Genomic DNA, 56,858 nt, shown 5'->3' on the forward strand with positions numbered 1-56,858 from the left:
GTCTGGCTGAAGTCGAAATACGGCTTCACCGACGACCAGATCCGCAAGTACACCTTCAACGCCGCCCCATTCCTGGCCGACAAGCGCGTGGTGCAGCAGGGCTACGTGACCTCCGAGCCCTACACCATCGAGAAGCAGGCGGGCCTCAAGCCGAAGGTCTTCCTGCTCGCCGACGAGGGTTATCCCGGCTACGCGACCATGATCCTGGTCCCCGACAGCCTGATCCAGAAGAACCCGGCCGCGGTGCGGGCCTTCGTCGAAGCCTCGGCCGCCGGCTGGAAGAGCTATCTCGATGGCGACGCCGCCCCCGGCGACGCCCTGATCAAGAAGGACAATCCGGAGATGACCCAGGACGTCCTCGACCAGGCGCGCGCCAAGATGAAGTCCTACGGCATCGTGGATTCCGGCGACGCCCAGACCGCCGGCGTCGGGGTCATGACCGACGCCCGCTGGGCCGAGTTCTTCAAGGTCGCCGCCGACCAGGGCGTCTATCCGAAGGACTTGGACTACAAGAAGGCCTACACCCTCGACTTCGTGACGCCGGCGGCGAAGTAGCCGATGCGTGCGCCGACGCTCACCGCGAAACGCGCGAGCCTGGTCTCCTTCGAAGACGTCGAGGTCGTCTATCCTGGCCGGGGCCTGGCGCTGGGGCCGGTAAGCCTTTCCATCGCGCCTGGCGAGATCCTCGCCCTGGTCGGCCCCTCCGGCGGCGGCAAGTCCACCGCCCTGCGCCTGCTCGCAGGCCTCGAGCAGCCGACCCGCGGCGAGGTGCGCCGCACCACCCGGCGAGGCGAGACGGCGGTGGTGTTCCAGGCGCCGACCCTGGCGCCCTGGTTGTCGGCCCAGGCCAATGTCGCCCTGCCCCTCGAACTCGGCGGCATGGCCAAGCGCGAGGCCTATGACCGCGCAGCCGAGGCCCTGGCCCGCGTCGGCCTGGCCGGAACCGAGAGGATGCGCCCTGCCGCGCTGTCCGGCGGCATGGCCATGCGGGTGTCGCTGGCGCGGGCGATGGTCACCGAGCCGCGGCTGCTGTTGCTGGACGAGCCGTTCGCCGCCCTCGACGAGATCACCCGCCGCACCCTGGCCGACGACGTGCTGGCGCTCTGGGAGGTCTCGAAGCCGGCGATCGTGTTCGTCACCCACAATGTCGAGGAGGCGGCCTACATGGCGAGCCGCGTCGCCGTCCTGACCCGTGGCCCGGGCCGCATCGCCGGGATCGCGCAGATCGACGCGCCGCTGCCCCGTCCCGCCGGCTTCCGGACCCAGGACGTCTTCCGCGAGGCGGCCGAAGAAGTCTCCGGCCTGTTGGCCCTCGGCATGCAGGCGGCGGCATGAGCAAGATCCTCGCGCCCGCCCTGCTGGTCGTCATCCTGCTGGCGGCCTGGGAAGCCGCCGTGCGGGCGATGGGCGTACCGGCCTATTTCCTACCCCCGCCCTCGGGCGTGGCGACCGCCCTGGCCGAGAACCTGCCCAGCCTGCTCGGCGCAGCCTGGATCACCCTTTCGACGGCCGTCGTCGCCCTGGTGATCGCCAGCCTCATCGCCACCGGCCTGGCGGTCGTTGTCGGGCTGAACCCCTTGCTGGAGGCGGCGGTTCGCCCGCTCGCCTCGGTCCTGCAGGTGACGCCGGTCGTGGCCATCGCGCCGCTGGTGCTGATCTGGGCCGGCATCGACCATCCGGAGCGGGCGATCGTCGCCCTCGCCGTGCTCGTCGCCTTCTTCCCGATCTTCTCGGGTGCGGTGACCGGCCTGCGCGCCGCCGATCCGGACCTGGAGCGCCTGTTCGATCTCTATGGCGCAAGGCGCTGGAGCCGGGTCATGCGGCTGCGCCTGCCCTCAGCGGTGCCCTTCCTGCTGGAGGGCCACAAGGTCGGGGCGGGCCTCGCCATCATCGGGGCGGTGGTCGCCGAGTTCGGAGCCGGTTCGGGCGGGGTTCGTGGCCTGGCCTGGCAGATCCTGGACGCCGGGAACAAGCTGCAGACCGCGCGGATGATCGCGGCCCTTGTCGTGCTGGGGATCATGGGCGTGGCCCTGCACGCCCTGCTGGAGCTGGCCGAGCGGGCGGGCCTTTCCTGGTGGAGAGGTCGTTAAGCTCAGCCGTTAGGCGAGGATTAAGCCAAGGCGGTTAACTCTGACGGCGTCTCTCCCGCAAGATTCGTCCATGGCCCGCAGCAAGCTTCACGACCTGATCGAGATGGCCAAGGAGCCGTCCAGCGAGCGTCGCCGCGAACTGCTGCGGGGTGTCACCGACCTTTTCTTCGCCAGAGAAGAAGTCCGGCGGGGCGACGAGCTCGAGCTGTTCGACGAGGTGCTGAGCCAGCTCGCGGGCGAGATGGAGGAAGCGGTCCGCCTGGAACTGGCCGGCCGCATGGCCGCCGCCGCCAGCCCGCCGCGCGGCCTGCTGCGCGACCTGGCCCGCGACGTCTCCATCGAAGTCGCCCGCCCGGTGCTGACCAGCTCCAGCGCGCTCACCGAGGACGACCTGCTGTCGGTCGCCCGTACGCGGGGCCAGGACCACCTGCGCGCCATCTCGCAACGGCCCATGGTGTCGGAGGCGGTCTCCGAGGCCATCGTCGAGCGCGGCGACGACGCCACGCTCGGGGTGCTGCTGGCCAACGAGGGCGCGCTGATGTCGCGCGAAACCCACGAGGCCGTGGTCGACCGCGCGGTCGAGAACCCGGCCCTGCACGCCGCGGTCGTCAAGCGCCAGACCCTGCCGATCGATCTGCTGAACGAGATGTACTTCGTGGTCGAGGCCCGGCTGCGCGGCGAAATCCTCGCGCGCAACGACAGCCTCGATCCCGCCGAACTGGACGCCGCCCTGGCCGCCGGCCGCAAGCAGGTCGCCGCCCGCGACGGCGCGCTGCCCCCGGACTATGCAGAGGCGGAAAAGCAGATTCGGCTGCTGCGGCTGCGCGGGGCGATCACGCCCCAGCTCCTGGCCGGCTTCCTGCGCGCACGCGAGACCACCAAGTTCCTGGTGGCGCTCAGCGAACTGGCCGAGGTCGACTTCCATACGGTCAAGCGGATCATGGAGCGCCGGGAGCTGGACGCCCTCTCCATCGTCTGCAAGGCGGCCGACTTCGACCGCTCGCTCTACCTGACCTTCGCCGTGCTGATTCTCGACCGCGACGCCAACGCCATGGGCCGGGCGCGCGAGTACGGCGAGCTCTATGAGAACCTGCCCCGTGAAGCGGCCCAGCGCACCCTCCGTTTCTGGCGGATGCGCCGCAACGCCGGGGACATGGCCGCTTAGGGAGCCGCCGGGGCGGGTGCTGGCGCGGGCGCTGGATCGAGTTCCTGGTAGCGGATCGGTACGCGAATCCTCCCGCCCACCACCGGCAGTCCTTCCATCGACCATTGGCGAACCCGAAAGCCGTCCGAGATAGCGAGCGCCGCGTCTCCGAAACCCAAGGCCGCGGGTTCCTCACTCTGCACTGAACAGTCGACAAGCCGTCCGCCTGGGCCGACCTCACATGACAGAAGCGCCTTGCCGGTCGTGACGCCGGCCTTCACCGCCGCTTTCGGATAGGCCTCGGCGAAGTCGATTCCCGAGGGCATCGACGCCCAGACTGGCTTGCCGACCAGTCGTTTGGACGGATCGAGCATTTCCGGCGCGAAGGTGAAGGATAATTGAGTGAGCATGCCGGCGGTCTTCATTCCGTCGTCCAGGACCGCAGGACCGACGAAAGCGTCCGACAGCGACTTCGCCGCCTTCGCGAAACCGAGACGTTCGGGCTCCTCTTTCACCGTCTCACAGCCGCTAAGACGCCCCTCGCCCTTGAAAGCGCAGTTCAGGGTCACCCGACCGCCCACGTCCTTGGCCCTGGCTTCCTCGGGATAAGCGCCGGCCACCTGCGAGTATGAGGGGGCGGAACTCCAATTGACGTTGCTCAGAGCACGGCGAGTCGGCATCGCATACGGCCCGGCCCCAGGGATTCGCGTTCCCGTCGAGAGGCCGGGCTTCTGGAAATTGAACGGGACCCTGACCTCGCTCACCACGGGCTTGCCGTCGTGGGTGGCCGGCTTCATCAATAGCTGTGGGGCGAGCCCCAAGGCGGCGCTTCCGAATCCGGCGCCGGCAGGCGTTTCGGCGGCGACCCGGCAATCGAAGAGCGCGCCGTACAGGTTGACCTTGCAGGCAATGATCGCTTGGCCACCCAGCCCCCTCTTCCAGGCGTCCGTCGGCCAGACCGCCATTATGTCTTCCGGCGACGGCGGCTTCAGCCAATCCGGCTTGGTGTCCTGTGCCTGCGCTGTGATCGGCTGCACGCAGGCTGCCGCCAATACGGCGGCCCATATCCGCTTACTCATGCTCCCCCCGAAGCTGCTCGCCCTATGCTGGCGAGCGCGCCGGAGAAGTGCAACCGATCACAGAGGACGGGCGGGAGTTCCTGCGCCGGCCAGGCGGTCCAGAGCGTCGGCGGCGATCACGCTCAGCGAGCGCAGGCCCAGTTCCCCGAAGACGTCCAAGGCGGCGCTGAGCGCCATGGCCGCGGAGGCGCGTTCGCCGTGGTCCTGGCCGGTGATGTCGATCCGGGCTTCATAGAGGCGCGCCAGGTTCACCTGCAGCAGGGCCCAGGCCGCCGGGTCGCGCCGGGCCGAGATTGCGGCCAGCTCTATCTTGAAGGCCGCCTCGGCCGCGTCCAGCACGGTCAGGTCGCCGGAAAGCTCGGCCGAACGCGCCAGGCAGAGCGCGCGGTTCGAGGCGCCCAGGGCCCGTAGCGCCAGCCCCGGCGCCTTGCGCAGGACGTGGGCCGCGCGGTCGTAGCAGGTGACGGCCTGCTCGTAGGCACGCTCGGAAGCGCCGGCCTCGCCGAGGGCCTGCAGGCCTTGCGCAAGCGCCGTCTGGGCCTTGGCCCAGTCCAGCGGACTGTGCTCGCGGGAAAGTTCGCCGACCACGTCGGCCAAGGCGGTCACGGCCAGGGCGAGGCTCTCGACGTCCCCCGCCACCTCGCCCAGCAGCGCCATGGCCTGGCCGCGCAGGGCCGCGGCTCGCGCCCAGCTCAGGGGTTCGAAGGTGCTGTCGAGGCCCTTGAGCGCCCGCTCGGACTCGTCACGGGCCATGGTCAGCAGCTCGGCGTCGCGCAGCCGCGCGCCCCATGCGATCAGGATGTCGGCCAGCACCAGCCGCGCCTCGACCGCCAGCAGGCGCGCGGCCCGGCAGCGCTTGGTCAGGCTCTGCAGCCCGGCGATCGGCGCGGCGAACCGGCCCGCTGCGGCGCGGGCCGCGCGGGCGTCGGCGAAGGTCATCTGCTCGCGCGCCTCGATGGCGGCGATTCCCAGGTCGGCCAACGGCAGGGCCAGGCCGCCGCGGGCCGCAGCGCGCGCCTCGCGGAAGGCGACCTCGGCGGCCGCGTTCAATCCCTCGTCCCCGAAAAGCTCGGCGCCTAGCATGGCGCAGAAGGCCTGCTCGCAGCGGGCCCGCGCCCAGCCATCCGGCCGGCGCTCCCTGCCGAAGGCCTCGGCGGCCGCCTCGGCGGTCGAGGCGGCCTTGCGAAGCATCGAGGCCTCGCCGGACCGGCGTGCGACCTCGCGCCAGACGATGGCGCTCTCCAGCCGGCGCTGGGCTTTGTCCTTGGCGCCGACGCGCCCGGCGGCGGTGTCGGCCGCGCGACCTTCCTGGGCGATCATGCGCAGATCGAGCAGCTCCAGCAGGGCTGCGTCGCCTCCCGTCAGCCCGTCGCGCGGCGGATGGATGACGTCCGCTCCGAACAGTCGCTTCAGTTCTCGACCGAGCTCGAACATCCAAAGGCTCCGATCACCCTGCCGTCTCAACACGAGACGCGCCCAAAGGGTTCAGACCAGACCGAGCAAACCCGGAGCCGCCATCGTAAACAAGTGGTTAACGGCGCAGCTATGGTTAACAAAGCCTAAATTTCTTGTGTACGACCCGTGACCATACTCGGCCCGGTTCTTGCTTAACGTTGAGGCCGACGCTGGGGGTCTGCCGACTTTCACACAATCGCGCTTGTTTCCGCCTCAATTGCTGGGGACGCTTTCCGGGCAACGGAGGCGCACATGAACCCCATCACAGGTTTGGTCCGACGCTTGAATGCCGTGAGTCTCAGCGCCGATGCACGGCGCATTCGCGACGAGCGGCTCACCTACCTCACCCCCGACAAGCTCAACCGCCTGGAGGGAACCCTGCGCGAGACCCTCAGGCTCGACGTTCCGGGCGATGTGCTGGAGTTCGGCGTCGCCCTCGGCGGCTCGGCGGTCCTGCTGGCCAAGCAGGCGACGGCGGCGGGTCACCGGTTCGCCGGTTTCGACGTCTTCGCCATGATCCCTCCCCCAACCTCCGAGAAGGACGACGCCAAGTCCAAGCAACGCTACGAGACCATCGCCGCCGGCGAGTCCAAGGGGATCGGCGGCGATTCCTATTACGGCTATCGCGACGACCTCTATGCCGACGTGATCGCGACCTTCGAACGCCACGGCTTGGCGGTCGACGGCCAGCAGATCGCCCTGGTCAAAGGCCTGTTCGAGGACACCTGGCCGACCGCGGGGTCGAAGAGCGTCGCCTTCGCTCACATCGACTGCGACTGGTACGACCCGGTGAAGTTCTGCCTGGAATCGGTGGCCGAGCGGCTGTCGACCGGCGGGGTGATGATGCTGGACGACTACAACGACTACGGCGGCTGCAAGACCGCCACGGACGAGTTCATCGCCGCCAATCCCGGCTTCCGCTTCGAACCGGGCGTGAACCCGATCATCCGGAAGGTCGTGAACTAGGCCCGTTCCTTCGAGCGTTCGAACCCGACCTTCGGGAAGCGCTCGCCGACATAGCCGATTTCCCAGGAGGACTTGGCCAGGAACACCGGCTGCTCGTCGATGTCGGCGGCCATCGCGCCCTTGTGCTTGTTCGCGAAGTCCTCGACGTCGGCCTTCTCGCCCGACAGCCAGCGCGCCTCGGAATAGGGCGCCGGCTCGAAGATCACCTCGAGCTGGTACTCGTTGGCCAGCCGGTCGGCCATGACCTCGAACTGCAGTTGGCCAACGGCGCCGACGATGAAGTCCGAGCCGATCACCGGCCGGAAGAGCTGGGTGACGCCCTCCTCGGCCAGGCCTTCCAGCGCCTTCTTGAGATGCTTGGCCTTCAGCGGATCCTTGACCCGCACGCGCTGCAGGATTTCCGGCGCGAAGTTGGGCAGGCCGGCGAACCGCAGCAGGCCGCTTTCCGACAGGCTGTCGCCCACCCGCAGCACCCCGTGGTTGGGAATGCCGATGACGTCGCCGGCGAAAGCTTCCTCAGCCAGTTCGCGGTCCGAAGCGAAGAACATGATCGGCGCGTTGACCGAAAGCTGGCGCCCGGTGTTCTGCACCTTCAGCTTCATGCCGCGCTGGAACTTGCCCGAGGTCAGGCGCAGGAAGGCGATCCGGTCCCGATGGTTCGGGTCCATGTTCGCCTGCACCTTGAAGACGAAGCCGGTCACTTCGCGATCGCCCGGGGCGACGTGGGTCGGCTCGCCGCTCTTCACCGCCGCCACGGCCTTGGGCGGCGGGGCGTAGGCGCCCAGGCCCGCCAGCAGTTGGTCAACTCCGAAGTGGCGCAGGGCCGAACCGAAGAACACCGGCGTCATGTGACCTTCCAGGAAGGACTTCGGGTCGAAGGGCTTGGACGCCTCCTGGACCAGCATCGCGCTCTCTTCCAGCTCGCCCTGCTCTTCGGGATCGAGATAGCTGACGATGGCGTTGCCGCCGAAGGCGACCGGGTCCGGGTGGCCCTCGTCGCGGTTCTTGGAGAACGGCACGAACTGCTGGCTGCGCAGGTCCAGCATCCCCTTGAACCGCCCGCCCGAGCCGGCCGGCCAGAACAGCGGCGCCGGATCGAGCGCCAGCTTCGAGGCGATCTCGTCCAGCAGTTCGATGGGGTCCTGGGCCTCGCGGTCCATCTTGTTGATGAAGGTCACGATCGGGATGTCGCGCAGGCGGCAGACCTCGAAGAGCTTCAGGGTCTGGGGCTCGATGCCCTTGGCGGCGTCCAGCACCATGACGGCCGCGTCGGCCGCGGTCAGGGTCCGGTACGTGTCTTCGGAGAAGTCCTCGTGGCCGGGTGTGTCCAGCAGGTTGAACATCAGGCCGTCGTGGTCGAACGTCATGACGCTGGCCGAGACCGAGATGCCGCGCTCGCGCTCGATCTTCATCCAGTCGGAACGGGTGCGGCGGTTCTCGCCGCGGGCGCGCACCGCGCCGGCCGCCCGGATCGCCCCGCCGGCCAGCAGCAGGTTTTCCGTCAGGGTCGTCTTGCCGGCGTCGGGATGGGAAATGATCGCGAAGGTGCGGCGGCGCGCGGCCTCGGCGGCGGGAGAAGTGCTCATCAGGCGGCGATAGCACCCCTTTTGGCCTGTGCGAAGCCGGCGCGCTCAGCCCATCGCCTGTTCGACCGCGTCGACGGCCGCCGGGGCGGCGAGCTGATCCATCCGGCATTGCCGCGGCGCCTTGTCGGGACGCCAGCGCAGCAGCCGGGTTCCATGCCGGAAGCGATCGCCGGTGACATGGTCGTAGCGGACTTCCACCACCAGTTCGGGCCGCAGCGGCGTCCACTCGGCGGTGCGCTCGGTGGTCCAGCGGCTCGGCCCGCCCGGCGCCTTGCCGGTGAAGCCCGGCGGCTCGGCCAGCGCCTCCAGCCGCCTGGTCAGCGCCGGCCGCTCGGCGCGGGCCAGGCCCGAGGTGAAGCCGACATGGTCGAGCAATCCGGCATCGTCGTAGAGGCCGAGCAGCAGCGAACCGACCTCCCGGGCGTCACTGGCGTAGCGGAACCCGCCCACCACGCAATCGGCCGTCCGCAAGCGCTTGATCTTCAGCATCGCCCGTTCGCCCGGCCGATAGGGATCGTCCGCCCGCTTGGCGATCACCCCGTCGAGGTCCGCTCCCGAGCCGGCCAGCCAACGCCGCGCTTGCGCAAGGTCTGCGCTCTGCGGAGAAAGCCGCAGTTCGGGCCGGTCACCAAGGTCGCCGAACAGTTTCTCGAGCGCGCGCCGCCGCACCGTCAGCGGCTGGCCCATGAGGTTCCGCCCCTGCGCATCGGCCAGGCAGTCGAACAGCACGTATTGCGCCGGCGTCTCCCGGGCCAGCCGGCTGACCCGGCTGGCGGCCGGATGCAGCCGCATCTGCAGCGCCTCGAACGACAGCCGCCCGTCTATGGCGATGGTCAGCTCGCCGTCCAGCACGAAGCGCTGCGCGGGCAGGCTCCCCAGCATCCGGACGATTTCCGGAAAATAGCGGCCGAGCGGCTTGCCCGACTTGGACCGCAACTCGACCTCCCCGTCCGACCGGAACGCCAGGCAGCGGAAGCCGTCCCACTTCGGTTCGAAACGCCAGCCCTCGTCGCCCGGCAGGCGCTCGACCAGCAGCGCCTCCATCGGCTCCAGGTCCAGGGACGGTGCAGCGGGTGCGGCGGGCGGCATGGAAGGCCAACGGCCGCCGCCGCCAGCACGTTCCCGCTGCGGCTCAGGCGGCCAGCCGCCGCCAGACCTCGCGATCGGTGGCCAGGGTATCCATCTCGCCGGCCGCCTGCCGGCTGGACAGCCGCGCCATGACCGTGAAGTCGAGATTGGCGTAGCGGATGCTCACCTCTTCCGGCGCGCAGCCATAACGCGGCGCCACGAACAGCGCCGCGTTGATCGAGGGCGCCTTGGCCAGGATGAGGGTCGCCAGCCGCCGACCGCGCTCGGGCCGGTCGAAATGCAGCAGCGGCTCTTCGGAATAGAGCTCCTGCCCGAGCCGGCTGATCACGTTGAACGGCAGGGCCTGAAACGCCCGCTGGCTGATCTTGGGCCACGGCTTCAACCCTTCGAGATTGAAGACGACGTCGTTCAGCAGGAAGAGCATGGCAGGAAGCGCTTGCGCCGGCGAAAGTCCTATCGTGTCCCACGCGCATGCCTAAGGTGCGATTGAGAAGCGCGGTTAATCCGGCCGCCGGGAGCGCCTTGGCCGCCCATCCGACCAGGCCAGTTCCGCCCTAACCCTGCTCCACCGGCTCGGTCAGGAAATGCCGCCCTTCGCGGTCTTCGATCTCGACGACCCATATGTCCGGATCGATCCGCACGGCGCGCTCGATATAGCGGTCCAGGTCGGGCTCCTGGTCCGAGAGCGCCGGGCGCATCCAGATCCGCTCGCCGTCGCCCTGGGTCGCCTCGGCATAGAGCCGGGCGGTGCCGTCGCTGCGATTGAGCACCTTCACCAGCACGCTGCCGGCCCGCGCGTCGCCCTTGCGCCCCACCACCGCAAAGCCGCCGCCGAGTTCGACCCGGCGGATCAGCGCGGCGACCCAGATGTCCGTGGAAAGCAGCATTAACCAGTCTCGATAATCGAACGAAAACGCTAATTTCTTAGGTTAGCCGCCAACCTATACGAGAAAAACAAAAGGCATGACGAGTACGCGCAGAAACGCGCGGCCCGTCGTGTGTGGATGGATGGGGTTAGCTGCGGCGGGGTGCGTCCTTGCTGCGCCTGGTGTTTCGGCGGCGGGAGCCGCGGACCTCTTCTACGAGCGCACGGTGATGGCCGCCGCCGACCAGAGGTGCGGCCTGTTCGAACCTGCGGTCAGCGCGGCCCTGGCGGCCGGGCGCATGCAGGCCCAGGGGGCGGCGCTGCGGGCCGGCGCCAGCAAGGCCGTCCTGGCCAGCGTCGAGCGGCGTGCAACCGCCAAGGCGGCGTCGACGCCGTGCGCATCGGCGGACCTTGCCGTGGCCGCATCGCGCGTGCGCAGCGCCTACGAGGCCTACGCCCAGCTCAGCCGCATGAGCTATCCTGGAGAAATCTCTGAGTGGCGGGCCGACCGAACCGGGAGCACGGCGATGCGATGGCGGCTGCAGCAGTCGGCCAGCTTCGGCGCCGATCGCATGATCTTCGGGCTTGCCGGCCGCGACGGCGCAGCCAACCTGCTGGCCATCGCCGTCTTCCGGGACGGCCGCGCGCCCTTCGCCGCTCGGCTGGTTTTGCGCGACGCAGATACGACCCTTGGGCCCCATCTCGACATGCGCGGCCAGTCGATCAGCACCCTTCCGTTGTCCAGGCGCCTGCCGCCGGCCAGCGGGCAGATCGTTTATTCGGCGGAGGCCCGCAGCACGGCCGGCGCCGACCTGCTCCCCGCCGGTTCGAAGTCGGGCTGGGCCTTCCGCTTCCCCAATGAGGCGGCCAAGGCGCTCGCCGAACTCGACCCGCGCGAGGCGGTGGCCGTCGAATTCCTGTTCTCGGGACCAGGCCGCGACACCATTCGCCGCGCCTATGTGGAGGTCGGCGATTTCGCGGCCGGCCGCGCCTTCCTGCAGGTCGCCGCTCGCTAGGCCGCCACGCTAAGCGACGGAAGACGGCTCTATAACCGGCAGACGCACCGTCACGGTGGTGCCCTCCCCGAGCTGGCTCTCGATGATCATCTCGCCGCCGTGGAGCCGCGAGAAGGAACGGACCAGCGACAGCCCCAACCCCACGCCGGCCGCCTTCTGAGCCGCGCCGCCGGCCTGCTCGTAGGGCCGACCAAGGCGCTGCAGGTCCTCGGCCCCGATCCCGACGCCGGTGTCGGCCACCACCAGCTCCAGCACATCGTCGTCTCCGCGCAGGGCGACAGTGACCGCCCCGCCGCGCGGCGTGAACTTCAGGGCGTTTGAAACCAGGTTCAGGGCGATCTGCTTGAGCGCGCGCCGGTCGGCGAGGATTTCCAGCGGATCGTTGGGCAGCAGCCCGCGCAGTTGCACGCCCGCCCGCTCGGCCTGGCCCCGCATCAGCCGCAGCACACCCGACACCCCGTCGCGGGCGTCGAAGGTCTCGCGCGCCAGCTCGTAGCGCTCGGCCTCGATCTTCGACATGTCGAGCACGTCGTTGATCAGGTCCAGCAGGTGATCGCCGGCCTCATGCACCAGGTCGGCATATTCGGCGTAGCGGTCCGACAGCGGCCCGAACAATCGCTGCCGCATGATGTCGGAAAAGCCCATGATCGCGTTCAGGGGCGTGCGCAGCTCGTGGCTCATATTGGCCAGGAAGCGCGACTTGCCGGTGTTCTGCGCCTCTGCCTCGGCGCGCGCGGCCTCCAGGGCGGCCTCGCGCCGCCGGGCCTCCGTGGCGTCGCGCAGCGAGCCCATCAGCCGCCCCGACCCGACCTGCCTCAGGGAAAGCTCCAGCCAGACCTCGGGTTCGACGGCGGGCGCGAAGCCGACCTCGGCCGAGCCGTGGGCCAGGGCCTCGCCGATGGCGCCGGCGAGGCGCTCGCGGTCGACGTCGGCCACCAGATCGGCCAGCAGGCGACGCCCGGCCAGATAGCCGACGGCGCCGCGCGGCTCGACGCCCCAGGCGGCGCTGATCCGTCCTGCGGCGTCGAGCGCCATCAGCAGGTGAGGCTGCTGGTCGAGGGCGAAGCTCGCCCGGGCCAGCTCCAGCCGCCGGCGCTGGTCCTCGCGCGCCAGGTTCCGCTGAAGCACCACCAGCCCTGCCGCCAGGGCGATGATCGCCGAGGCCAAGGCGAAACCGGACAGCACCGCATCGACAGCAGGCTCGAACGAGACGCCCCGGAAAGTGAGGCCGCCCAGCGCGGCCACGCCCACGGCGGTGAGCGATGCGGCGGCGCCGAGCGCGAGGCGCTCGCCACGCCCCATGGCCGCCGCCAGGGCCAGCGGCGTCAGGCACCAGGGCCCGAGCGGGCCGAGCACGCCGCCGGTGATCACGACAAGCAGAGCCGCGGCCACGGCCAGCCCGGCGATCGCCAGCACCGGTCCCAGGCCGGACGGCTTGGCCGCCGACAGGCTCCTGGCTGGCATGTTCTCGATCACGAGCGGTGCTGATCCTCGGTGATTAACCTTTTCCGATCCGGACACTAGCGACGCAAGTGAGTCCCCGCGAGGCCGCTCGCGCACCGAGCGACCCAAGTTGGGTGAGTCGATGGCGACATCTTGTTCATCGCAACGAAATCGTAAGCGGCGGGGCTCTAGCCTCATCGCCAGGACAGACCGCGAGGCTCTTTGCGTTCCATGGCCCAGGCGGCGCCCACCTCCCCCCGTAGCGGGGCAGAGCCAGACCGCGACAGCGCGCGCCGGCGGCTTGCGCAGGATGACGCTCGCCGGTCCTTCCTGCGCATGGTCAGCCACGAGTTGCGCACGCCGCTCAACTCGATCCTCGGCTTCTCGGAGATCCTGGCCTCGGAGCTCTACGGGCCGCTGGGCGCGCCGCAGTACAAGGAATACGCCGACATCATCCGCACCAGCGGCGCGCGGTTGCTGAAACTGGTGAACCAGGTCCTCGAGATCGCTCGCCTGGAAGGCGGCGCCATGGATCTCGACCTTCGCCAGGAGTCCCTCGACCACGCCCTGGATGACGTGCTGGACAACCTGAAGGACGAGTTCGCCCTGCGCGGCGTCTCAGTGGTGATCGAAGGCCAGGGCCAGTTGCCCAATGTGCGCGCCGACGCCCGCGCCTTGCGCAGCGTCCTGACCAACCTGTTGCAGAACGCTGTAACCTTCAGCCCCGATCGGGGAATCGTCCGCGTGCGCGCCGTCGCCAAGGGCCACCATGTCGCCGTGTCGATCATCGACCAGGGCGCCGGCGTGGATCCGCACGAGATCCCGCGGCTGTTGCGCCCCTTCGAGCAGGGCGAGAACGCGCTCACCCGCCATAGCGAAGGCGCCGGCCTTGGGCTTCCCATCGTGGAGCTCCTCTGCACCGCCATGGGCGGGCGCCTGCGCCTGATTTCGTCGCCGGGAGAGGGCATGACCGCGCAAGTCCGGCTGCCCGCGGCCTGAAGACCCGTTGCGCCGAACGCCCGGGGCGCCTAAGTCGCCAACGTACATGAGCAAGATCGATCAAAGACTGGATGAACTCGCTGAGGAGTTCGACTTCCTGGACGACTGGGAAGATCGCTACCGCTACGTGATCGACCTCGGCCGCGACCTCGCACCCCTCACCGACGCCGAGCGCAACGAGGCCAACAAGGTCCGCGGCTGCGCCAGCCAGGTCTGGCTGGTGACCGAACCTCAGCCCGACGGCTCCATCGTGTTCCGCGGAGATTCGGACGCGCACCTCGTGCGGGGCCTGATCGCGGTGCTGTTGCGCCTGTATTCCGGCGAAAAGCCCGACGCCATCCTCGCACTCGACCCCAAGGCCGCCTTCGATCGCCTCGGCCTTAGCGGCCACCTCTCCGCGCAAAGGTCCAACGGCCTGGCCTCCATGGCCGCCCGCATCCGCCGCGACGCCGAGGCCCTGGCGTCGGTTTAGGCTCGCCCTCCCTCATCATGAAGGGGGGCCAGATTTCCTGGAACCCCTAAGCCGCGCGGATCCCGCTGGCGGTGTCGCCCTGGACGCCGACCACGGCGTCGTAGCCGAGAATCATGTCGACGTCCGTGCCGTTGGAGGCCAGCGGCAGGCGGAGCCAGAGGATCGAGATATGGGCCGCGCCGCGCCAGGCGAGGCTGTGCACCCCTACCGATGGACGGCGGCTTTCCACTAGCGAGCCCAGCTCGCGGCGCCAGTAATCGGTGGCCGCGGAATTGTAGACCTCGGAGAGCCGGCGACCGGTGATCTCGCGGCCATAGACGCTGTAGAGGCCGGTGCCTGCCAGCCGCAGCCGGAAGTCCAGCGGCTCGCGGTCGACTTCGATCAGGCTGATCGTGGGCAGGAGGCGCTTGAAATCGGCGGGCCGGATGTCTTCCCGCCCAGGCAAGCGCCCTCTCCGCCGAAGCTGCGCCCAATAGGCGTACAGCTCCTCGTGCGCCCGCGCGGCCGCCGCCGATGCTCCCATTTGTGCGGCCATATTCAGATTCCTTAACAACCCCTTGGAATCACGACGAATCACTTATCGCCCAGAGGGTGATTCTCGGGCAAGCGAAATCCCTAACCGCCGTCAAGAAATCAGGCCGAAACGTGGCGAACGGGCCACGCCGGGCGCCACGGCGTCGCCGAAAACAAAAACGCCCGCCGGTGAGGGCGGGCGTCTCGTCAGCCTGGAGGCCGATGGATCTTACTTGGCGCGCTTGCGGGGCGCCTGGCGGCCGCCTTGGCCCAGGCCCATCTGCTTGGCCAGGTCCGAGCGCGCCTTGGCGTAGTTCGGCGCGACCATCGGGTAATCCTTCGGAAGACCCCACTTCGCGCGGTATTCCTCGGGGCTCATATTGTACTTGGTGCGCAGGTGCCGCTTCAGCGACTTGAACTTGCGGCCATCTTCCAGACAAACAAGATAGTCCGGAGTGATCGAGCGGCGAACGGGAACGGCAGGTTCCTTCGGCGCAGCCTCTTGAACGTCGGAACCGGTGGAAATACCGGCCAGGGCGCGATGGACGCTCTGGATCAGGTTGGGGAGATCGGCCGCCGCGACCGAATTGTTCCCGACATACGCGGAAACAATATCCGCCGTCATCTCAATGACTTCCGATTTCTCGTCCATATTTCTCGGTTCCGTGAGCGCGATCGCGCCTAGCTGGGGGATGACTGATTCACAACACCAGTGACGGCGTTAATATCTGGATCGCAATTGATGCACAAGCATCGAATAGAGACTCTTCTTCAAACACTAGTGGGACGGCCAAGTCTTTGCGCTCGACGCACGACGGGGTTGCGTATGCTGCGAATATTGCAGCGCCGAAAGGCGCGCCCGAAGCCAATGATTAGCCGCCAAATGCCTTGGTAAACGCGCCGTTAGGCGTGTTTTTCGCCACTGAGTATTCTTCTCTTACGTCATCGCCGAGCTCGCCAATTGCGCGCAGCAGCGCCGGCGTCAACGATGACGTCATTGACCAATCCCAATAGCGCAGCATGGTCTGGGCGCGATCGACCGAGACCACGTCGTAGGCGACGAGCCCCTGCTCCAGTCCGCGCTCGTCGGCCCCCCGGCCGAGACCTTCCCAGAGCGTACGCAGCGCCTTTTTCGGAAGTCCCACCGCCTTGCAGAGAATGCCCGCCGGTTCCGCCCCCGGATCGGCGAACACCTTGGCCGCCGTGCTGACCTTCACCGCCGACAGATAGGCTATCTCCTCGATGACCTCAGAGGTGAGGCCGCCGCGCGCCGCCTCGACCACCGCTTCCAGGCTCGGCCGACCGTCGAGGCCGTCCCGTCGCCGCTGGCGCGGGTCGATGAAGCCGAGGGCGCGGGCCGACAGCTCGTCGATCTGCCCCTCCTCCGTTGCGATCGCAAAGATGTCGCTGGTCGCCTCGCGCAGGATGTCCCGGGACACGCCGAACCGCTGAAGGATCAGGACCCGCGCGTCGGCGTCCGCCCACCAGAACAGCACGTAGGCGTGCGCCGGCCGCAGTTCCCGGCGACGCAACAGCTCGCGGGTCAGGCGGGCGTCGCCGCGGCCGATGGCCACCACCGCCTCGACCCCGGCGTTGGAGAACCGCGCGCCCTCGTTCCGCAGCAGGCATTCGAGCACCAGCACCTCGCCGGCCTCGATCAGCCCATCGGACACGACCTCGCTGACCTCGCGCCGAAGAGCGATCAGGCGGCGATGCTCCAGACGCCCCATCCGCGCGCAGTCGAGAAGGTCAGCGTCGGAGAGCGACTTCGCATTGACCAGCAGTTCCTCGGCGACCTCCACCTCGTCCCGCAGCAGCAAGCGCACGAGCGTCGCGGGGATTTCCGACAGGCCGGCGAGGCGATGAGCGACCTTGCGGCGCTCGGCCGGCGCGGCCTCGCGCAGCATGTCCACCAGCAGGTCAGCAGTCATCGCCCGCTCGAAGGCGTTGATCCGCGATCCGGGCAGGCTGACCACGTCGGCCAGGCGTTTGAGAAGCGCCGTACGGGTCCGCGACGACGACGCTTCGAGCTCAGGCGACGGCAGTTTCATGACGGGTCCGGCAGAAAACCTGCCGATCAGGCAACCATACCGCCCTTAACCGGGGGTTCACTTGAAGCTTGGGGCGCTCCAGTGTTCCCAGATGTCCGGCAGGTCAGTGGACACCCTGTCAGGAAAGGCGGGCGGCCGCTTTTCGAGGAACGACGTCACCCCTTCGCGCGCGTCGGCCATCTTGCCGCGGACCTGGATGCCGCGGCTGTCAGCCCGGTGCGCCTCCATCGGATGCGAGGCCCCGGCCATGCGCCAGATCAATTGGCGGGTGATGGCGATGGAGACCGGCGCGGTGTTCTCGGCGATCTCCCGCGCCAGGGCGCTGGCCGCCGGCAGCAGCTCATCCGGCGCGTGCAGCGAACGCACCAGCCCCCGCTCATGCGCTTCCTGGGCGGAGAACACCCGCCCGGTGTAGCACCACTCGAGCGCCGTCTGCGGACCGACTAGCCGCGGGAGAAACCAGGAGGACGCCGCTTCCGGATTGAGCCCGCGCCGGGCGAAGACCAGGCCGAACCGCGCCTCGGTGGAGGCCAGGCGGATATCCATCGGCAACTGCATGGTCACCCCGACCCCGACCGCAGGCCCGTTCACGGCGGCGATCACCGGCTTGAGGCTGTCGAAGATCCGCAGCGAAACCAGCCCGCCGCCATCGCGCTGGACCCCGTCCGGCTGGCGTGCGGCCATCGCGTCTGCCCCCTGGAGGTCGTAGTTGAAGGTCTCGGCGCCCGAAGAGAGATCGGCGCCGGCGCAGAACCCCCTCCCTGCTCCGGTGACGATCACAGCCTTCACCGCGTCGTCCGCATCGGTCGCGTCGAAGGCCGCGAGCAGGTCCTTCATCATCCGCATATTGAAGGCGTTGAGCTTTTCAGGTCGGTTCAGGGTGATCGTCGCCACCCCCTCATCGACCTCGTACTTGAGGGTCTCGAAGCGTCGATCGGCCATGTCGTCCTCCCTTGCTTGGAAGCTAATCGGCCCCGCTTGACGGACGGTCCGTCAAGGGCCCCACACTCACCTTAACAACGATAACCAGGGAGGAAGGCCGACACGTCCAGGCGTGCGTGGAGGCCGTCCGAAGGAGCCTAGATGCATCCGAAGAACCACGCGCAGACTCACCCCGAGCGGGCGGCCTACATCATGGCCGGCTCCGGCGAGATGGTGACCTACAAGGAGCTCGACGAGCGGTCCAATCAGGGCGCTCAGCTCTTCCGGTCCCTGGGGCTGAAGACCGGCGACGTCATCGCCATTCTGATGGAAAACCACCCGCGCTTCTTTGAGATCGCCTGGGCCGCACAGCGCGCGGGCCTCTACTACGCCTGCATCTCGTCCAAGCTGACCGCCGGCGAGATCGACTACATCATGAAGGACTGCGAGGCGAAGGCGCTGATCACCTCGGCCGGGATCGGGCCGGTCGTGGACGAACTGCCGCCACTGCTGCCGTGCGTGAAGCTATTCATGGTCGGCCAGGCCCACGCGCCCTACGAGAGCTATGAGGCCGCCCGCCACGCCCAGCCCAAGACCCCGATCGCCGACGAGAGCGCCGGCACGGACATGCTCTACTCCTCGGGCACCACCGGCCGCCCTAAGGGCATCAAGCCGCCGCTGACCGGCGCGCCGATCGACGCCCCCAACCCGCTGGCGATGATGGCCCAGGGACTGTTCGGCTTCCGTCCCGACAGCGTCTACATCTCACCGGCCCCGCTCTATCACGCCGCTCCGCTGCGCTGGTGCATGAGCGTCCAGCGCCTCGGCGCGACCGTGGTCGTCATGGAGAAGTTCGATCCGGAGCAGGCGCTGGCCCTGATCGAGAAGTACAAGATCGACGTCGGCCAGTTCGTCCCGACACACTTTATCCGGATGCTCAAGCTGCCGCCGGAGGTCCGCGCAAAGTACGACGTCTCCTCCATCCGCTCGGCCGTCCACGCCGCCGCGCCCTGCCCGATCCCGGTCAAGGAACAGATGATCGAATGGTGGGGGCCGGTGATCCAGGAGTACTACGCCGGCAGCGAAGGCAACGGCTTCTGCTACATCGGCCCACAGGACTGGCTGACCCACAAGGGCTCGGTGGGCAAGGCGACCACCGGCGAGCTTCACATCGTCGGCGAGGACGGCGAAGAGGTCCCGCCCCGCACCGAGGGCGTGGTCTATTTCGGCGGCGGCGCGCCGCTGACCTATCACAATGCGCCCGAGAAGATCGCCGAGAACACCCACAAGAACGGCTGGACCACCTTGGGCGACGTGGGCTGGGTCGATGAAGAGGGCTACCTCTACCTCACCGACCGCAAGAGCTTCATGATCATCTCTGGCGGCGTGAACATCTATCCGCAGGAGATCGAGAATCTGCTCGTCACCCATCCGAAGGTCGCCGACGCGGCCGTCGTCGGCGCGCCGGACGAGGAGATGGGCGAAAAGGTCGTCGCGGTCATCCAGCCCATGGAATGGGGCGCAGCCGGGGAGGATCTAAAGGCGGAACTCGCCGCTTTCTGTCGCGCCAACCTCAGCCACGTGAAGTCGCCCCGGGCCATCGACTTCATGGAGGAACTGCCGCGCCACCCCACGGGCAAGCTCTACAAGCGCCTCATCCGCGACGCCTATTGGGGCAAGGAAGGCTCGCGAATCGTCTAGGGCGACAGATGCTCCCCCGAAAGGGGAGCATCTGTTTCCGGCCTAGTAAGCCCGGCCGATAAGGATTTCCTCGACGCCCGGCGCGCCGCTGAAGATGCAGGCGCCGAAGCTCGAAGGCTGGTCGGCCGGCGCGTTGCGCAGGGTCAGCTTGTAGGCCTTCAGCTTCTGCTCGATCTCGTCCAGGGCCGCGCCGGTGGGACGCGACCAGGGCGCACGCACCCAGCCCTTGAAGGCCGCGGTCTCTTCCTCGTCGTCGGAGACCGCGCCGAAATACTCGGCCACCTGATCGAAGCTGGTGAGGTCTGTGCGGATGTTCGCTACCAGACGCGCCTTGGCCTCGTCGTAGAGCGCCTGCTGGATTTCCGCCAGCAGGGCCGGCGCATGGGCGACGAACTCGTCGCGCCCCAGCGCCTGGCTGCGGACCTTGTCACCGTCGCGAAGCTGGTCGCGGCGCATGAAGCTCACCTGGCCGTTCCCCGCATCGCGCGGGCCCAGTTCGATGATGATCGGCGCGCCGCGGCGCACCCAGTTCCAGCGCTTGTCCGCCGACTTCTGGTCGCGGCTGTCCAGCAGGGCGCGGATCGGTTCGCCGAGGGCGACCTGGCCGTGCAGGTCCTTCACCAGGGCCTGCGCATAGGCCAGCACCTGGGCGTCCTCTTCCTTCCCGCGCAACATCGGAACGACCACGATCTGGCGCGGAGCGATAGCCGGCGGCAGGCGCAGGCCATCGTCGTCGCCGTGGGTCATGATCACGCCGCCGATCATGCGGGTGGAGGTGCCCCAGCTCGAGGTGTGGCAGAACTCCATCTCGCCGCTGTCGCTCTGGAAGCGAATGTTCTGGGCCCGCGCGAAGCTGACGCCGAGATAATGCGAGGTGCCGGCCTGCAGGGCCTTGCCGTCCTGCATCATGGCCTCGATCGAGAAGGTGTTGTCCGCGCCCGGGAACCGTTCGTTCTCCGGCTTCTCGCCGGCTATGACGGGCATGGCCAGGACGTTCTCGGAGAACTCCCGGTACATCTCCAGCGCCTGCAGGGTCGAGGCGAGCGCATCTTCACGGGTCGAGTGCGCCGTATGGCCTTCCTGCCAGAGGAACTCGGAGGTCCGTAGGAAAAGGCGCGTGCGCATCTCCCAGCGGACCACGTTGGCCCACTGGTTGATCTTCAGCGGCAGGTCCCGATAGCTCTTGATCCAGCGCGAGAAGGCGTCGCCGATGATCGTCTCCGAGGTCGGGCGGACGATCAGCGGCTCTTCCAGCTTGGCGTCGGGATCCGGCTGCAGCTTGCCGTCGATGCTCTTCAGCCGATGGTGGGTGACCACCGCCATTTCCTTGGCGAAGCCGTCCACGTGCTCGGCCTCCTTGGCGAAGAAGCCAAGCGGGATGAACAGCGGGAAGTAGCAGTTCTCGACGCCCATCTCCTTGATGCGGCGGTCCATGGTCTGCTGGATCCGTTCCCAGACCCCGTAGCCCCACGGCTTGATGATCATGGAGCCGCGAACCGGGCTGACCTCGGCCATGTCCGCCTCGCGGACGATCGCCTGGTACCAGTCGGGGAAAGTCGACTTGTTGCCGGTCATCCGGCTGACGCTGAGAGCTCGTTGCATAAGGCGCTCCTTTAATGTCCCTGGCGGCGGCGTAAAGGCGTTGCGAGCGCCCAGACTGATGCTAGACCTCGAACATCTGTTTCAATCGATTTGGGAGCAAGCAATGAACCCGGTGGAGTTCAAGGACCTGCCCGGCCTCGTGGGCCAGGAAGTGGGCGTGTCGGATTGGGTCGAAATCACCCAGGACCGCGTCAATAAGTTCGCCGAAGCCACCGGCGACCATCAGTGGATCCATGTCGACGTGGAGCGCGCCACGAGGGAAATGGGCGGCCCGATCGCCCACGGTTATCTGACCCTCTCGCTGATCCCGTTCCTGGGCGCCGGCATGCTGCCGATCAAGGGCGTGACCCGCGGCATCAACTACGGCTCCGACAAGGTGCGCTTCATCAACATGGTCCGCGTCGGCAAGCGCGTGCGCATGCGCCAGAAGTTGATCGGCGCCGAGCCCAAGGCCGGCGGCATGCAGATCAAGAACGAGTGCACCATCGAGATCGAGGGCGAGGCCAAGCCGGCCTGCATCGCCGAGACCATTTCGGTCGTCTACGGCGCCTGACGCCGTGCGCGGGTCGATCCATCATCTGGATCTGACCGTCAGGGACCCCCAGGCCTCGCGCGACTTCTACGCGAAGGTCCTGGGCTTCCTGGGTTACGAACTGTCGGCCGAGGGCGAGCGGGGTTTCGATTTCGATCTCCGCACACCGGCCGGCTTCTGCTCCATCGGCGTCATGCGGGCGCGAGCGGGCGCCCCGGACCATGACCGCTATGGCCCCGGCCTGCATCATGTCGCCTGGACCGCCGATAGCCGCGAAGACGTCGACGCCCTCTACGCCCTGCTGCTGGACATCGACGCCGAGATACTCGACCCGCCCGCCGACTATCCTCGCTACGCCACGCCCTACTATGCGGTGTTCTTCGCCGATCCCGACGGCCTGAAGCTGGAGTTCGTCTATTCGCCGCGGCCGGCCGGCGCGAACGGTTCCTGATCGCACATGCCAGGCGTCTGCAGCCGGACAGGCTTCCTTTTCGCCTAGAGCGTCCGATACATCACCAGGGCGTCCACGAACCCTCTGGCGGGGTGCTGGAATGCGCCCGGCAACCGGCCGACGATCTCGAACCCCATCCCCCGCCAAAGGCGCACCGCGCGCTCGTTGGTGCTGACCACGAGATTGAACTGCATCGCCCGGAACCCGGCCTTGCGCGCACGGTCCAGCGAGTGCCCGCACATGGCTCGGGCGACTCCGCGCCCGATCGCCGAGGCCGCCGCCATGTAGCCGCAGTTGCAGACATGGCGCCCGCCGCCCTGTTGATTGGCGCGGATGTAGTAGGTCCCGAGTATCTCGCGGCCGGCCTCGGCCACGAAGGTCTCGCGGTCGTCGGCCAGCCAATAGTCCAGCGCCTGCTGCTCGGTCATTTCGCGAGGCAGCGCGTAGGTCTCGCCGGCACGGATCGTCGGGCCGATGATGCTCCAGATCGCCGCGGCGTCGGCCGGCGCGGCTTTGCGGATGTTCAAGGGGCTGGAAACAGTGGTCATGACCAAGGCTACCGAACACCCCCGCTCAAGCCCATAGGGTTGGGCGCTAGAGCTGCATCCCCAGGGCGTCCGGCGCCGTCGTATCGCCGCCGTTGAGGCTCTTGCGCATCCAGACGATGTCGACCCAGCGGCCCAGCTTGTAGCCGAATCCCTTGCCGACGCCGGCAGGCTCGAAGCCGAGCGCGGTGTGCAGGCCGATCGAGCCGGCGTTCGCGGAATCGCCGATCACCGCGACGACCTGGCGAATCCCGAAGGCCTCGCAGGACCGAATGACCTCGGACAGCACGGCCTTGCCGACGCCCCGGCCGATAGCATCGGGCGCCACATAGACGCTGTCCTCGACGGTGTAGCGATAGGCCGCGCGCGGCCGGAACGGCCCCGCATAGGCGAACCCCAGCACCCGCCCCGCGTCCTCGGCCACCAGATGGGGCAAGCCCCGGTCGACCACCGCCTGCCGGCGCGCCGCCATTTCCTCAGCGCCAGGCGGGACCTCCTCGAAGGTCCCGAAGCCGTTCAGCACGTGATGGCCGTAGATGGCCGCCAAAGCAGCGGAGTCCTCCGCTCGCGACGCCCTGATGATCACCCTTCCCAGCCCCGTTCCTGCGCCCATATGGCGAAGGCATAGTCCAGGGCGATCTCCTTGAGGAAGTCGAAACGTCCCGAAGCGCCGCCGTGGCCGGCCTCCATATTGATCTTGAGCAGGATCGGGGAGTCGCTGGTCGAGTACTGCCGCAGCTTGGCGACCCACTTCTGCGGCTCCCAGTAGGTCACCCGCGGGTCCGAGAGGCCGCCCGTCGCGAGCACGGGGGGATAAGCCTTGGCCGACACCTGGTCATAAGGGCTGTAGCTGGCGATCCGGTCGTAGGCCGCCTCGTCCTCCAGCGGATTGCCCCACTCTGGCCACTCGGGCGGAGTGAGCGGCAGGCTCGTATCGCTCATGGTGTTCAGCACGTCCACGAAGGGCACCGCGGCAATGATCCCCGACCACAGGTCCGGCCGCAGGTTCGCCACCGCGCCCATCAGCATGCCGCCGGCCGAACCGCCATAGGCGACCATCCGCCCGGCCTTGCCATAGCCATTGGCCGACAAGTGCTCGGCGCAGGCGATGAAGTCAGTGAAGGTGTTGGTCTTGTTCTCGCGGCGGCCGTCGAGGAACCAGCCCCAGCCCTTGTCCGAGCCGCCCCGGATATGGGCCACGGCCCAGATCCAGCCTCGATCGACCAGGCTCAGATTGCGGATGGAGAAGGTCGGCTCCATGGCGTGCCCGTATGAGCCGTAGCCGTAGAGCAGCAGCGGCGCCGAACCGTCCAGCGGCGTGTCCTTGAGCATCAGGACCGTGATCGGAACCTCCGCGCCGTCCGCGGCCTTGGCGTAGAGCCGGCGGGCGACATAGCGGTCCGCGTCGTGGCCCGACGGGATTTCCTGGGTCTTGCGCAGGGTCCGCTCGCGGCTCTCCATGTCGTAGTCGAACCACTGCCTCGGCGTTGTGGGCGACTGGTAGACGAACCGGGTGGTCGTCGTCTCGTATTCGTAGCCGCCCTCCAGCGAGAGCGCGTAGGCCTCTTCCTCAAAGGCGATTTCGTGACTCTGGCCGGCGCGGGTCATGACCACGATCCGGTCGCAGGCGTTCACGCGCTCCAGCCGCACCAGGTGATCTGCGAAGGCGGCGAAGCCGGTGATGTAGCGGCCCGGCTCGTGGGCGACGAAATCCTGCCAGGACACCTTGGCCGGCGCCGCCGCCGTCGATTGGGCGAGCTTGAAATCGACCGCGCCGTCGTCGTTGGTGCGGATCACCCAGCGGTCGGTCCAATGGTCGAGGTCGTACTTCACCCCCACGCGGCGCGCCTCGGCCACCACCGGCGCGGCGGTGGGATCGGACGCGGGGATCAGCAGGACCTCGGTCGTTTCCTGGTTTCCGACATGGATCAGGACGTGGCTGCGGTCCGAGGCGACACCCACCCCGAGGAACATGCCTTCGTCCTTCTCCTCGTAGACGAGGACGTCTTCGCCGCCCCGGGCCGGCCGGCGATAGACCTTCGACGGACGGGCGTTCTCGTCCCGCCAGATCCAGAAGATCCATTGGCTGTCGGGCGAGAAGACGAACGAGCCGTAGGCGCTCTCGATCACGTGGTCGAGGATGGTCCCGTCGCTCAGGTCCTTGACCCGGATCGCGTAGTATTCCGAACCCTGTTCGTCGGCCGCCCACGCATAGAGCCCATGATCGGGACTGTGACTGGCTGCGCCGACTTGGAAGAAGGCCTTGCCCTTGGCCATGGCCTCCTCGTCCAGCAGCACCTGCTCGTCGTCCTCGCGACCGCGCGGCCGGCGCGCGTGCACCGGATGCTCGGCGCCTATCTCATACCGGGCGTAATAGTCCCATGGGCCGTCGGAGGCCGGCACCGAGGCGTCGTCCTCCTTGATGCGGCCCTTCATCTCCGCGAACAACTCGGCCTGCAGCGCCTCGGTCCCGGCGAGCATGGCCTTGGTGTAGGCGTTCTCGACCTCCAGGTGTTCGCGGACGTCCGCACGCAGGGCCGCCGGGTCGCGAAGCACCTCGCGCCAGTTGTCGTCCTTCATCCAGGCGTAGTCGTCTGTTCGGGTGCGTCCGAGTTGCTCGATGACCTTCGGATCGCGGCGGGCGGCGGGCGGCTTGGGAGCTGACATGCCTGCTAGATGCGACGGCTTGGGGCCGGGCTCAAGTGGCTGCAGACGCTGCGACGACCATGTCCTGGCCTGGTCGCGCGGCGATTGGGCGCATCCTGTATAGGCCCCGTCTTGGATTGCGTCGGCAAAGAACTTGCCTCAACAATAAAGAGGTCGGGAGCGTACGTATTCTTGAGTAGGGGCGTCTATGGCCTGGGACTTGGCGGTTGAGTTGATCCACGCGACTGTTCAGCTTGAGCAGCCGTTGGGCGACGGCACCCGCACGGTCGGCACCGGCTTCCTGATCTCCGAGACCGCGCCCGACGGGACGCCCCGGACCGTGTTGGTCACGGCGGGCCACGTGCTGTCCAAGATGCCGGGCCAGGAGGCTCGCATCGGCTACCGCTTCGCCAATCCGGACGGTTCATGGAGCTATTCGCCGCAAAGCCTGCGGATACGAGACGCTGACGGGCGCCAGCTCTGGACGCAGCATCCCTCCCGCGACGTGGCGGCGATTTCGATCACCGCCCCCGACCCCTTCGCGCGGGCGGCTATCCCGATCAGTTGGCTGGCCGAGGACGAGACCTTGCAGGCCAGCCAGGTCAGTCCCGGCGACGAGATGATGGCTCTGGGATTCCCGCGCGGTCTTTCAGCGAACCAGGCGGGCTTTCCGATCCTGCGCTCGGGCCGCGTCGCCTCGTTCCCCATCGCCCCGGCCGCGGCCTTCCCGACCTTCCTGCTTGATTTCAGCGTGTTCCCCGGCAATTCGGGCGGGCCGGTCTTCGTCTCCCAGGCGCGGCGTCGCATCGGCTCGGCCGATTCCCAGGACGTCCAGTTCATCGCCGGCCTGCTGACCCAGCAAGTCGAGTTGAACAGCGAGCGCCTCGAGATCGGCATCGTCACCCACGCCAAGTACATCCGCGAGACCATCGCTCTGATGGAAGACCCGCGCGCGCCGGTGACCGTGGCTCATAACGACGGCTTCACGAGTGGCGCTCGAGCCGCCTCGGCTATGGAAGCTGTCTCCCGCGACTAGGCGGGGCCATGCCTCCTCGGCACGCCCGCGCGCCCGGGGCGATGATCTGAAATATCAGGGCCGCTCGGTCGCGCCGCTGAACCTGGCGCCTCAGCACGCCACAACTGGCTGATTTTCAATCGCTTAGGCACGACGCTCACGCGCCTCGACCACTCTTTCGCGCATAGAAAAAGGGCGGTGGCCGAAGCCACCGCCCCATCTCTCTCGGGTGTCGGAAGGACTTAGAAGTCCATCCGGGCGCCGACGAACAGGTAACGACCCAGAGCGTCGTAGGTGCTCGGGTAGGTGTTGCCGCTGCACGGACCAGACGGGCAGTTGCTTTGCGTCACCAGCGGCGGATCCTTGTCGAAGATGTTGTTGACGCCGAAGCGCAGGGTGACGTTCTCGCGAACGCCCCAGGTGCCGGCGAGGTCGAAGTAATCCATCGCCTTCAGCTTGGAGTCCGGGCCGACATAGTCAGGGTTGTCGACGGCGATCTCCGAGATGTGGCGCCAGGTGCCCGAGATCTCGAGATCCCACGGCGAACGCCAGGTCAGGCGAGCCTTGTGACGCCATTCCGGCATCGGGGCCGCGGCCGGGACCGCAGAACCGGTGCAGACGTTGCCGTATTGGCCGGCGCAGTCGAAGGGCGTGTCACCCGGCAGAGTGGTGACCAGGTAGTCCTTCAGGTAGCTGCCTTGGAAGTTGAAGGACAGACCGCCGTAGTTTTCCAGGGCGCTGAAGGCGCTGTAGTCGGCGAAGTCCATGCGGTAGGTCGCTTCGACGTCGACGCCTTCGACTTCCAGCTTACCGGTGTTGAAGGTGGTGTCGATGATGTAGCCGTTGTTCGACAGCCACAGCGAACCGGTGCCCGGAGCACGCTGGATCAGGTCGCAGAAGAAGGGGTCGCCGGTGAGGGCGCAACGCTCCAGCGTCACGTCCTGGCCGATCTGACCGATCCGCTTTTCGACCTGGATGTTGTACCAGTCGACCGACAGCGAGAAGCCCGGCAGGAAGGTCGGGGTGATGACCGTACCCACCGACACGGTGTCCGACTTTTCCGGATCGAGGTCCGGGTTACCGCCGGTCAGGCCGTTGTACTGCTCGGCGACGTTGGCCGCGACGTGGGTGTATTGCGCCGCGGTGACGCCGGTGCGAGCGCACTGCTCCTGGGTGAAGGTCGGCGTAGCGCCGGCGCACGGATCGGTCGTGCCGTTCAGGACCACGTTGCTGGTCGAGAACAGTTCGACGATGTTCGGCGCGCGAACCGCACGGTTGAAGCTGGCGCGGAAGCGGATGTCTTCCACCGGCGCCCAGTCACCCGCGACCTTGTAGGTGCTGGTGCTGAAGCCCAGGGAGTAATCCGACCAGCGATAGCCGAGTTCGGCCGACAGGCTGTGGAAGAACGGCATGTCGGTGACCAGCGGGATGCGGGCTTCGCCGAACAGTTCGTACAGGTCGTAGGAGCCTTGCGACGGCAGGGTCGCGCCGCCCTGGCCGAGCAGGTCGCCGGTCTGGAAGGCGACGTCGGTGTTCAGGTCCAGCTTTTCACGACGATACTCGGTGCCGAGCGCGACGCCGATGCCTTCTTCGGTCCAGGGCGTCTTGACGCCGTACTGGCCGAGGTCGCCGGTGACGGTGCCGCTGACCACGGTCTGGGCGTATTCACCGTTCTGGAAGCCCGGGGTCTGGACATAGGCCAGGGATTCGGCGCTCGGGCCGCCCAGGGCGAACACGTTGTACGGACGGCAGTTCGGGTCGGCGTTCGAGCCGGCCAGCAGCGGCACGGCCGAACGGCAGGCCGGTTGACCGGTCTGCGGATCGACGACCACGTCGTTGGCCTTCAGGACGCGCGAGAGCGCGAACTCGTTGAGATAGACCTGCTGGTAGGTGACGACGCCGTATAACTGGCCGTAGACGTCATGCCAGCCGTCGCCGAGGTCGCCACGCAGGCCGACGACGCCGCGGTATGCGGTGTGACGCAGGTCCGCCTGACGGCCGCCGCCTTCTACGTTACGACGCAGAATGGCGACCGAGGCCTGTTGGCCGTTGTTCGGATCCAGGTCGGCGTCGCTGTTCGGGCCGAGGGTCTCCGGACGGTTCGGGTCGTCCGGCAGTTGGTCGATGCCCGCGTTGCAGAGCGCGTCGGCCATCGAGGCCGAGAGGTACGGGTTGTCGTTGCAGTTGATGTTGATGTTCTGGCCGAAGATGCCGGACGGGGCGATCTGGGCGACCGTGTGGTCGTCCATGAACATCAGTTGGGTGTAGACCTCGGCGCGCTCGTTCAGCTCGTAGTGCGCGAAGGCGCCGAGCACGTAGCGTTCGTCGGGGCGCTGATAGTAGTTGCTCGGCGCGAAGTTATAGGCGTCGCGCGCCGAAGAGTAGGCACGGAAGGCGCCCGGAGCGGTCGGATCGAGCGTCAGCGCGGATTCCGAACCGCCGCCCGGGATGAACTGGGCCGGAGCGGTCGTGCCGGAGCCGCCGCAGGAGAAGCCGTGCGGGCCGGTGGGGTTGTTGCCGAGGGCGCAGGCGCTGTAGTCGCGCTGGTCCTGGGTGACGGCTTGAACGTTGCGGTAGCCGACATAGGCGGTCACGTTACCACGGCCGTCAGCCGTGTTAGCGCCAATGACCAGGTTCAGGTCGGTGGTGCCGCCGTCCCAGACGTCCTCTTCCGGGATCGGGAACTGGGTCGGATCCAGCGCGCCGGCTTGGCGAGCGCGGATCACGTCCTGGACGCGGCTGTCGTTCTTGTGCTGGAAGCCGCTGTACTGAAGGTCGAGGCGGACGCCTTCGAAGTCCTTCTGCATGATGAAGTTGACGACGCCGGCCACGGCGTCGGCGCCGTAAACGGCCGAGGCGCCGCCGGTCACCAGTTCGACGCGCTCGATGAGGGCCGACGGGATGAAGTTCAGGTCAGGGGCGGTGTTGCCCGCGCCGGCGGCCGGCGTGCCGGCTTGCAGACGACGGCCATCGACCAGCACCAGGGTACGGTTCGGGCCGAGGCCGCGAAGGTCGACGGTGGCGGTGCCGGTGGCGCCGTTGGCGTAGCTGCTGCCCTGGGCCGCGAACACCTGCGGGAGCTGGTTGACCAGGTCCTCGGTGCGGGTCACGCCGCGGGTCTGAACGTCTTCAGCGCCGACGACAGTCACGGGGCTGGCGCTGGTCAGGTTCGGCTGCGGAATGCGCGAGCCGGTGACCACCACTTCCGAAACCGTACCCTCTTGGGCGACGGCTTGGGTTGCGCTGAGCCCCAGGATAGCGGCTCCGCAGATCATGGAAGACGCCAGCAGACGCTCCCGCATCGATTTGAATGTCACGATGGACCCTCCAGCGGCTCGCCCACGCGGCCGCTCCCCACAAGAAAAGATCCCGGACGCGAGACGCCTCCGGTTACATGCGAGTTACGGGCCGATCACATCGGAGGTCAACGTTCATCCGTTCGCTGCAATGCAAAGGATAGCAATCTGTAGCATTCTGGTCACAATCCATCCCCGACATCGCCGTTATCGGCAAGGCTTGTGCGAATCCGCCGCCCTCTGAGCGAATTATTACCTCATTGAGGAGGATTTCGGCAGCCGAGAGACAAAACTATCCCGCCGCGCCGCCACATTGGGGCCTCACTACGGGGCGGCGTCACATAGTGTCTCGCGAGGAGATTGCGTCGCCCCGAACACCCCGCTTCAATGGGATTCGACGCGCACAGCGGGGGCTCTCCACATGACAAGCTTCAAGGTTCTGACCGGACTGACTTTTCTGGTCGCCATCGGGGCGCAGGCCGCCCTCCCCGCCTGGGCGGCGGAGCCGAGGGCGGAGGGCCGGGCCGCGGTGATCGAGAAGCTGACCGCCTGTCGCAAGATCACCACCGACGCCGAGCGCCTGGCTTGTTACGACGGCGCCGCTTCCGAGCTTGAGCAGGCGGAGGCGAAGGGCGACGTCGTGGTCATCGATCGCGAGCAGGCGCGCCAGGTGCGCCGCCAGGCCTTCGGCTTCAGCCTGCCGTCGATCTCGCTGTTCGAGCGCGGCGAGGAGAAGGAGGAACTCGACAGCATCGAGAGCACCATCAGCTCGGCCAGGCAGGACGCCACCGGCAAGTGGTCGCTGAAGCTGGAAAACGGCTCCACCTGGACCCAGGTCGACGTCAACGGCCCATCCCGCACGCCCAAGACCGGCCTGGCGGTCCGAATCCGCAAGGCCTCGATGGGCAGCTTCCTTCTCAGCATTGAGGGCGGCCGCGCCTTCCGCGCCCGCCGCACGGATTAGGCATAGAAGTCGTTGCGGGCGGCCATGAGCGCGGAGATCAGTTCGCGCTCGCCCGGTTCGAGATACGGATTCCAGACGTCGAAGATCAGGATCACCCGCATCTCGTCGGCGTCGTTCCAGGCCTCGTGGTCGATGGTGTCGTCGAACACCCAGGCCTCGCCCATCTTCCACCGGCGCGTGTCGTTTCCGACCCTGAATCGGGCCGGCCCCGGCAGAATCAGCGGCAAGTGCGCCAGCAACCTGACATTCGTGGAGCCGGTGTGCGCCGGAATGTGTGTGTGCGGCTCCAGGGCGGAGAACATGGCGACCGGCGCGAACCCGTCCTGACGCGCCATCGGCAGATTCTCCAGGATCGCCGCGGTTCGCGGGCAGCTTTCACAGACCGGGTCCTGGCGCTTCCCGTCCTTCCACAGGAACATCGAACTCCAGCGGCGGGAGTGGTTCAGTTCCTCCCACTGGTTGACCGGCGCGCCGGGCGGCAGGGAGATGTAGGGCGCGAAGTCTTCCATACGGCCGTTGAGGAAGGCCATGAGCTCCTCACGGATGGTCTCCGTCCCCGCCTCGAGTTCGGGCAGCCACGGAAAGAGCTCGCGCGGATAGAAGGGAACCGCCGGGAGCCGCGGGTAGTGCAGCAGCAGAGGCTGCTGGTTATAGACCTTCCGCCGCCCCGAATAGACGCCGACGGCCTCGTCGATTCGTCCCCTGGCGAGTTCTCCGCCCGCCCGGTCGAGCGGGCCGAGACGGCCGCGAAGAAACGTCTCCAGCTCCTCGTCCACCCGCGCCACCACTTCCCGCGCCCGGGCGAGCGGCGTCGCCAGGTGCGGCGGAAGCTTCTCGCCCTCCGGCGCCATGTCCAAAGCGTTGCGGTAGATTCGCGAGGCCGCCCGTTCCCCTGCGAGACGTTCGACGACAGCCCCCTTCGAGAGCATGGCGAGGAAATTGTAGGGCTGAAGGGCCAAGGCCTCGTCCAAGGCCGATAGCGCCGCCGGCAGCGCTCCGCTCAAGCGATGGGCCAGAGCGCGTTGCATCTTAAGCTCGGGATCCATGGGCGCCTGCGCCTCCGCCTGTCGCAGAAACTCCAGGGCTCTCACGGAGTCGCCGCGCTGGGCCGCCGCCATGGCCTGCGCCGACAGTTCCTGAACGGTCATGCGACCCTCCGCCACCGACGCGAGAATCGCGCGGTCCGATGAAGATGATCCTTTGATGACGCCCAAGGAAATGGCTTGGGAACCAGGACTAGAATGCGGCACAACAGATAAACTTCTGATAGATTGATCCCTATCAAGTGCTGCTTCGCCTAAAACATAGGCGTTTACTGCGCTTGGAGGGTGGTGTCGCAGCGCCCAAGAAAGCGGTTGCTCCGCCGGCGTTTTCGGCGAGCACACTGCAAATGGTGACGCTAATCTTGACGCTAGGTCACCTCCCTATGCAGGCCCCTGTCGAATAGCCGAAGGATCCCGCGGCGCCCTAGACATACGGCTGCCCGCTGACGCAGCGTAAAGCCGAGGTCGCAGGGGCGGCGATAGTTCTGAGAACGGGAAATCGGGTCTGCCCCTGGCCCATCGCGTACGCGAAAAGGGGCGCGCCACCTTCTTTCGAACGAGCGGCATTCACCGGCCGCGCCAACCAAGTCAGGCGACGGCTAAGAAGCGCGCGGTCAGCCGACCGACGCGACCGCCTTGAACCAGCAATCTCAGGAGAAGGAAGTGGCTGGGGAACTAGGACTCGAACCTAGAATGACGGTACCAAAAACCGCAGTGTTACCATTACACCATTCCCCAGCAGGAACAGCTTCGCAGGTGAGTGTCCTGCGCGGCGAGGGCGTGGAAATAGCTCAACACTTCTCGGGATGCAACGCCCGAAAACAGCTCTTTTTTGGGTGCTTGCGACGTCGAGCGTAACCCCCTATAAGGCGCCCTCCTCAAGTCGGAGTGTGGCTCAGTCTGGTAGAGCACCGCGTTCGGGACGCGGGGGTCGCAGGTTCAAATCCTGCCACTCCGACCAACAAGTCTTCTAGGGCACGGCGCCTCCCGAGCGCCCCCGAAATTCTCCCGATACTTCCGCCACTTGGTGCCTGTTGGCGCCAAGGTTCTGGCTCTCCGAGAGCCGGATTTCGGGTCGATAGGCCCGAATTCGAGGCCTTCTCTCTGGGCTCATTTCAGAAGTGTAGGTTTCGGTCGGCGTCGCGAATTTCGCGCGCCGATGGGGCGTTATCGGAAGCGCATCAGGCGGGTGTGCAACATTCGCATCCTCAATCTGCGACCATTCATTCCCCCGCTAATACGGGGTTATTTCCCGCCCCTAGAATACCCCCGAGAAGTCCGCCGGTTAGGCGGGCTAAGGCCGATGCGCGTGGCTCTCTGAGAGCCCCTCTCCGCGCGATGCGGGGCCTATTGCCCCGCCTCTCTCTCGGCCAATTCCAAAAGTGTACCTTTCACGACGCGGCCGGCGAATTCACTGCTAACAGCGAATTCAACAGCGATATTCGGAAATTCGCCCGATCGAATCCGCGTCGCGTGTCGCGAGAAGCGCTTGCTCCTTAATGACTTCGCCCCGCGCTGGGCGCGAGGGCGAGGCTGAGAACAGCGATCTTCAGGCGCAGCTATGAGCGCAACAGCGAACTCCTCAGCTCGCTGCAAGCTCCCGAAACCGTTCGCGCTGCCGGCCCCAATCCAGCGGCAGCGGCTCGGCCGTGAGTGCGCTCAGGGTCAGATTGCGGGGCTGGCTACCCTCGAGGATCTCATCGATCAGGTCCGGGGCCAGATAGGCTAGTGGCAGAAGGCGCGTAGCGTAGTGGTTGCACAGTCCTTCACGCCTGGCGAGGGACTTGATGGATTCCACCTGGCCGCTCTCTAGTTCGACCGCCCAGACGCGAGCGAGCGCGATGGCCCTGACCAGCGCCCGGTCGATTCTATTGGCGGGCACCGCCACTGCGCCCGGAACCTGTAGCACGATCGCTCCACGACGCCGCATGAAGAAGGCGATGCGCAGGGTGGCGCAGCCCTCATCGTCGATCAGGACTCCCGACGCGCTGGTCGCCGCAGGGGACAAGGCGTCGGCAATGAGACGCACCGCGATCTGGTCTTCGCTAAGGGTCGCGCTCCTCAATGCCGCGACAATGCGGTCGAGCAAGTCCTCGGCCGGCCTCCAGGCAGGCGCCAACATCGGACCGATGCGCTCGGCGAGGAACTGCTCCAAGACGCCCGCCGGGATCCGATGCAGGCTCCCAGGCCGTCCTTGGCCGGTGAGGACCGGGCGACTTACATAGTAGCGATAGCGCCGGGCGGCGCGCTTCGTATGGACCAGGACCATGAGGTTGTCGCGGTCGTCGAAGATCAATCCCTCAAGCTTGGACGCTTCGCTGCGCTTCTCGGTTTTCGGTTGGCTGGCGTTGCTGGCCGCCAATTTGGCCTGCACGTCATCCCAGAGTTCAGCGTCGATAATGGCCGGATGGGTGTCTTCATACCGCTTGTCGTGGTGGCGAGTAATCCCCCGGTACGCGGGATTCGTCAGCAGGTAGTGGAGCGCGCCACGCCCCATCATGCCGCCGCCGACCATCTGGCCGGACTTGTTGACCCAGCGTTTCGCTTCGACGCCCTCGCGCACCAGGTCCAGCAGCGTGCCTAGCTCCAAGTACCGCTGGAAGATGCGCCGCACTCGCACGGCTTCGACCTGGTTCACCGCCAGCCGCCCGTCCACGATGTCGTAGCCCAATGGTGGCTGACCACCCATGCGCAAGCCCTTGGCCTTGGACGCGGCGACCTTGTCGCGGATGCGCTCGCCGGTCACCTCCCGCTCGAACTGGGCGAAGGAGAGCAGCACATTGAGCGTTAGACGGCCCATGCTGGAGGTCGTGTTGAAGGCCTGGGTGACCGAAACGAAGGAGACACCCTTGGCGTCGAACAACTCGACGATCTTGGCGAAGTCAGCCAGCGAGCGGGTCAGACGGTCGACCTTATAGACCACTACGACGTCGACCAGGCCGCGCTGGATGTCGGCCATGAGCTGCTGCAGACCAGGCCGATCCATAGAGCCGCCCGAGTAGCCGCCGTCGTCGTAAGCCGTTTTGATGGCGTTCCAGCCCTCACCGGCCTGGGATAGCACATAGGCTTCGCAGGCCTCCCGCTGGGCATGGAGGCTGTTGAAGTTCTGCTCCAGCCCCTCCTCCGAGGACTTACGGGTGTAGATGGCGCAGCGCAGGCGCACGACGCTCATCGCCGCCGCTCCTTCAGGCCGAAGAACACCCTGCCGTTCCACTTCGTGCCTGTGATGTGCTGGGCGACCTCGCTCAAGGAGCCGAACCGCTGCCCCACGTAGCTGAATCCCTCCTCCAGCACCCAGACCTCGTGACGCACGCCGCGCCATTCCTTGATCAGGGTCGTCCCAGGTTTCAGGTTCGGGCCAGGCGTGGGCGTGTAGCCACGGTCTTCGCGGAACCTTCGCGCCAGTTCGGCCATTCGGCGCTTTGATGAGCCGGGCAAATCGCCGTGGGCCCGGATCTGCAGTCGATGAGCCAGAGCGAGCGCCATCAGTTCGCGTGTGCGCAGCTTCGGCAATTCGCCGCCGAGCCGTTCGGTCCAGGCAGCACGCAACTCGGCAAGCGACAGCGCATCCAGCCCGGCCAGGAGGTCGCCGGCGCTCACGCGCCGGCTCCCTTTGCGATGCGGTAGACCCGCCCGCCGTCGGCCTTCTCCGACGTGACGTCGAAGCCAAGCTTTTTCTTGATCGAGCCCGCGATGGCGCCGCGCACCGAATGCGCCTGCCAACCGGTCGCTGCCTGCATGGTCTCGAGCGTCGCGCCCTCTGGGCGCAGCAGCAGCGCCACCAGGGTGCCGAGCTTGCCCTTTGGGCCTGCGATGCCACCGGCTGCGCGCGCGGTCTCGGCGGACTGGGTCTTGGTCTTTGGCTTGGTCATACTCGTCTCCATTCATCGGGACCGCCCATCGCGGTCTCCGTACTGAGACGAGCCCGGCTCCCCGGGCGCGTACGCACTACCGCTTCCTTGCGGGTCAAAGTCCACCGGTGTTCGAGACCAGGCGGCCACGCGGCCACGCGGCGCACCTACGACAGGACCTTGGCTTCACTGGTGCGAGCTTGGCTCAATGACCGATAGAGGGATCCCGGGGGACCGTGTAAGCCTACAGACCAAGCTGAAGGAGAAAAGCGAGTGATCATCACGCGGATCCAAGTCGAGGAAGGCTTCCTCAACGGGCTTGATCTGCGCCTTTCAACGGGTCTGAACGTCCTCATCGGCGCACGCGGAACCGGGAAGACGTCGATCGTTGAACTTATCCGCTTTGGTCTAGGGGCTCAGGCCAATACGGCCGATTCCGCACGAAAGGCCACCGATCACGCGCGATCAATACTCGGATCCGGCCAAGTCACCTTGACGTTGGAGGGCGATGGAACGACAGCGACGGTTGTGCGTGCCGCCGACGACAACGACCCTCGGTCGGACGCCGGGTTTTCCCGACCGGTTGTTTTCGCTCAGAGCGAGATCGAACAGGTCGGGCTGCTCCCCCAGGGCCGTCTCAGCATTATCGATGGCTTCGTTTCCGACCGCTCAGCGTTCCTGACCCGGGAAACCAAGCTGAGCGTGGATGCGCGCTCAGCGACCGCCGAGCTTGCCGCCGCGCAACGGGAGCTAGCCGACCTTCAGGAGAGATTGGCGGAGCTGCCTGCCGTCGATACGGCGTTGCAGGAGCTTGCGGCTCAGGAAGCTACCTTCTCCGCGACCTCGGCGGCCGCAGCGGAAAAGAAGTCCAGCCTGGACCTCCTGACACAGCAGCTCTCCGTCGAGGCCGTTCGCGACGGCTTCCTGGAGCGCGCCATCGAGGCGGCCGAATATTGGACCACTCCACTCGCCGAGCTGCTGATTCTGTCGCCGGCGGTTGAGGCGTGGTCCGCGCAGGATGCGGACCCCATCGCCGACCTGCGCGCCCGGTTCGCCAACGCGGAAGCGCAGATCAGCCGCGCGACAGACGAGTTTGAAGCCATCCGAGCCGAACTCAAGGCGCGTCGGGACCAGGTGACTGAGCGGCGCGTTCCAATTGAAGCACAGGCCCGCACCATCCGGCGCGAGATCGATGCGTTGCAGGAGGGCGCTGGTCAGGTCGCACGGCGGGCGGCCCAACTGCGCGAGCGAAAGGCCCAACTCGAGGCCTTGCGGAATGTGACGCAGGAGCGCCGCACCCGTATGGTGGCGCTGCAGGAACGTCGCGGCGCGATCCTCAATCAGTTGGAGAGCCTTCGGCAGCAGCGGTTTGCACAGCGACAGGCCGTCGCCAGCAAGCTGAACCGGCAGCTCGCGCCCAGAATCAAAATCGTGATGACGCGGGCCGGAGACGTATCCGCCTACCACCAGGTCCTCGTTGAAGCGCTGCGAGGCAGCGGATTGAGATATTCGGAGCTGGCGACCCAGATTTCCCGCTCGATGAGCCCGCGTGAACTCCTGGAAGCCGTCGAACTCAACAACTTCGAGGAGGTGGCATCGACCTGCGGCGTGACCAAGGATCGAGCGGCCCGCCTGGTCGCCCATCTTCGGGAAAGCAGCCTTGAAGAGCTGGCAACCTGCAATCTCGAAGACGAAGCGGAGTTTTCGCTCTTGGACGGTGGGGACTACAAAGACCTTTCCGAGATTTCGACCGGCCAGCGCTGCACGATCGTCCTGCCGATTCTCCTTGAGCACAAGCAGCGGATCCTCGTGCTCGACCAGCCGGAGGACCACATCGACAACGCCTTTATCACGGACACCATCATCAAGGCCCTCGAAGCCCGCTCCGATGAGGGGCAGATCATCGTCTCAACCCATAACGCCAACATACCCGTGCTCGGCGATGCGGATCTGGTCGTGCAGATGGCCTCCGACGGCCGTCTAGGCTTTGTGAAACATGCCGGCGAGCTCGAAGCGGCGCCGACAATCGAGGCGATCACCGGCCTGATGGAGGGTGGACGCGAAGCGTTCCGACGCCGCGCGACCGTCTACGCGCGATATTAGAGCCATGGAGCGGGAAATCGCCCTTCAGGCTCTGGGGATGGAAGGCTGGCATGATCGCCTGAAGGCCGCTCGCGCGCTTACATCGCTGGCCCAGCCTGAGGACCTTCAGGCGCTGCTGGCCGCCCACGCCAGCGAAACCGTCTCATACGTGAGGAAGGCGTTGGACTCCGGCATACGTCGGGTCCGACGGGACATCGAAGAGGCGCGCGCCATCGACGCAGAGAGCATTCCGCCAAGCGTGATGCGCCAGGTGCACGCGAAAGCCGTCGAGGAAGTAACCCGCACGCTGCTGCATGAAATCGAGGCGATCGCCGGTGCCATCGCGCTCGCAGCATCACGGGAGATGCCGCACTACGCGCAAAGCGCCACGAAAGCCCAGGTCGACCGGCTCGAAAAGCAGCTCGAGAGCATAACCAGGCTGAAAGCAGCCGCGGCCGCACCGAAGATGGTCCAGTTCTCCCTGGGATCATGGGTGAAGGAGCTGGTCGCGGAGGAAGCCGGCGACACCGGATTATCAATCTCACTCGTGGGCCCGGAGAACCTCGTCGTGGAGGGCGACCCCAAGCTGCTGCGCCTGGCTGTCTGCAATGGCTTGAAAAATGCTATCGAGGCCGTTCAGGAGCGGCCGCTCGAACTGGACAATGGCGTGTCACGCATCGTCGTCAGTTGGGAAGCCACTGACGTAGAGTGCTGGGTCGCGATCAAGGACGATGGGCCTGGCTTGACCGCCACTGCGACGGACGCCCTGCCGATCGGCCGAACCACAAAGATTGGCCATGGAGGCATGGGGTTGATGACCGCCAAGCAGGCGATGGATTCGCACGGCGGATCCGTTTCGCTGTCGCCTGGTGCCCAGGGAGGCGCGCTGTTTGAAGTGCGCTGGTTCGGGCCATGAGGATCCTGATCGTCGAGGACGATGAAAGCTTCTTGGAGCAGTTGGAGCCCTCGCTCCAACCGGTGGCGGGGCTGACCTGGACAATTGCCCGTTCCCGCGACGCGGCGCTGGAGGCGCTGAGGGCCGGATTTTTTGACGCGATCGTTCTCGACCTCAATCTGCCGACGGTCGACCGGGCCATGGACATCGCCATCGCGCATGGCGAGGCGGTGTTTGGCGCTGCGCAGGCGTTCTCACCTGGAACGCCCGTCCTCTTCCTAACCGGATCGTCGGCGGAGCCCATCTATGAAGCCATCCTGGCTTCGAAGGAGAAGGTCGATCTCTTCGGGGATGGCACGACGGTCGACACCATCCAGCTGTTTCGCAAAGCGAAGGTGTTGGACTTCATTGCGGCCATCACCAGCCTGGCAGAAAGGCTCGACGCCACAGATCGCATCGAGCTCATCCGCCAAGGCGTCGATCTGAATCTATCGCCCGAGGACCGTCGCGTGCTCAGGGTAATGGGCCGCGCGTTCAGCGGATCGGGCGTCCGGCTGGCGCCGGCGGACGGCGGACTGTCAGCGTCGCGTGTGCTCCGCATGACCATCGTCGACGCGCAGGGCCACGAGAAGCTGCGCGGGATTGCCAAGCTGAGCATCGCTCCCACTGTCGAGGACGAGCTTCGCCGCTCAAACAATCTCCACCCGCTCAAGCAGGGAGATTTCGCGCCGCTAATAATGGCGGTGAAGGACGGCGCGAGGGGAACGGCGGCGACGCTCTATCGCTTGGCCGAGGGCTTCGATCGCAACGTGTTCCAGTTGATGGGCGAGTCGCCAACGCGCGCGGCGGCCGTCGTCCCGCGGATTCAGGCTGCCACCGCACCTTGGTTCGGAGCCGCCCAAGTCCAACGGACGACTGTCGGGCAGGTCCGGGCCAGATACCTATCGGACGAGAAGGCCGCCGAACTCGCGTCGACCTACGGCCTCGGCGACTTGGAGGCGCTCGAGCGCCGGCCGTTGTCGGTGCGGGTCTCCTGCGCCCATGGTGATCTCCACGGTGCCAATATCCTAGTTGGAGCGGACGACAGGCCCTCGTTGATCGATTTCGGGGACGTCGGTGAAGCCTGCTCCGTCGTCGACCCGCTGACGCTCGAACTCTGCCTTTTCAGCCATCCTCTCGGCGGAGCGTGCCGTGGAGGGTGGTTGCCGGACTTCTCGGTGCCGTGGGAAAATACGGCGGCTTACGCCGCGTCCAGCCCGATCGGCGACTTCATCGTCGCGGCGCGAACCTGGACTCATGCGACCGCTTTTGGCGACCAGGACGTCTTCGCCAATGCGTATGGCTACTGCCTGAAGCAGCTAAAATATCCCGACACCGATAAGGCGTTCTTCGTCAGAGCGGTTGGCGAGATGCGACGTTGTCTCGAACGGGGCTGATATAAATTCCACCCAGAACCGGACGTTCCCAAGGTCAGCTTTAGCCCACGTTCGGCACTGCCAGCACAGAATTGGCCTCAGCCTTCACAGTGTCGCGAATCTCGCCAAGATGGCGATTGTCCAACAACGACACCCTGGACAGCTCTAGCGGCATTTCACCGACCCTTGCGGTCACCGAGCAGCGGCGAAGCTGGCCCCACGACGAACTGGCTCCCCTTTGAGGGGATGAACGGCGGCGTGTGGCCGGGATTGACCCTGACCGGAGTCCGCTTATGGCGACCCAATCCTCGAACGCTGCGCGCATTCGCCAGCGCCCCCAGACCTCGACAGCTCTGCAGTCTGATCGTCCTTCCACCTTCGCACAGATACCAATCGACCAGCTGAAGCCTGCCGAGCGTCGGGTGCGCAAACACCCGCGCGGCAAGCTCGACAAGCTCGTCTCGACCATTCGCCGATTCGGCGTGGTCGCCCCGATCCTGGTCGACAAGGACAACCGCATCATCGACGGCCACCTCCTCTGGGAGGCGCTGAAGACGCTCGGCCACACCACCGTCTACGTCCAGCGCGCTGACCACTTGAGCGAAGCGGAGGTCGAGACGTTCCGCATCGCCCATCACGCCCTGCTGGAGATGGGGCAATGGGACGTCGAGCAGCTCAAGCTCAGCGTCGAGGGCTTGATTCAGATCGACCCGGATCTTGTCGCCCACACCCTGCTTCCCATGGGCAAGATCGACGGCTTGCTCCTCTCCGGGTTCGACCAACCGGCCGACGAACACAGCCTCACGGCGGAGAAGAATTCCCTCCTCCAACACGGCGACACCTTCATCTTCGACCCCGCCGCCGATGGCGCGCCGACTCATCGGCTGGTCTGCGGCGACGCGAAGGATCCAACCGTCATCGCCCAGGCCGTGGGCGGCAAGCCGGTCCGGATGCTGTTCTCCGACGTCCCCTACGGCCTGGTGCCGATCGAGGGCGTCGTCAGCGCCAAACACAAGGACTTCGTCGAAGGCGCCTCCATGAGCGAGCCGGAGGCAATCAGCTTTTTCACCGAGTTGCTGGGAGCGTCAGTGCCGCATGTCGTCCAGAACGGGGCGGTCTTCCTCTTCATCGACCACCGCGGCATGTACGGTCTCACGCAGGCGACGCGATCTCTGGGGCTGAGCCACATCTGCACGGTGGCTTGGGACAAGACCGCTGGCGGCATGGGCGGCATCTACCGCCACCAGGTGGAGTTCGTGCTGGTGCTGGCCAAGGGCGAGCGCATCGCCGTCAACAACGTCCAGCTCGGCAAGCACGGCCGCAATCGGACGACGCTGTGGTCCAGCAGCGGCATGGCTCAGTTCGGCGTGGACCGGAAGGCCGCGCTCGACGCACACCCCACAGTCAAGCCGGTCCAGCTCCTCTCCGAGGCGATCCTGGATGTGACGAACGTTGGCGACGTGATCCTCGATCCCTGCATGGGCACTGGCTCCACGGTCATAGCCGCCAACCGGGTGAACCGGGTGGGCGTCGGCGTTGAGATCGCCCCGATCTACTTCGAGGTGGCGGTTCGCCGGCTGCAGGAGGTCGTGGATCGCCCCATGATCCATGAGGAGACCGGCCTCACCCTCGAGGCTCTCCTCGACCAGCGTGCGGCCTCGCCCGCGGCCGCCGCGTGAGGCCGCCGTCATGGGAAAACACCGCAATCAGCCCGCCGGCCGTCAACCCGGTGACGGCAAGCCCGGCTACAAGAACATCGGCAAGCAGCACCAGTGGAAGAAGGGGGGGCCATCCCCTAACCCCGCGGGACGGCGGGCGAAGAAGCCACCGTCGCTGAAGGACGAGCTCCATCAGACCCTCGTCCAGATCCTGAAAAGTCCTATCCCTGCGGGCGACCAGGAACTCACGGTCATGGAAGCGGTCCTCCGCCGCATGATGGGCGCCGCCGTCAACGACCCAAAGATCGCGATCAGGACCTTTCCGATGATCGTTGACATGCTCTCGGCCCTGGAGCCGAAGACCGACGCCGCCGGCGAGGGCATGACGGACGAGGACGCCGCCCTCCTCGCTGACGCACTGCGACGGCTTGGCCGCGGAGGCGCCAGTGTCTGATCGGACAAGGCTTCTTGAAGCGGTTCTACGCCAAGACTTGTTGGCCTTCGTGCAGCGTGTGTTCCGGGACATCGATCCCGGAACACGCTTCATCATGGGCTGGCACTATGAGGCGATCGCCTGGCAGCTCGCCCGTGTCATGCGCGGCGAATGTCGCCGCCTGATCATTAATGTCCCGCCCAGGTCGGGAAAATCGGTCCTGGCGACCATCGCCTGGCCGATGTTCCTCTGGGGGCATGATCCGACCCTGAAGATGATCTGCGTTTCGCACACCGAGGACCTGGCCCGCGATTTCAGCATCAAGCGTCGGGCGATCGCCGAGAGCGACTGGTATCAATCGCTCTTCCCCGACACCCAGATGGCCCGGCTCCGGGATCTGGAGCTTCGCACCTCGCGCTTCGGCTCCTGCTTCGCCTCGGGCGTCGGCGGCGCGATCCTGGGCCGGGGCGCCGACGTCATCATCGTCGATGACCCTCTGAAGGGCCTGGACGCTCTCTCGGAAGCGTCGCGGCGGCGGGTCAATGACTTCTTCGACAACACCTTGATCACCCGCCTCAACGACAAGGCCCGCGGAGCGGTGGTGATCATCATGCAGCGGCTGCACGAGGACGACCTCGTGGGCCACGTGCTTGAGCGGGGGGACTGGGAGGTGGTCTCCTTCCCCGCCATCGCCACCGAGGACACGGTCCACCCCTTGAGCGACCGTCGCGGCGACGTACACCGTCGGCGCGTCGGCGATCTGCTCATGCCCGAGCGCGAACCGATCGAGGTGCTGAACGAACTTCGCCGCGCCCAGGGCAGCCTGCTCTTCCAGGCCCAGTATCAGCAGCAGCCGGCGCCGGCTGGCGGCAACGTCATTCGGCGCGAGTGGCTGAGGTACTGCGACGCCCCGCCCGAGACCTTCGACCGGATCATCGTCTCCTGGGATACGGCCTCGACCTTGAACGAGACCTCGGACTGGTCAGTCGGTCAGGTGTGGGGCGCCAAGGGGCTCGACTACTATCTTCTCGATGTCGTGCGCGACCGGCTGGAGGCGCCGGATCTGCGTCGCACCATCGTCGACGTCGCCATGCGCTGGGAGGCCGACACGACCATCATCGAAGACACGGAGCTTGGGCGGGCGCTGGGGCAGGATTTGCGGCGGGCAGGCCTTCTGCGCCCGATCCTGATCCGGCCCTATCACGAGAAGCGCGTGCGGCTGGAGGCGCAGTCGGCACGTTTCGAAGCGGGCCAGGTGCATCTGCCGCAGGAAGCGCCCTGGCTTGGGGAGTATGTGAGGGAACTGCTCGCCTTCCCAGCGGGCAAGCACGACGACCAGGTCGATGCGACCAGCCAGGCGCTCGACTACCTTACGGGCCGCAACGCCCGTAGCGGGCCGCTGGTACGCCGAACGCCTGAGCGAAGACAGGTGGTCGAGCGCCGCGAGGTGGTGCGGCGGTGATCATCGCTGCACCGGCTCTGGGAACTTGCCGGTCGCCTGTTCGACGGCGGCCATCAGGCCGGGCACGCAGGTGACCATGTGGCCCTCGGCCGTCTGCATCTCGTTCTGAACCGCCTGCATGGTCGATGGCCGCGCGTCGCCGTCCAGGACTTTGGTGAGGCGCTGGAAGACGTTCTGCTTGCCTCGGTAGGCCCGGTAGCAGGCGCTGAGCGCGGTCTGAAACTCCTCCTTCAGGGCGTCCGGCGCGCCGTTCGGCGGCTCGAGCGCGAAGATGGCGCTCGTGGCGGCATCGCAGGCATAGACGGCGTCCTTCGACAGGGGATAGGTCGAATAGGGCGTCCCGTCCGGCGATTGCAGTTCGGCCTTCACCCGGTCGCTGGCCTGATCGCAGGCCTGAGCCGCCGTCTCGAACTGCGTCCAGATCACGGTCGCTTCCTCAGCCAGTGTGGCGGAGGCCGCCGCGGTGTCTGAGCTCTCGACGACGCTCTTATGCTCGTCTCCGCCATTCCGCGCGTTGGTGATAATGACGCCCGCGATCAGGCAGGCGACCCCGATGGTGATCACCCACACTTTCGGGCTGGCCGGCGCCAGTATCCCCTTCGCCTGTTCGTCTTGGCTCTGGCCGTCCGCACCCATTGCTCTCTCCGCATCCTATGAGTCTTGATTGAGGTTGAGCAGCCATACGTAGCGGCGAGCAGTCAACTCAATTGAGACTCATAGGCTGTAGATCAAAAGGCTGCGTCCCGGCCCCTTCGGGGCATGGACGTGCGTCGGCGAGTAGGCCTCAACGTGAAGCGACTGCGGGAGGCTCAGGGCATCTCGCAGGAGGACCTCGCCGACCGCGCAGGCGTGCATCGCACCTACGTCTCTGGCGTCGAGCGGGGTGTTCGCAATCCGACCATCACCGTACTGGAGAAGATCGCCGGGGCCCTGGGCGAACCGCTGGCGAAGCTCGTCGGCTAGGCGTCTGGGTCTCGGATTATTGCGCCGGCTTCGGCCAGCGCTTGGGCCTCGCGGCACAAGCCGGCGATCCGCGCAAACTCATCCTCAGCATTGGCTGACGCGACGAGGTCGAGTGCGACCTCCAGCTTGTCGGCGAGCGCCGGGAGGATTGCTTCGATTGCGGACTGCGTGGGCGGCATAGAACCACGAGGGCTTGGTTCGACGGATAAGTCCACGCGGACGCCGCGCAAAGTCGCCTTTCGTGCGCGCAGTCCAAGCACTATGCAGTCGGATCGGAGGCTTTCAGTAGTATTCGCGGATGTAGCCATACGCCCTCGCGAACAGATCCGCGTCCTGATGCAACTTGTAGCGGAAGAGTGTCTGACGAAGTGCCTTTTTGACCTCTCGCTCACCCGCATTTGTCGCTTGCCAACCATCGAAACGAACCGCGCGCACGATTTCGTCGATATCGTCGACAATGCGCTTCACCATGACTGGGGTGTCGCCGTTCTCAGCTTCTTCGAACAACGCGGTAAGCGCCGCCCTCCCCCGGTCGATCTCCTCTTCCTCGGGAATCTCGCGCTCGGCCTGAACGACGTCCCTCGCCAGCGCCAGCAGTTCCTTCAAGAACTCGACGGAGAGCAAGAGACCCTGTTGGTGGCGATTCTTCAGATCCTCCAGCCGCTCACCGAGGGCCTTAAACTTCGGATTCCCCGCATGTTTTCGCAGGCGGCCAGTCAATTTTACGGAGATCTCCTTGGCCTTCTTCTCGGGATCAGGATTGCCGAGAACGGCCTCGAGAAGGTCGGCGTCGAGAACGAGGGTATCGAGATCATCGCGCACGGTATCGACATGAACATTGGCATGGATCAGCTCAATAGTCTTTGCGCCTAAGCGGTGCCAAAGGAGCCGGCCTGTTCCGGTCGAAGGCTTCAGGGACTCGTACACCTGAGCCAGCCACCGATAGTCAGTCTCATACGGCGTCAGAATGGGATCAGGCGATAACGCCTCCCAAATACGGGCTAACACATTGAAGTCCGCCGCAAAGGCGTCGCGCAGATCGTTGTTTGGGATGCACTCCTGAGCGGCGATCAGGCCCTCATACCCGCCCAGACTGCGATCTACGCCGGCGAAATAGGCGAGACATTTTTGGAGCGCCCCTGGAAGCGCATTGATCAGTTCAGCAATGTTCGAGACGGCCTTGCGCACGCCCTCCTCATCAAACTGCAGCGCCTGCGCGACATCGTCGAAGATGCCGAGATAGTCGACGATCAGGCCGTGAGTTTTCTGCTCGCCATAAGGCCGGTTCGTCCGGCAGATCGCCTGCAAGAGGGTGTGATCGCGCAGCGGCTTGTCGAGATACATCGTCTGCAAGATGGGCGCATCGAACCCCGTGAGGAGCTTCGACGTGACGATGATGATCTTGAGCGGATCCTTCGGGTCGCGGAAGCGGTCGAGTAGTTTTTCCTCGGCGTCCCGATCGCGCTTGTAGGGTGCGTACACCGGCTCGCCGCTATTTACCGAGATCACTATGTCGGAGACCTCGGGCGGCAGATGCCGGTCGAGTTCCTGCTTGTAAAGCAGGCAGCTTTCGCGGTCGAAGGTCACGACCTGCGCGCCAAAGCCGTTTGGCGCCACTTTCTCTTGGAAGTGCTTAGCGATATCGCCGCAGATCGAGCGGATACGCTCGGGCGCCTTCACCAGGATCGCCATCTTGGCCGCGGCCTTGCCTAGGCGGTCTTTGTCCTCGTCCGTTAGGCCGTGAGTCAGCTCAGCATAGGCTTCCTCAATGGCCTTCTGGTTGATGTGCAAGTCCACCAGCCGAGGCTCGAAATGCAGCTCCTTCGTCGCGCCGTCGCGGATCGAGTCATTCAGGCCGTAGCGGCTCATATAGCCACCCTCGTCAGACTCAGCGCCGAAAGCGTAGAACGTGTTCTTGTCGGCGCGGTTGATCGGCGTGCCCGTCAAACCGAACAGAAACGCATTCGGTAAGGCCTCGCGCATCTTGCGCCCCAGATCGCCTTCCTGAGTGCGATGGGCTTCATCGACGAGGACGACGATGTTGTCTCGGTCGTTCAGCACGCCGTCGGCCTCGGCGAACTTATGGATCGTGGTGATCACCACTTTTCGGACGTCTTTAGCCAGCAGGTCGGCCAGTTCTTTGCGGTTCTCGGTGCGGACCATGTTGGCCATATCGGCGGCATAGAAGGTGCCCGAGATTTGGCTGTCGAGGTCGATCCGATCGACCACCACAAGCACCGTTGGGTTCTTCAACGCCGGGTGAAGCCGAAGCTTGCGCGCGGCGAACAACATCAGAAGCGATTTGCCCGATCCCTGGAAGTGCCAGATCAGGCCCTTACGCGGTTGGCCCGCCACCACGCGCGCGATGATCTTGTTAACGCCATCCACCTGCTGGTAGCGGGCGATAATCTTGATGCGGTGCTTTCCTTTTTGGGTGGCGAACGCGGTGAAGCTCTCGAGCATGTCCAGCACCATCGCCGGACGCAGCATCGAGCAGGCGGCCTTCTCCACCTCGCCTAACGATTGTGCGCCGTCGCCATCTCGCCAGGGCCCCCACATATCAACCGGCATCCGGACCGAGCCGTAACGGAACTCCTTGCCTTCAGTAGCGACCGAAAAGACGTTCGGCACGAAGAGCTCAGGCACATTCTGCTCATAATCGTCGTGCACCTGAATTGCGGCGTCCAGCCAGCTCTGGCTAGAGCGCACGGGTGTCTTGGCTTCGATCAACACCAGTGGCACGCCATTGACGAGTAGCACCAGATCGGCGCGCTTCTCGGTCTTGCCAGCGCGAATGATGAACTGCTGAGTGACGACGAAGCTGTTCTTCTCGATATTTTCGAAGTCGATCAGGCGGATGGTGACGTGTTCGCCGTTCTTGCCAAAGGGCATTGAGCGTTCGCCGAGCAGCCAGGCGGCGAATTCCTCGTTTGCCTTTACCAAGCCATCCGACCGCGCGCCCATGACGATGGCGCGAAGGCGGTAGAGTACGTCATCGGCCCGGCCGGAGTTGGCGCCGATGTCGGGGTTCAGGCGGATCAGGGCGTCGCGCAAGTGGGGCTCGACCAGCACTTCTTGCGGCTGGCGCGGAAGGATGGCAGGGGCGACGTAATGCCAGCCGACGCCCGCGATCTTGCCATCCGAGCGGGCGAGGCCGGTGGAGAGCTGCGCCGGGCGAGCGGAGGCCGCGCCCGCGAGCAGGTCGCGCAGATGGGCCTCCACGGTGTTGGCCTCGTTGAACGTCATGCGGTTACCGCTCCGCTCAACACATCGCTCATTATCTTGATCTGCAGCTTTCGCGTCGCTTCCAGACGACGCTCTGCGAAGGCGAGTGCATCGGTGAACTGCGCGACGTCTTCAAGAATTTCGCCTTGCCGCGTGATGTCAACCAGCGGTATGCCAATATTCCTCAGGTTTGCACCGTTAATTTTGAGCATGCTCGAGTTTGTTCCCGCAGCAATACTCTGTATTTGTCGACGACAGCTCACCGATCTCAAACACATTTCCAGGTACGATGTACTGATTATATTTGGATCCACGGCGATGCGCATCATCGTGTCCGGGTAAGACACGTCGGCCCGATCCTCGGGGAACACCATCGGCAGGCCGACCAGCTCGCGAGTATTGGCTCTGGAGACAACCAAATCACCCTTCTTGATGCGTGAGCTCAGAGTATCCGGGTCGACTTCGACGGGCTTTAATTGACCGTGGCGATAGCCACATTTCGAGATGGCACTGAGAGCCAGCACCCAGTGCCCAGTTTCGCTACTCGCAGCTACGGGCGAGTAACCATTCCGCGGGGAGGCCGTCATGATGCTGCCCAATGCGACGAGATTGGCATCAGCCTTCCGCAGATGCTCTTCGAATGCTGCGATCTGTGCGACGCGCGTTGCCGAAATTAGGGAATGAACACCTTCGACGCTGTCTTGCACCGCAAGCAACGCTTCCACCAACCGCGCCTGCTCCTGGATCGGCGGCAGCAGGAATTCCTCTGCGGCAAGCGCCTTCCAGTTGATCGTGGGCGACAGCGACCCGACCGAGATGCTCGAGGCCCGTTCCATGAACAGGTCGCTCTGCATGTAGAAGGGCAGAAATTCGGGCTGCACCGCGCCGGGCTTGGCGCGCAGCACCATGGCATGTGCCGAACAAATGCCCTCGAATTCCGCCACCGCCACCTTGCGCTGATAGACCCGGCGCTTGCCAAAGATTATGTCGCCCGGTTGGAACCGCAGCTTGGTCGATTCCACATCCGTGGGTTCGCCCCAGCGCCGGATGCGCAGGCTTTCGGGATCGAGGTGTTCCAGCCCGACATAGCGGTCCACCCCGGCCTCGGCAGGGTTGTCAATCCGGTCATTGATTTGCGTGGCGATCTGGTCAAACCGCACGCGCGTCCATCCCGCCTTGGAAGTCGGTTGCTCAAGCATCGGCGTCCTCTACAGGCGTCAGGCCATCGAGCATGTCCACCAGCGCGTCCATGCCCGACCAGAAGTCGCGCCCGTCCTCATCAAACGCAGCCCAGGTCGCCGCAAGCGTCGTGCCCCCGGCCACGGCAGCCGCCTTAGGCCGCTTCACATAGCGGGCAATCGACAGGTTGCCGTCCGCCGCCAGCACATCGGCCACATCCGCCACCGCGGCAAAGCCGGGATCATCGGCAAAGGCGTGATAGGCCGACAGGACACGCGCCTGATGTTCGGGGCGGAGGAAGCTCTGTGCCCTTTCCCGGGCAATCTCGGCCACCGCGTCGATGAACAGGATTCGCCCCTGACGCTCTGCCGGCTTCCGCGACCGGCAGATCACCACGCAGGCCTCCATCGGCGAATTGTAAAAAAGCCCCGGGCCGAGCCCCAGTACGCATTCGACCCTGTCGGACGCGACCAGCCTGCGCCGCATCTCAGCCTCTTCGTTGCGGAACAGTACGCCATGGGGGAACAGGATCGCGCAGCGCCCAGTCTGCGGGTCCATCGACGACAGGATGTGCTGGAAAAAGGCGTAATCCGCCCGCCCCTGCGGGGGCGTACCCAGGAAGTTACGGCCCCACGCATCCTGCTCCCATGCGCCGCGGTTCCATTTCTTGATGGAATAGGGCGGATTGGCCAGCACCACATCGAAAGTCCGCAAGCGATCCCCCTGCACGAAGGCCGGGGCGGCTAGTGTGTTACCGCTAGCAATGTGGAAATCATCGACGCCGTGGATGACCAGGTTCATCCGCGCAATGGCCGCGGTGATGGTGATCAACTCCTGCCCATAGAGGCCAGTGGTGCGAATGTCGCCGCCGCGCCGCTTCACCTCTGCCAGGCAGGAGATCAGCATCCCTCCCGTGCCGCAGGTCGGGTCATAGATGCTCTCGCCAGGCTGGGGCTCCAGCATCTGCGCCATCAGATGGACGAGGGTGCGGTTGGTGTAGAATTCCTGCGCGGTGTGACCGCTGTCATCGGCGAACTTTTTGATCAGATATTCGTAGCCGTTGCCGAGTTCGTCCTCCGGCACGGCGGCGAGCCGTCAGGTCGTGCTTGGAGAAATGCTCGATCAGGTTCTTCAGAGTGCTGTCGGGCATCTGGGCCTTGTCGGTCCAGTTCGCATTGCCGAATACACCTTGGAGACGTGCGGGGTTCGCCGCCTCGATTGCGAGGAAAGCCGACAGAAGAGCCCGCCCCACATCGCGAGGCGCGGCGCGCACGTCGTCCCAATGCGCCGCTTCAGGGATCACGAACCGGTCGTTGGCGGTGTCGACGGCGTAGCCCTTGTCGCCGGTTTCATCGAGCGCCTGCTGGTAATCCTCGTCCCAGACGTCGGAGAGGCGCTTAAAGAACATCAGGGGGAATATGTACTGCTTGTAGTCGCTGGCATCGATGAGCCCGCGCAGCAGGGTGGCGGCGCCCCAGAGATAGCTTTCAAGTTCGCGCTGGGTCAGCTGGCTCACTTCAGCCACCCCCCTTCGACCAGTACCTTACGCAGATGATCCTCTGCGGTACGGGCGTCGGCCAACGCCGCCTTGAATGCTTCCACAGCGTCGAGCAGCGGCGGTATGTCCTGACCGATCGGAGGCAGGACATACCGCGAGATGTTCAGCGTCCAGCCTTCCTTCTTGATCTCGTCGAGCGTGGCGACCTTGGCGCGGTCCTCAACATCTTCGAAGGCTCGATACCAGGCGACGATCTGATCGCTGTGCTCTTCGTCGAGGAAATTCTGGGCCCGGCCTTTGCGGAAGAGCGGCGAGGCGTCGATGATCAACACCTTGTTTTTGCGCTCCGCCGGCTTCCTGCAACGCAACACCATCACACAGCCCGCGAGCTGCGTGCCGTAGAAGAGGTTGGGCGCCAGCCCAATGACCGCCTCGACCATGTCCGCCTCAAGCAGCGCCTGCCGGATCGCGCCTTCGGCTGATTTGCGGAACAACGCGCCCTGCGGCAGGACAACCGCCATTCGGCTGTTCCCGGTAGGCGCCATCGACGCGATCATGTGCTGAACGAAGGCGTAGTCGCCATAGCTCTCGGGCGGGATGCCGTACTTCGCCCGCCCCCAGGGATCGGCCTCCCACAAATCCCGGCCCCACTCCTTCAGCGAAAACGGCGGGTTTGCGATTACGCAGTCGAAGGTGGCGAGGCCTCCCGTACTTGGGTCGCTGAAGGCGGGGTTGCGCAGGGTGTCTTCCCTGGCGATCTGAAAGTCCTCGATGCCATGCAGAACGAGATTCATCCGCGCGATTGCAGCGGTGGTCAGGTTCCTCTCCTGACCATAGATCCTGCCGTAGAAGGTTCGCGGATCCCCACCCTTTTGCTCGACATGCTCAATGGCTCCGAGGAGCATGCCCCCCGTCCCGCAGGCAGGGTCGTATATGCTCTCTCCCTCTTGCGGATCGAGGATGTCGATCATCATTCGGACGACGCTGCGCGGCGTATAAAATTCGCCGGCCTTGTTTCGACGGGTGATATCGGCGAACTCACCCACCAGGTATTCATAAGCGTCCCCCAGCACGTCAGTGCTGACCGCGCGATTGCCGAGCGGGATCTCCGAGAACCCTTCGATCAGGTCCTTGAGCAGCTCGTCTGAGAATTTTTCCCTGTTGCTCCAATCGGCCGCGCCAAACACGCGAAACAGGGTGTCGGGATTGGCGCGTTCGATTTCCTGCATCGCCCGCTGCAATGCCGCTCCCACGTTCGCCGCAACCTCCCTGACATCATTCCAATGGCACCCCTCAGGGAGGTCGAATCTGTGCACCTCAGGAAAAAGGGATGGATCGACATCGCCGTAAGTCTCACGCGCGTCGACTTGCTCCTCGTCCCAAACATCTGAAATACGCTTGAAGAAAAGCAGCGGAAGAATGTATCCCTTCCAATCCGTGCGATCGACCGCTGAGCCGCGCAAGATGTTAGCGGCCTCCCACAAAGCAGACTTCAATCGCGCTCCGTTGTTTACTGACCTATTCATTTACCCCTCAAAGCGCGGCCAGTTCGTTCTCGCCTGCGCCGGTCTCGATTCTGCCTGTCTTGGATTATCAGTCTATCAGCCTGCGAAGGTAGGGTCGTCGCTTCTTCGGCAACGTCTCACGCTGAAAGCGCCCGCACCAGCTCGACCATGGCCAGGGTATCGAGCCCACAATAGCTGCTTAGCTGCGCCTGCAGCTGGTCGCGGCGTTGCGGCGCCGTTTCCGGCGCGGTGGCTTCAAGATATGCGATCTGCGCGCCCTGCCCATCCCGCACACCCTCCAAGTCCGAGTAGGAGAGATGCGGCGCAACAACGGGGAGCACCGCCTTGATGGAGTACGATCCCCTCATGTCGCGGTGATAGTAGTGCGCTCGAACGAGCGGAAGCGCGTCGACGAGACGCTCAGCTCGGGCCATCAGCGCGTCGCTGAGGTCCGGAAACCTCGCAGCGAGACCGGTGATGCAACCGCGTTCAAAGGCGACATTGTAGGTGATGATCGCTCCCTCATCGCCGATACAGTCGATCAGAGCCTCGGCGCAGGCGCGGCTCGGATCATCGCCTGACAGGTCGAGGAAGCCGGCATGCGTGAGCGCGCCGCCTGCCTCTTCAACGTGACACGAGAATTGAAACGGGACGGCTTGGTACGGCCGGGTGCCTGCCCAAGGCGGGACCACATGGGCGATCGTCTCGAAATCAAGATAATATCGTGGAAATGACCATGCGCCGACCGCAGCGGCGAACGCGGCGCGGGCGTGGTAGGGAATGCCAGAGCGCGTCGCTTCGTGAATGCGAACTTGGGCGGGCGGCTCGATAGCGCCGGCCGGCACGTCACGGAGATCGAGGTACCCCGCCGCTGAGAGCTGAGCCGCGATCTTCTTGCCCGTGACGCCGGGCAAGAGCGTGACGGGATAGTCAGGCTGCGCCGGCGCATTTTGCAGGCAATAGGCAGCGAATGGACACTCATATGGGTCGGAGCAATGCGGGCCCGGCTCCCTGGCCGGCTCGCCCGCCAGCGCGAGTCCCCAGGCCTCGCGAACCAAATCCGCCCGTCCTGCGATTAGCGGGCCAAGTTCCCCGTGGACCTCAGCGTCCTTAAACAGGCCGGCGTACTCGCCGCCGCCGGGGTAGGTGAAACTGGTGTCCACGTGCCGGATCGCAGCGCCAGCGAGGGGCAAACCTGCGCCTTGCGCCGCCCACACCTGAGTGGCGAGGTCGGCGAGCTGGTAGGCTTTCACCGACCCGCTGCTCTTGACCTCGATCATACGCCAGCCGCCTTCTTCCGGCAGCAGCACATCGGCACGCACAAGGACGCGTTCGTGTCGAAACGCCGCCTCAAAGATCGGGCGTTCGGGATGGGCTTGAACTAGCTCGGCCGTTTGTTCGACGGCGGCGGCGGCATCGATCGCAGTGACGGCGATACCGTCAGGGAGAAGTGCACGCGCCAGTCCTCCGACCTGATTGCCGCCGCTGAACAGGGACCCGCTGGCGACTGCGGCCAATTCGGGCCGATGCAGGGAGAGCCAGAACCGCTTCTCGCATTGCTCGTACTCGGAGATCCGAGATTTGGTGAGGTGTTCCATGGCCCAGCTCCCACCCCACGGTTGCGAACGGGATGATCGCCGTCAAGGTGCGGGCCGCGCCATCGTCAGCGCCAGCCGTTCCCGCCTTCCGTCACGCCGCGGCGACGCAGCAAGTCCCCCAGATCCGCACCGTCTAGCCGACACTGGGCAATGACCCGATCATATGAGCGCTTGCCGGCCCGACAGTTGACCGCCTTACCGCGGGCGACTGTCTCCAGCATCGCTTTGGCGGCGGCCCCGCCGGGCGCGCTGAGTTCCGGTGCATAGAAGTTCGCTAGACGCACCTCGATCCAGGTGGCCGGATCGGCGGACCGACCGACGCAAAGACTGTCTCCATCACCGACATAGCGGACGGGGCCGGAAAAGACCGTGCCGGCTGAGGGCAAGGGGGCGGTGCAGGGATCAGCCTGCGCTAATCCCGGCATGGCGATCACGGCGATAGCAAACAAAGTTCGGCGCAATTTAACCCACTCCCAATCCTTGCCAGGCGGATCGTTCGGCTCCGTTCGCCGCCAACGCATGAGCCGCGTCGAGGGCGAGGAGCTCAATTGGTCGCCGCCAATCACCTGACAATGATCACCTCTGATCCGTCCGCCTTAGCGCGTGGGCCACGGCCGAGACTAATGGCGGGGCGGGACGAAGCCCCTGCTGATGGAGCACCGTGAGACAAGCCTCGAATTCGCGGTAGGTCACGGCAACCTGCTCGCTGCGCTGCGCCAAAGCCTCAATCTGAGCCGCAAGGTCTTCGATTTTCTGCTGGCGCGCCGCCGTCTCGGCCGGCGTCGGCATACGCGGCCCATCCCAGGCGGAGATGGCCGCGTGCGCGCGAGTATAGGCAGCGACGGCCCGCAGAGCTTCCGCAGGCGTCTCGATCAAGGAGTAGCTCGTGCTGCGTCCACCAGCCGGGTCCTTGACCAGGATCCTGCGCCGCAACAGATCGTCGATGTCCCGAAGCGCCGTGTCTGGTGAAGTCTTGGTTATGATCGCCCACTTCGAGCTGGTCAGCTTCCCCTCAAAACCTTCAAGCAGCAGGTCGAGCATGCGCTTCTGACGCTCGTTGAACGCGCCCCCCGCCAAGGCCTCCCAGAAGCGCGCCTTACGAAGGACATTCGCCAAAGTGGTCTCGGCGCCGTCAAATGCACGATCGAGACACCCCAGGAACCATTGCAGCCAGGCGGTAATGTCGAGCCCGTCCTTCTGGGTGCGCTCCAGGATGGCGTAGTAGGCGTTCCGCTCGAGGCGAATTTGCGCGGACATGCTGTAGAAGCGTTGCGCACTGCCTTCGGAGCGGGCCAGCGCAAGATCGGCGATGGCGCGTGCGACCCGGCCGTTCCCATCGGCGAAGGGATGGATGGTGACGAACCAGAGGTGAGCGAGCGCCGCCTTCAGGATCGGATCTAAAGTGTCATCGCCATTAAACCAGGCGAGGAAGGCCGACATCTCGGCCTCCATCCGCTCGGCAGGCGGCGCTTCGAAATGAACGTGCTCACGCCCGATTGGGCCGGAGACGACCTGCATGGGGCCAGAGGCTGCGTCGCGCCATGCGCCGACCAGGATGCGGCTCATCCCGCTCCGGCCCGTCGGAAAGAGCGCGGCGTGCCACGCGAATAAGCGCTCGTCGGTGAGCAGCGCACCGTAATTTTGGGTGGCGTCCAACGTCATCTCGACGACGCCCTCGACATGTCGGTCGGCCGGCGTGAGCGCGCCGATATCCATCCCCAGGCGCCGCGCGATAGAGGAGCGGACTTGGCCCTTGTCGAGCTGCTCCCCCTCAATCTCGCTCGATTTGAGGACATCGGCGGTGAGGGTTTCCAGAACGGCTTCCGCTCGACGCTGAAATCCCAGCGTCTCCATCCGGCCAATGAGCTTGCCCTGCCGAAGGCGGACCGCAGCAAGCTGCGCCTCGAGCTGCTTATGGTCCCAAGTCAGATGGGGCCAGTCGCCCTGCTCGTGGATGTAGGTCGCCATTTTCTCCGCACCGTCTGCGGTGAAAATGGCGCCCATTCTCCGCACAGGCAAGCACTTTCGCCGCACATTATGCAGCGATTATCCGCCTTAATCCCCGCAGCCTGACCACGGCGCCCCTCGGGCAGGGCCCGACACGGCCGAGTTTGCACGCTTGAGAAGGCTCGTGAAAATCAGTCCTCGTCCTCGAAGCCCTCGATTTCCCAGCAGCTCCGCGCTTGACGAACTCCTGTTACCTTACGCACCCAGCGTCTTCTTACGGCACAGTCAGTCCTGGGCGGTTCCATGAGCGTCGGCGAACTGTGAGGCGAGGTCGAGCCGGCTCTTGATCTGTTGATGCACCGTTTCATGCTCTCCCGGCTTGCCCGAGTGTGAGAACTCAGTGTCCACCAATATGCCGCGGATGGCGCTCAGCAATTCCGGCTGTCGAATCGCCAAGGCGCGGAGCAGCGCGTCAACGATGCGCTCCTGCGCGAGAAAGCGCGCGTCGAGGGCGATGTCTTTGGTAGTCATCATGGGGTCTCCTCGGAGGTCAAGCCCGAGCTCAATAGGCCGCGGCGCGCACACTTCGATCGACAGACCACCTTCACGCGCCTGCGCCGGAAGCCGGAACTGCAATCGTAACGCATCAAACTCCGACCCGACATCACCCGTCGACGCCAACGAGATTGCCGAACCACTCTCCCGCCATACCGCCCGCCGGTCCGGCGGGCGCTGGACCAGGTCGCTGCCAGCATCCCTGCTCGAGGAGAGCGCAGGGCCAATCACGAGGCGATCGCCTAGACTTCCAGGCTCATCAAGCGCGCGATCTCTCGCTCGCCCATGATCACCCGGTCCGCGCCTCGCTCCTGCAGATGCTGGATTTCACGGTCGGATTGCGCGCGCCCGACAATTCGCAGGCTCGGATTCGCGTTTCGTCCGCGAGCAATGATTTCTCCGGCCTCGAGGCTATTCGGGACGGTGACGATCAGGTTCTTGGCGCGGCCGATGCCAGCCGCGGCAAGAACCGCCGCCCTTGTGGCGTTCCCCAGGACGGCGTCAAAGCCACTCGTTCTAAGTTCTTCGACGCGTTCGAGGCTGTCCTCGATCACAACACAGACCCGCCCAGTCTCCTTCATCCGCTCCACGACCAGCCTTCCGACCCGCCCGTAGCCGACAACGATCACATGATCGGAAGCCGTGGTCCTGTAGGGTTGATGCTCTCGTTCGGCCTCGACTTCCCGGGCCAAGGCCGCGGCGCGCCGGGCGCGGGCGCGGTCCCCAAACAGGAAGACCAGGGGATTGAGGATGATGGAGATCACCGCCCCGGCGAGCACGAGATCGCGGCCTGCAGGAGGCAACAGGCCCAGACTGAGCCCCAGGGTGACGAGGATGAACGAGAACTCGCCGATCTGGGCCAAGCTCGCCGAGATGAGGACGGCGGTGTCCGTAGGCTTGCGGAAGGCTTTCACAATCGCGAAGGCGGCGATGGACTTGCCGACGATGATGATCAGCGCCGTTGCAAGAACTGCGAGGGGTTGCTCGACGAGCACGGCGGGGTCGAACAGCATCCCGACCGATACGAAGAAGAGCACGGCGAAGGCGTCGCGCAGCGGCAGGGTGTCGGCGGCGGCCCGATGGCTGAGCTCGGATTCCTTGAGGATCA

The 56,858-nt window shown here is 65.8% G+C and carries 51 protein-coding genes and 2 tRNA genes (2 of these 53 cut by a window edge); 21 read left to right on the forward strand and 32 right to left on the reverse strand.

All coding sequences use genetic code 11. The features are described 5' to 3' along the window. The 4 genes from ABID41_RS02720 to ABID41_RS02735 all read left to right on the forward strand — a co-directional run. A protein-coding gene (locus tag ABID41_RS02720) for an ABC transporter substrate-binding protein (RefSeq protein WP_331930582.1) crosses the window boundary here: on the forward strand, positions 1–555 show its 3' portion. Its footprint begins 453 nt before the window's first position; 555 of the gene's 1,008 nt are visible here — the last part of the coding sequence; the start codon falls outside the window, past its left edge; its stop codon occupies positions 553–555. Between the two features lie 3 nt (positions 556–558). Beyond that, positions 559–1,335, forward strand: coding sequence for an ABC transporter ATP-binding protein (locus tag ABID41_RS02725; protein ID WP_331930584.1), 777 nt, complete (start codon positions 559–561; stop codon positions 1,333–1,335). Beyond that, positions 1,332–2,090 carry an ABC transporter permease gene (locus ABID41_RS02730; RefSeq protein ID WP_331930586.1) on the forward strand — a complete coding sequence of 253 codons (759 nt, stop codon included), beginning with the start codon at positions 1,332–1,334 and terminating at the stop codon, positions 2,088–2,090. Before ABID41_RS02725 ends, ABID41_RS02730 begins: the two co-directional genes overlap by 4 nt. Positions 2,091–2,160: 70 nt before the next feature. Next, positions 2,161–3,255 carry a DUF2336 domain-containing protein gene (locus ABID41_RS02735; RefSeq protein ID WP_354297140.1) on the forward strand — a complete coding sequence of 365 codons (1,095 nt, stop codon included), beginning with the start codon at positions 2,161–2,163 and terminating at the stop codon, positions 3,253–3,255. Here ABID41_RS02735 and ABID41_RS02740 read toward each other — a convergent pair. Both ABID41_RS02740 and ABID41_RS02745 read right to left on the reverse strand, forming a co-directional pair. Further along, positions 3,252–4,313 (reverse strand): energy transducer TonB, encoded by a 1,062-nt coding sequence (locus ABID41_RS02740; protein WP_331930182.1) that lies wholly within the window; start codon positions 4,311–4,313, stop codon positions 3,252–3,254. The genes ABID41_RS02735 and ABID41_RS02740 overlap by 4 nt on opposite strands. Before the next feature lie 57 nt (positions 4,314–4,370). After that, positions 4,371–5,747, reverse strand: coding sequence for a hypothetical protein (locus tag ABID41_RS02745; protein ID WP_354297141.1), 1,377 nt, complete (start codon positions 5,745–5,747; stop codon positions 4,371–4,373). 312 nt (positions 5,748–6,059) lie between these two features. On the opposite strand from ABID41_RS02745, the gene ABID41_RS02750 reads away from it, so the two are divergent. Further along, positions 6,060–6,734 carry a TylF/MycF/NovP-related O-methyltransferase gene (locus tag ABID41_RS02750; RefSeq protein WP_331932896.1) on the forward strand — a complete coding sequence of 225 codons (675 nt, stop codon included), beginning with the start codon at positions 6,060–6,062 and terminating at the stop codon, positions 6,732–6,734. Here the strand turns inward: ABID41_RS02750 and ABID41_RS02755 are convergent. The 4 genes from ABID41_RS02755 to ABID41_RS02770 form a co-directional block, all read right to left on the reverse strand. Next, a complete protein-coding gene (locus tag ABID41_RS02755) occupies positions 6,731–8,320 on the reverse strand; it encodes a peptide chain release factor 3 (protein WP_331932897.1) in 1,590 nt (529 codons plus the stop codon). The two genes, ABID41_RS02750 and ABID41_RS02755, sit on opposite strands and share 4 nt — an antisense overlap. Positions 8,321–8,365: 45 nt before the next feature. Further along, a complete protein-coding gene (locus ABID41_RS02760) occupies positions 8,366–9,409 on the reverse strand; it encodes an ATP-dependent DNA ligase (RefSeq protein WP_354297142.1) in 1,044 nt (347 codons plus the stop codon). A gap of 43 nt (positions 9,410–9,452) precedes the next feature. Then, entirely contained in the window at positions 9,453–9,833 is a 381-nt protein-coding gene (locus ABID41_RS02765; protein WP_331933078.1) for a hypothetical protein, read from the reverse strand. Positions 9,834–9,963: 130 nt separating this feature from the next. Further along, positions 9,964–10,296: a DUF1491 family protein gene (locus tag ABID41_RS02770; protein ID WP_331933077.1), complete on the reverse strand. Its 333-nt coding sequence runs from the start codon at positions 10,294–10,296 to the stop codon at positions 9,964–9,966. A 121-nt stretch (positions 10,297–10,417) separates the two neighbouring features. On the opposite strand from ABID41_RS02770, the gene ABID41_RS02775 reads away from it, so the two are divergent. After that, on the forward strand, positions 10,418–11,290 hold the full coding sequence (locus ABID41_RS02775) for a hypothetical protein (protein ID WP_354297143.1): 873 nt from the start codon (positions 10,418–10,420) through the stop codon (positions 11,288–11,290). Positions 11,291–11,299: 9 nt separating this feature from the next. On the opposite strand, the gene ABID41_RS02780 is transcribed toward ABID41_RS02775, so the two are convergent. Then, positions 11,300–12,766, reverse strand: coding sequence for a sensor histidine kinase (locus tag ABID41_RS02780; protein WP_354297144.1), 1,467 nt, complete (start codon positions 12,764–12,766; stop codon positions 11,300–11,302). Between the two features lie 198 nt (positions 12,767–12,964). On the opposite strand from ABID41_RS02780, the gene ABID41_RS02785 reads away from it, so the two are divergent. Together ABID41_RS02785 and ABID41_RS02790 are read left to right on the forward strand one after the other, a co-directional pair. Further along, the gene (locus ABID41_RS02785) at positions 12,965–13,732 is read left to right on the forward strand and encodes a sensor histidine kinase (RefSeq protein WP_331928323.1); all 768 of its coding nucleotides are present in this window, start codon (positions 12,965–12,967) and stop codon (positions 13,730–13,732) included. 46 nt (positions 13,733–13,778) lie between these two features. Continuing rightward, positions 13,779–14,204, forward strand: coding sequence for a SufE family protein (locus ABID41_RS02790; RefSeq protein ID WP_331928325.1), 426 nt, complete (start codon positions 13,779–13,781; stop codon positions 14,202–14,204). A gap of 46 nt (positions 14,205–14,250) precedes the next feature. On the opposite strand, the gene mopJ is transcribed toward ABID41_RS02790, so the two are convergent. From mopJ to ABID41_RS02810, 4 genes are all read right to left on the reverse strand, one after another. Then, entirely contained in the window at positions 14,251–14,739 is a 489-nt protein-coding gene (mopJ, locus tag ABID41_RS02795; protein ID WP_331928327.1) for a motility/cell cycle regulatory protein MopJ, read from the reverse strand. A 207-nt stretch (positions 14,740–14,946) separates the two neighbouring features. Beyond that, the gene (locus ABID41_RS02800; protein WP_331928329.1) at positions 14,947–15,369 is read right to left on the reverse strand and encodes a Ros/MucR family transcriptional regulator; all 423 of its coding nucleotides are present in this window, start codon (positions 15,367–15,369) and stop codon (positions 14,947–14,949) included. 220 nt (positions 15,370–15,589) lie between these two features. After that, positions 15,590–16,768, reverse strand: a complete 1,179-nt coding sequence (locus ABID41_RS02805; protein ID WP_331928331.1) for a DUF2336 domain-containing protein — start codon at positions 16,766–16,768, stop codon at positions 15,590–15,592. A gap of 57 nt (positions 16,769–16,825) precedes the next feature. Further along, on the reverse strand, positions 16,826–17,710 hold the full coding sequence (locus tag ABID41_RS02810) for a crotonase/enoyl-CoA hydratase family protein (RefSeq protein ID WP_331928333.1): 885 nt from the start codon (positions 17,708–17,710) through the stop codon (positions 16,826–16,828). Positions 17,711–17,851: 141 nt separating this feature from the next. On the opposite strand from ABID41_RS02810, the gene ABID41_RS02815 reads away from it, so the two are divergent. Next, the gene (locus ABID41_RS02815) at positions 17,852–19,390 is read left to right on the forward strand and encodes an acyl-CoA synthetase (RefSeq protein WP_331928335.1); all 1,539 of its coding nucleotides are present in this window, start codon (positions 17,852–17,854) and stop codon (positions 19,388–19,390) included. Between the two features lie 42 nt (positions 19,391–19,432). Here ABID41_RS02815 and proS read toward each other — a convergent pair whose 3' ends face one another. After that, positions 19,433–20,992 (reverse strand): proline--tRNA ligase, encoded by a 1,560-nt coding sequence (proS, locus tag ABID41_RS02820; protein ID WP_331928337.1) that lies wholly within the window; start codon positions 20,990–20,992, stop codon positions 19,433–19,435. 103 nt (positions 20,993–21,095) lie between these two features. Here proS and ABID41_RS02825 point away from each other — a divergent pair, with 103 nt between their 5' ends. After that, positions 21,096–21,545: a MaoC family dehydratase gene (locus tag ABID41_RS02825; protein WP_331928339.1), complete on the forward strand. Its 450-nt coding sequence runs from the start codon at positions 21,096–21,098 to the stop codon at positions 21,543–21,545. Positions 21,546–21,549: 4 nt separating this feature from the next. Continuing rightward, on the forward strand, positions 21,550–21,975 hold the full coding sequence (locus ABID41_RS02830) for a VOC family protein (RefSeq protein WP_331928341.1): 426 nt from the start codon (positions 21,550–21,552) through the stop codon (positions 21,973–21,975). A 44-nt stretch (positions 21,976–22,019) separates the two neighbouring features. On the opposite strand, the gene ABID41_RS02835 is transcribed toward ABID41_RS02830, so the two are convergent. The 3 genes from ABID41_RS02835 to ABID41_RS02845 are packed head-to-tail and all read right to left on the reverse strand — an operon-like array spanning position 22,020 to position 25,187. Further along, positions 22,020–22,523 carry a GNAT family N-acetyltransferase gene (locus ABID41_RS02835; protein WP_331928343.1) on the reverse strand — a complete coding sequence of 168 codons (504 nt, stop codon included), beginning with the start codon at positions 22,521–22,523 and terminating at the stop codon, positions 22,020–22,022. A 46-nt stretch (positions 22,524–22,569) separates the two neighbouring features. Next, positions 22,570–23,133, reverse strand: coding sequence for a GNAT family N-acetyltransferase (locus tag ABID41_RS02840; RefSeq protein WP_331928345.1), 564 nt, complete (start codon positions 23,131–23,133; stop codon positions 22,570–22,572). Further along, positions 23,103–25,187 carry a S9 family peptidase gene (locus ABID41_RS02845; protein WP_331928346.1) on the reverse strand — a complete coding sequence of 695 codons (2,085 nt, stop codon included), beginning with the start codon at positions 25,185–25,187 and terminating at the stop codon, positions 23,103–23,105. The genes ABID41_RS02840 and ABID41_RS02845 overlap by 31 nt, the downstream gene beginning before the upstream one ends. A 187-nt stretch (positions 25,188–25,374) precedes the next feature. Here ABID41_RS02845 and ABID41_RS02850 point away from each other — a divergent pair, with 187 nt between their 5' ends. Then, a complete protein-coding gene (locus ABID41_RS02850) occupies positions 25,375–26,202 on the forward strand; it encodes a trypsin-like serine peptidase (protein WP_331928348.1) in 828 nt (275 codons plus the stop codon). Positions 26,203–26,423: 221 nt separating this feature from the next. Here the strand turns inward: ABID41_RS02850 and ABID41_RS02855 are convergent, their stop codons facing one another. Continuing rightward, a complete protein-coding gene (locus ABID41_RS02855; RefSeq protein ID WP_354297145.1) occupies positions 26,424–29,498 on the reverse strand; it encodes a TonB-dependent receptor domain-containing protein in 3,075 nt (1,024 codons plus the stop codon). Between the two features lie 400 nt (positions 29,499–29,898). Here ABID41_RS02855 and ABID41_RS02860 point away from each other — a divergent pair, with 400 nt between their 5' ends. Further along, on the forward strand, positions 29,899–30,441 hold the full coding sequence (locus tag ABID41_RS02860) for a hypothetical protein (protein ID WP_331928352.1): 543 nt from the start codon (positions 29,899–29,901) through the stop codon (positions 30,439–30,441). Here ABID41_RS02860 and ABID41_RS02865 read toward each other — a convergent pair. Further along, a complete protein-coding gene (locus ABID41_RS02865) occupies positions 30,438–31,589 on the reverse strand; it encodes an aspartyl/asparaginyl beta-hydroxylase domain-containing protein (protein WP_331928354.1) in 1,152 nt (383 codons plus the stop codon). The genes ABID41_RS02860 and ABID41_RS02865 overlap by 4 nt on opposite strands. Before the next feature lie 559 nt (positions 31,590–32,148). Next, positions 32,149–32,222: transfer RNA gene (locus tag ABID41_RS02870), tRNA-Gln, on the reverse strand. Positions 32,223–32,368: 146 nt separating this feature from the next. Between ABID41_RS02870 and ABID41_RS02875 the strand changes: the two genes are divergently transcribed. Next, a tRNA-Pro gene (locus tag ABID41_RS02875) sits at positions 32,369–32,445 on the forward strand. A 621-nt stretch (positions 32,446–33,066) separates the two neighbouring features. Here the strand turns inward: ABID41_RS02875 and ABID41_RS02880 are convergent. From ABID41_RS02880 to ABID41_RS02890, 3 genes are read right to left on the reverse strand one after another with little or no spacing between them, the layout of a single operon-like run. Beyond that, complete coding sequence (locus ABID41_RS02880; RefSeq protein ID WP_354297146.1) at positions 33,067–34,656, reverse strand: recombinase family protein; 1,590 nt, start codon at positions 34,654–34,656, stop codon at positions 33,067–33,069. After that, entirely contained in the window at positions 34,653–35,084 is a 432-nt protein-coding gene (locus ABID41_RS02885) for a DUF2924 domain-containing protein (RefSeq protein ID WP_354297147.1), read from the reverse strand. The genes ABID41_RS02880 and ABID41_RS02885 overlap by 4 nt, the downstream gene beginning before the upstream one ends. Beyond that, a complete protein-coding gene (locus ABID41_RS02890; RefSeq protein ID WP_354297148.1) occupies positions 35,081–35,356 on the reverse strand; it encodes a DUF3489 domain-containing protein in 276 nt (91 codons plus the stop codon). Before ABID41_RS02890 ends, ABID41_RS02885 begins: the two co-directional genes overlap by 4 nt. Positions 35,357–35,608: 252 nt before the next feature. Here ABID41_RS02890 and ABID41_RS02895 point away from each other — a divergent pair, with 252 nt between their 5' ends. From ABID41_RS02895 to terL, 6 genes are all read left to right on the forward strand, one after another. After that, complete coding sequence (locus tag ABID41_RS02895) at positions 35,609–37,438, forward strand: AAA family ATPase (RefSeq protein ID WP_354297149.1); 1,830 nt, start codon at positions 35,609–35,611, stop codon at positions 37,436–37,438. A gap of 4 nt (positions 37,439–37,442) precedes the next feature. Then, entirely contained in the window at positions 37,443–38,333 is an 891-nt protein-coding gene (locus tag ABID41_RS02900) for a sensor histidine kinase (protein WP_354297150.1), read from the forward strand. Continuing rightward, positions 38,330–39,748, forward strand: a complete 1,419-nt coding sequence (locus ABID41_RS02905) for a response regulator (protein WP_354297151.1) — start codon at positions 38,330–38,332, stop codon at positions 39,746–39,748. Before ABID41_RS02900 ends, ABID41_RS02905 begins: the two co-directional genes overlap by 4 nt. Before the next feature lie 272 nt (positions 39,749–40,020). After that, positions 40,021–41,406 (forward strand): site-specific DNA-methyltransferase, encoded by a 1,386-nt coding sequence (locus tag ABID41_RS02910; RefSeq protein ID WP_354297152.1) that lies wholly within the window; start codon positions 40,021–40,023, stop codon positions 41,404–41,406. 10 nt (positions 41,407–41,416) lie between these two features. Beyond that, complete coding sequence (locus ABID41_RS02915) at positions 41,417–41,839, forward strand: DUF5681 domain-containing protein (RefSeq protein ID WP_354297153.1); 423 nt, start codon at positions 41,417–41,419, stop codon at positions 41,837–41,839. Positions 41,840–41,888: 49 nt separating this feature from the next. Further along, positions 41,889–43,280 carry a phage terminase large subunit gene (gene terL, locus ABID41_RS02920; protein ID WP_354297154.1) on the forward strand — a complete coding sequence of 464 codons (1,392 nt, stop codon included), beginning with the start codon at positions 41,889–41,891 and terminating at the stop codon, positions 43,278–43,280. Here the strand turns inward: terL and ABID41_RS02925 are convergent, their stop codons facing one another. Continuing rightward, the gene (locus ABID41_RS02925) at positions 43,281–43,916 is read right to left on the reverse strand and encodes a hypothetical protein (RefSeq protein WP_354297155.1); all 636 of its coding nucleotides are present in this window, start codon (positions 43,914–43,916) and stop codon (positions 43,281–43,283) included. Between the two features lie 153 nt (positions 43,917–44,069). Here ABID41_RS02925 and ABID41_RS02930 point away from each other — a divergent pair, with 153 nt between their 5' ends. Beyond that, positions 44,070–44,243 carry a helix-turn-helix domain-containing protein gene (locus tag ABID41_RS02930; RefSeq protein WP_354297156.1) on the forward strand — a complete coding sequence of 58 codons (174 nt, stop codon included), beginning with the start codon at positions 44,070–44,072 and terminating at the stop codon, positions 44,241–44,243. Between the two features lie 282 nt (positions 44,244–44,525). Here ABID41_RS02930 and ABID41_RS02935 read toward each other — a convergent pair whose 3' ends face one another. The 10 genes from ABID41_RS02935 to ybaL all read right to left on the reverse strand — a co-directional run. Beyond that, on the reverse strand, positions 44,526–47,489 hold the full coding sequence (locus ABID41_RS02935; RefSeq protein WP_354297157.1) for a type I restriction endonuclease subunit R: 2,964 nt from the start codon (positions 47,487–47,489) through the stop codon (positions 44,526–44,528). Next, positions 47,486–48,667 carry a restriction endonuclease subunit S gene (locus ABID41_RS02940; protein ID WP_354297158.1) on the reverse strand — a complete coding sequence of 394 codons (1,182 nt, stop codon included), beginning with the start codon at positions 48,665–48,667 and terminating at the stop codon, positions 47,486–47,488. Before ABID41_RS02940 ends, ABID41_RS02935 begins: the two co-directional genes overlap by 4 nt. Continuing rightward, the gene (locus ABID41_RS02945; protein WP_354297159.1) at positions 48,660–49,730 is read right to left on the reverse strand and encodes an HsdM family class I SAM-dependent methyltransferase; all 1,071 of its coding nucleotides are present in this window, start codon (positions 49,728–49,730) and stop codon (positions 48,660–48,662) included. The genes ABID41_RS02940 and ABID41_RS02945 overlap by 8 nt, the downstream gene beginning before the upstream one ends. Further along, on the reverse strand, positions 49,672–50,163 hold the full coding sequence (locus tag ABID41_RS02950) for a type I restriction-modification system subunit M N-terminal domain-containing protein (protein WP_354297160.1): 492 nt from the start codon (positions 50,161–50,163) through the stop codon (positions 49,672–49,674). Before ABID41_RS02950 ends, ABID41_RS02945 begins: the two co-directional genes overlap by 59 nt. Beyond that, complete coding sequence (locus ABID41_RS02955; protein WP_354297161.1) at positions 50,160–51,641, reverse strand: type I restriction-modification system subunit M; 1,482 nt, start codon at positions 51,639–51,641, stop codon at positions 50,160–50,162. Before ABID41_RS02955 ends, ABID41_RS02950 begins: the two co-directional genes overlap by 4 nt. Before the next feature lie 146 nt (positions 51,642–51,787). Continuing rightward, entirely contained in the window at positions 51,788–53,248 is a 1,461-nt protein-coding gene (locus ABID41_RS02960; RefSeq protein ID WP_354297162.1) for a DUF2779 domain-containing protein, read from the reverse strand. Between the two features lie 65 nt (positions 53,249–53,313). Beyond that, positions 53,314–53,697, reverse strand: a complete 384-nt coding sequence (locus tag ABID41_RS02965) for a thermonuclease family protein (protein WP_354297163.1) — start codon at positions 53,695–53,697, stop codon at positions 53,314–53,316. Positions 53,698–53,824: 127 nt separating this feature from the next. Then, on the reverse strand, positions 53,825–55,252 hold the full coding sequence (locus ABID41_RS02970; protein ID WP_354297164.1) for a Fic family protein: 1,428 nt from the start codon (positions 55,250–55,252) through the stop codon (positions 53,825–53,827). A gap of 228 nt (positions 55,253–55,480) precedes the next feature. Continuing rightward, positions 55,481–55,729: a hypothetical protein gene (locus ABID41_RS02975; protein ID WP_269628559.1), complete on the reverse strand. Its 249-nt coding sequence runs from the start codon at positions 55,727–55,729 to the stop codon at positions 55,481–55,483. 263 nt (positions 55,730–55,992) lie between these two features. Continuing rightward, on the reverse strand, positions 55,993–56,858 hold the 3' portion of the coding sequence (gene ybaL, locus ABID41_RS02980; RefSeq protein ID WP_269628558.1) for a YbaL family putative K(+) efflux transporter. 772 nt of this gene lie beyond the right edge of the window; the window shows 866 of its 1,638 coding nt (coding positions 773–1,638); the start codon falls outside the window, past its right edge; the stop codon is at positions 55,993–55,995.

The organism is Phenylobacterium koreense (assembly GCF_040545335.1).
Classification (GTDB): domain Bacteria; phylum Pseudomonadota; class Alphaproteobacteria; order Caulobacterales; family Caulobacteraceae; genus Phenylobacterium; species Phenylobacterium koreense.

Excerpts from the sequence above, each read along its gene's own strand:
- ABID41_RS02975 (WP_269628559.1), bottom strand. The coding sequence starts at position 55,729 with ATGATGACTACCAAAGACATCGCCCTCGACGCGCGCTTTCTCGCGCAG.
- ABID41_RS02815 (WP_331928335.1), top strand. The coding sequence starts at position 17,852 with ATGCATCCGAAGAACCACGCGCAGACTCACCCCGAGCGGGCGGCCTAC.
- ABID41_RS02860 (WP_331928352.1), top strand. The coding sequence starts at position 29,899 with ATGACAAGCTTCAAGGTTCTGACCGGACTGACTTTTCTGGTCGCCATC.
- ABID41_RS02730 (WP_331930586.1), top strand. The coding sequence starts at position 1,332 with ATGAGCAAGATCCTCGCGCCCGCCCTGCTGGTCGTCATCCTGCTGGCG.
- ABID41_RS02755 (WP_331932897.1), bottom strand. The coding sequence starts at position 8,320 with ATGAGCACTTCTCCCGCCGCCGAGGCCGCGCGCCGCCGCACCTTCGCG.
- ABID41_RS02775 (WP_354297143.1), top strand. The coding sequence starts at position 10,418 with ATGGGGTTAGCTGCGGCGGGGTGCGTCCTTGCTGCGCCTGGTGTTTCG.
- ABID41_RS02725 (WP_331930584.1), top strand. The coding sequence starts at position 559 with ATGCGTGCGCCGACGCTCACCGCGAAACGCGCGAGCCTGGTCTCCTTC.
- ABID41_RS02790 (WP_331928325.1), top strand. The coding sequence starts at position 13,779 with ATGAGCAAGATCGATCAAAGACTGGATGAACTCGCTGAGGAGTTCGAC.
- proS (WP_331928337.1), bottom strand. The coding sequence starts at position 20,992 with ATGCAACGAGCTCTCAGCGTCAGCCGGATGACCGGCAACAAGTCGACT.
- ABID41_RS02970 (WP_354297164.1), bottom strand. The coding sequence starts at position 55,252 with ATGGGCGCCATTTTCACCGCAGACGGTGCGGAGAAAATGGCGACCTAC.
- ABID41_RS02765 (WP_331933078.1), bottom strand. The coding sequence starts at position 9,833 with ATGCTCTTCCTGCTGAACGACGTCGTCTTCAATCTCGAAGGGTTGAAG.
- ABID41_RS02825 (WP_331928339.1), top strand. The coding sequence starts at position 21,096 with ATGAACCCGGTGGAGTTCAAGGACCTGCCCGGCCTCGTGGGCCAGGAA.
- ABID41_RS02910 (WP_354297152.1), top strand. The coding sequence starts at position 40,021 with ATGGCGACCCAATCCTCGAACGCTGCGCGCATTCGCCAGCGCCCCCAG.
- ABID41_RS02770 (WP_331933077.1), bottom strand. The coding sequence starts at position 10,296 with ATGCTGCTTTCCACGGACATCTGGGTCGCCGCGCTGATCCGCCGGGTC.
- ABID41_RS02865 (WP_331928354.1), bottom strand. The coding sequence starts at position 31,589 with ATGACCGTTCAGGAACTGTCGGCGCAGGCCATGGCGGCGGCCCAGCGC.
- ABID41_RS02840 (WP_331928345.1), bottom strand. The coding sequence starts at position 23,133 with ATGGGCGCAGGAACGGGGCTGGGAAGGGTGATCATCAGGGCGTCGCGA.
- ABID41_RS02785 (WP_331928323.1), top strand. The coding sequence starts at position 12,965 with ATGGCCCAGGCGGCGCCCACCTCCCCCCGTAGCGGGGCAGAGCCAGAC.
- ABID41_RS02735 (WP_354297140.1), top strand. The coding sequence starts at position 2,161 with ATGGCCCGCAGCAAGCTTCACGACCTGATCGAGATGGCCAAGGAGCCG.
- ABID41_RS02925 (WP_354297155.1), bottom strand. The coding sequence starts at position 43,916 with ATGGGTGCGGACGGCCAGAGCCAAGACGAACAGGCGAAGGGGATACTG.
- ABID41_RS02890 (WP_354297148.1), bottom strand. The coding sequence starts at position 35,356 with ATGACCAAGCCAAAGACCAAGACCCAGTCCGCCGAGACCGCGCGCGCA.
- ABID41_RS02845 (WP_331928346.1), bottom strand. The coding sequence starts at position 25,187 with ATGTCAGCTCCCAAGCCGCCCGCCGCCCGCCGCGATCCGAAGGTCATC.
- ABID41_RS02810 (WP_331928333.1), bottom strand. The coding sequence starts at position 17,710 with ATGGCCGATCGACGCTTCGAGACCCTCAAGTACGAGGTCGATGAGGGG.
- ABID41_RS02935 (WP_354297157.1), bottom strand. The coding sequence starts at position 47,489 with ATGACGTTCAACGAGGCCAACACCGTGGAGGCCCATCTGCGCGACCTG.
- mopJ (WP_331928327.1), bottom strand. The coding sequence starts at position 14,739 with ATGGCCGCACAAATGGGAGCATCGGCGGCGGCCGCGCGGGCGCACGAG.
- ABID41_RS02940 (WP_354297158.1), bottom strand. The coding sequence starts at position 48,667 with ATGCTTGAGCAACCGACTTCCAAGGCGGGATGGACGCGCGTGCGGTTT.
- ABID41_RS02960 (WP_354297162.1), bottom strand. The coding sequence starts at position 53,248 with ATGGAACACCTCACCAAATCTCGGATCTCCGAGTACGAGCAATGCGAG.
- ABID41_RS02760 (WP_354297142.1), bottom strand. The coding sequence starts at position 9,409 with ATGCCGCCCGCCGCACCCGCTGCACCGTCCCTGGACCTGGAGCCGATG.
- ABID41_RS02900 (WP_354297150.1), top strand. The coding sequence starts at position 37,443 with ATGGAGCGGGAAATCGCCCTTCAGGCTCTGGGGATGGAAGGCTGGCAT.
- ABID41_RS02850 (WP_331928348.1), top strand. The coding sequence starts at position 25,375 with ATGGCCTGGGACTTGGCGGTTGAGTTGATCCACGCGACTGTTCAGCTT.
- ABID41_RS02740 (WP_331930182.1), bottom strand. The coding sequence starts at position 4,313 with ATGAGTAAGCGGATATGGGCCGCCGTATTGGCGGCAGCCTGCGTGCAG.
- ABID41_RS02915 (WP_354297153.1), top strand. The coding sequence starts at position 41,417 with ATGGGAAAACACCGCAATCAGCCCGCCGGCCGTCAACCCGGTGACGGC.
- ABID41_RS02880 (WP_354297146.1), bottom strand. The coding sequence starts at position 34,656 with ATGAGCGTCGTGCGCCTGCGCTGCGCCATCTACACCCGTAAGTCCTCG.
- ABID41_RS02905 (WP_354297151.1), top strand. The coding sequence starts at position 38,330 with ATGAGGATCCTGATCGTCGAGGACGATGAAAGCTTCTTGGAGCAGTTG.
- ABID41_RS02800 (WP_331928329.1), bottom strand. The coding sequence starts at position 15,369 with ATGGACGAGAAATCGGAAGTCATTGAGATGACGGCGGATATTGTTTCC.
- ABID41_RS02745 (WP_354297141.1), bottom strand. The coding sequence starts at position 5,747 with ATGTTCGAGCTCGGTCGAGAACTGAAGCGACTGTTCGGAGCGGACGTC.
- ABID41_RS02835 (WP_331928343.1), bottom strand. The coding sequence starts at position 22,523 with ATGACCACTGTTTCCAGCCCCTTGAACATCCGCAAAGCCGCGCCGGCC.
- ABID41_RS02805 (WP_331928331.1), bottom strand. The coding sequence starts at position 16,768 with ATGAAACTGCCGTCGCCTGAGCTCGAAGCGTCGTCGTCGCGGACCCGT.